The 56,449-nt window shown below is 73.5% G+C and carries 51 protein-coding genes (1 of these 51 running past the window's edge); 19 read left to right on the plus strand and 32 right to left on the minus strand.

Annotation, left to right across the window (positions count from 1 at the left end):
• Positions 1–144 precede the first annotated feature (144 nt).
• Genes FHS13_RS08360 through FHS13_RS08370 form a run of 3 tightly spaced genes read left to right on the plus strand, consistent with a single transcriptional unit; the run spans position 145 to position 2,758 of the window.
• A complete protein-coding gene (locus tag FHS13_RS08360) occupies positions 145–1,089 on the plus strand; it encodes an ABC transporter ATP-binding protein (RefSeq protein WP_184290089.1) in 945 nt (314 codons plus the stop codon).
• Positions 1,086–1,916 (plus strand): ABC transporter permease, encoded by an 831-nt coding sequence (locus FHS13_RS08365; protein ID WP_184290091.1) that lies wholly within the window; start codon positions 1,086–1,088, stop codon positions 1,914–1,916. The genes FHS13_RS08360 and FHS13_RS08365 overlap by 4 nt, the downstream gene beginning before the upstream one ends.
• 44 nt (positions 1,917–1,960) lie before the next feature.
• Positions 1,961–2,758 carry an inositol monophosphatase family protein gene (locus FHS13_RS08370; protein WP_184290093.1) on the plus strand — a complete coding sequence of 266 codons (798 nt, stop codon included), beginning with the start codon at positions 1,961–1,963 and terminating at the stop codon, positions 2,756–2,758.
• A 1-nt stretch (position 2,759) separates the two neighbouring features.
• Here the strand turns inward: FHS13_RS08370 and FHS13_RS08375 are convergent, their stop codons facing one another.
• The gene (locus FHS13_RS08375) at positions 2,760–3,455 is read right to left on the minus strand and encodes an RICIN domain-containing protein (RefSeq protein ID WP_184290095.1); all 696 of its coding nucleotides are present in this window, start codon (positions 3,453–3,455) and stop codon (positions 2,760–2,762) included.
• A 123-nt stretch (positions 3,456–3,578) separates the two neighbouring features.
• On the opposite strand from FHS13_RS08375, the gene FHS13_RS08380 reads away from it, so the two are divergent.
• From FHS13_RS08380 to FHS13_RS08390, 3 genes are all read left to right on the plus strand, one after another.
• Positions 3,579–3,917: a hypothetical protein gene (locus FHS13_RS08380; protein ID WP_184290097.1), complete on the plus strand. Its 339-nt coding sequence runs from the start codon at positions 3,579–3,581 to the stop codon at positions 3,915–3,917.
• Positions 3,918–3,928: 11 nt separating this feature from the next.
• Positions 3,929–4,816: an EamA family transporter gene (locus FHS13_RS08385; protein ID WP_184290099.1), complete on the plus strand. Its 888-nt coding sequence runs from the start codon at positions 3,929–3,931 to the stop codon at positions 4,814–4,816.
• A gap of 198 nt (positions 4,817–5,014) precedes the next feature.
• On the plus strand, positions 5,015–6,127 hold the full coding sequence (locus FHS13_RS08390; protein ID WP_184290101.1) for a COX15/CtaA family protein: 1,113 nt from the start codon (positions 5,015–5,017) through the stop codon (positions 6,125–6,127).
• Here FHS13_RS08390 and FHS13_RS08395 read toward each other — a convergent pair.
• On the minus strand, positions 6,063–7,349 hold the full coding sequence (locus FHS13_RS08395) for a PrsW family intramembrane metalloprotease (protein ID WP_184290103.1): 1,287 nt from the start codon (positions 7,347–7,349) through the stop codon (positions 6,063–6,065). The two genes, FHS13_RS08390 and FHS13_RS08395, sit on opposite strands and share 65 nt — an antisense overlap.
• A 188-nt stretch (positions 7,350–7,537) precedes the next feature.
• On the opposite strand from FHS13_RS08395, the gene FHS13_RS08400 reads away from it, so the two are divergent.
• The gene (locus tag FHS13_RS08400; protein ID WP_221442524.1) at positions 7,538–7,972 is read left to right on the plus strand and encodes a hypothetical protein; all 435 of its coding nucleotides are present in this window, start codon (positions 7,538–7,540) and stop codon (positions 7,970–7,972) included.
• Between the two features lie 160 nt (positions 7,973–8,132).
• Complete coding sequence (locus FHS13_RS08405) at positions 8,133–8,681, plus strand: GNAT family N-acetyltransferase (RefSeq protein WP_184290107.1); 549 nt, start codon at positions 8,133–8,135, stop codon at positions 8,679–8,681.
• Positions 8,682–8,763: 82 nt separating this feature from the next.
• Here the strand turns inward: FHS13_RS08405 and FHS13_RS08410 are convergent, their stop codons facing one another.
• Complete coding sequence (locus FHS13_RS08410; protein ID WP_184290110.1) at positions 8,764–9,729, minus strand: heme o synthase; 966 nt, start codon at positions 9,727–9,729, stop codon at positions 8,764–8,766.
• A 655-nt stretch (positions 9,730–10,384) separates the two neighbouring features.
• On the opposite strand from FHS13_RS08410, the gene tkt reads away from it, so the two are divergent.
• From tkt to pgl, 5 genes are all read left to right on the plus strand, one after another.
• Entirely contained in the window at positions 10,385–12,478 is a 2,094-nt protein-coding gene (gene tkt / locus FHS13_RS08415; protein WP_184290112.1) for a transketolase, read from the plus strand.
• An 84-nt stretch (positions 12,479–12,562) separates the two neighbouring features.
• Positions 12,563–13,672, plus strand: coding sequence for a transaldolase (gene tal, locus FHS13_RS08420; protein ID WP_184290114.1), 1,110 nt, complete (start codon positions 12,563–12,565; stop codon positions 13,670–13,672).
• 70 nt (positions 13,673–13,742) lie between these two features.
• Positions 13,743–15,293 (plus strand): glucose-6-phosphate dehydrogenase, encoded by a 1,551-nt coding sequence (zwf, locus tag FHS13_RS08425; RefSeq protein ID WP_184290273.1) that lies wholly within the window; start codon positions 13,743–13,745, stop codon positions 15,291–15,293.
• Between the two features lie 28 nt (positions 15,294–15,321).
• Entirely contained in the window at positions 15,322–16,248 is a 927-nt protein-coding gene (locus FHS13_RS08430; RefSeq protein ID WP_184290116.1) for a glucose-6-phosphate dehydrogenase assembly protein OpcA, read from the plus strand.
• The gene (gene pgl, locus FHS13_RS08435) at positions 16,245–16,991 is read left to right on the plus strand and encodes a 6-phosphogluconolactonase (protein WP_184290118.1); all 747 of its coding nucleotides are present in this window, start codon (positions 16,245–16,247) and stop codon (positions 16,989–16,991) included. Before FHS13_RS08430 ends, pgl begins: the two co-directional genes overlap by 4 nt.
• Positions 16,992–17,043: 52 nt before the next feature.
• Here the strand turns inward: pgl and FHS13_RS08440 are convergent, their stop codons facing one another.
• From FHS13_RS08440 to FHS13_RS08450, 3 genes are all read right to left on the minus strand, one after another.
• Positions 17,044–18,615 (minus strand): alpha/beta fold hydrolase, encoded by a 1,572-nt coding sequence (locus FHS13_RS08440; protein WP_184290120.1) that lies wholly within the window; start codon positions 18,613–18,615, stop codon positions 17,044–17,046.
• A 141-nt stretch (positions 18,616–18,756) separates the two neighbouring features.
• A complete protein-coding gene (locus FHS13_RS08445) occupies positions 18,757–20,883 on the minus strand; it encodes a CRISPR-associated protein (protein WP_184290122.1) in 2,127 nt (708 codons plus the stop codon).
• Between the two features lie 8 nt (positions 20,884–20,891).
• Positions 20,892–21,323: a hypothetical protein gene (locus FHS13_RS08450; RefSeq protein WP_246404832.1), complete on the minus strand. Its 432-nt coding sequence runs from the start codon at positions 21,321–21,323 to the stop codon at positions 20,892–20,894.
• Between the two features lie 354 nt (positions 21,324–21,677).
• Here FHS13_RS08450 and FHS13_RS08455 point away from each other — a divergent pair, with 354 nt between their 5' ends.
• Positions 21,678–22,823, plus strand: coding sequence for a hypothetical protein (locus FHS13_RS08455; RefSeq protein ID WP_184290124.1), 1,146 nt, complete (start codon positions 21,678–21,680; stop codon positions 22,821–22,823).
• Positions 22,824–23,307: 484 nt separating this feature from the next.
• Here the strand turns inward: FHS13_RS08455 and FHS13_RS08460 are convergent, their stop codons facing one another.
• From FHS13_RS08460 to FHS13_RS08485, 6 genes are all read right to left on the minus strand, one after another.
• Positions 23,308–25,398: a TIGR03986 family type III CRISPR-associated RAMP protein gene (locus FHS13_RS08460; RefSeq protein ID WP_246404970.1), complete on the minus strand. Its 2,091-nt coding sequence runs from the start codon at positions 25,396–25,398 to the stop codon at positions 23,308–23,310.
• Between the two features lie 89 nt (positions 25,399–25,487).
• Complete coding sequence (locus FHS13_RS08465; RefSeq protein ID WP_184290128.1) at positions 25,488–26,228, minus strand: hypothetical protein; 741 nt, start codon at positions 26,226–26,228, stop codon at positions 25,488–25,490.
• Positions 26,225–27,736: an RAMP superfamily CRISPR-associated protein gene (locus FHS13_RS08470; protein WP_343064950.1), complete on the minus strand. Its 1,512-nt coding sequence runs from the start codon at positions 27,734–27,736 to the stop codon at positions 26,225–26,227. Before FHS13_RS08470 ends, FHS13_RS08465 begins: the two co-directional genes overlap by 4 nt.
• A 5-nt stretch (positions 27,737–27,741) precedes the next feature.
• The gene (locus FHS13_RS08475; RefSeq protein ID WP_184290130.1) at positions 27,742–29,487 is read right to left on the minus strand and encodes a hypothetical protein; all 1,746 of its coding nucleotides are present in this window, start codon (positions 29,485–29,487) and stop codon (positions 27,742–27,744) included.
• Positions 29,469–30,155 carry an RAMP superfamily CRISPR-associated protein gene (locus tag FHS13_RS08480; protein WP_184290132.1) on the minus strand — a complete coding sequence of 229 codons (687 nt, stop codon included), beginning with the start codon at positions 30,153–30,155 and terminating at the stop codon, positions 29,469–29,471. Before FHS13_RS08480 ends, FHS13_RS08475 begins: the two co-directional genes overlap by 19 nt.
• Positions 30,152–31,990, minus strand: a complete 1,839-nt coding sequence (locus tag FHS13_RS08485; protein ID WP_246404834.1) for a hypothetical protein — start codon at positions 31,988–31,990, stop codon at positions 30,152–30,154. Before FHS13_RS08485 ends, FHS13_RS08480 begins: the two co-directional genes overlap by 4 nt.
• A gap of 178 nt (positions 31,991–32,168) precedes the next feature.
• Between FHS13_RS08485 and FHS13_RS08490 the strand changes: the two genes are divergently transcribed.
• The gene (locus FHS13_RS08490) at positions 32,169–32,327 is read left to right on the plus strand and encodes a hypothetical protein (RefSeq protein ID WP_184290134.1); all 159 of its coding nucleotides are present in this window, start codon (positions 32,169–32,171) and stop codon (positions 32,325–32,327) included.
• Between the two features lie 72 nt (positions 32,328–32,399).
• Here FHS13_RS08490 and FHS13_RS08495 read toward each other — a convergent pair whose 3' ends face one another.
• Complete coding sequence (locus FHS13_RS08495; protein ID WP_184290136.1) at positions 32,400–33,305, minus strand: CRISPR system precrRNA processing endoribonuclease RAMP protein Cas6; 906 nt, start codon at positions 33,303–33,305, stop codon at positions 32,400–32,402.
• 173 nt (positions 33,306–33,478) lie between these two features.
• Between FHS13_RS08495 and FHS13_RS08500 the strand changes: the two genes are divergently transcribed.
• Positions 33,479–34,495 carry a hypothetical protein gene (locus tag FHS13_RS08500; protein WP_184290138.1) on the plus strand — a complete coding sequence of 339 codons (1,017 nt, stop codon included), beginning with the start codon at positions 33,479–33,481 and terminating at the stop codon, positions 34,493–34,495.
• Between the two features lie 35 nt (positions 34,496–34,530).
• Here the strand turns inward: FHS13_RS08500 and FHS13_RS08505 are convergent, their stop codons facing one another.
• Together FHS13_RS08505 and FHS13_RS08510 are read right to left on the minus strand one after the other, a co-directional pair.
• A complete protein-coding gene (locus FHS13_RS08505) occupies positions 34,531–36,240 on the minus strand; it encodes a solute symporter family protein (protein ID WP_425491165.1) in 1,710 nt (569 codons plus the stop codon).
• Positions 36,241–36,293: 53 nt separating this feature from the next.
• Complete coding sequence (locus FHS13_RS08510) at positions 36,294–36,773, minus strand: DUF485 domain-containing protein (protein WP_343064951.1); 480 nt, start codon at positions 36,771–36,773, stop codon at positions 36,294–36,296.
• A gap of 464 nt (positions 36,774–37,237) precedes the next feature.
• Between FHS13_RS08510 and FHS13_RS08515 the strand changes: the two genes are divergently transcribed.
• Positions 37,238–37,510, plus strand: coding sequence for a hypothetical protein (locus tag FHS13_RS08515; protein ID WP_184290140.1), 273 nt, complete (start codon positions 37,238–37,240; stop codon positions 37,508–37,510).
• A 76-nt stretch (positions 37,511–37,586) separates the two neighbouring features.
• Here the strand turns inward: FHS13_RS08515 and hutI are convergent, their stop codons facing one another.
• From hutI to hutH, 5 genes are read right to left on the minus strand one after another with little or no spacing between them, the layout of a single operon-like run.
• Positions 37,587–38,816 carry an imidazolonepropionase gene (hutI, locus tag FHS13_RS08520; protein ID WP_184290142.1) on the minus strand — a complete coding sequence of 410 codons (1,230 nt, stop codon included), beginning with the start codon at positions 38,814–38,816 and terminating at the stop codon, positions 37,587–37,589.
• A complete protein-coding gene (locus FHS13_RS08525; RefSeq protein ID WP_184290144.1) occupies positions 38,813–40,162 on the minus strand; it encodes a formimidoylglutamate deiminase in 1,350 nt (449 codons plus the stop codon). Before FHS13_RS08525 ends, hutI begins: the two co-directional genes overlap by 4 nt.
• On the minus strand, positions 40,159–41,379 hold the full coding sequence (locus FHS13_RS08530; protein WP_221442588.1) for an allantoate amidohydrolase: 1,221 nt from the start codon (positions 41,377–41,379) through the stop codon (positions 40,159–40,161). Before FHS13_RS08530 ends, FHS13_RS08525 begins: the two co-directional genes overlap by 4 nt.
• Before the next feature lie 52 nt (positions 41,380–41,431).
• The gene (gene hutU / locus FHS13_RS08535; protein WP_184290148.1) at positions 41,432–43,093 is read right to left on the minus strand and encodes a urocanate hydratase; all 1,662 of its coding nucleotides are present in this window, start codon (positions 43,091–43,093) and stop codon (positions 41,432–41,434) included.
• Positions 43,094–43,124: 31 nt separating this feature from the next.
• On the minus strand, positions 43,125–44,672 hold the full coding sequence (gene hutH, locus FHS13_RS08540; protein WP_184290150.1) for a histidine ammonia-lyase: 1,548 nt from the start codon (positions 44,670–44,672) through the stop codon (positions 43,125–43,127).
• Between the two features lie 223 nt (positions 44,673–44,895).
• On the opposite strand from hutH, the gene FHS13_RS08545 reads away from it, so the two are divergent.
• The gene (locus FHS13_RS08545; protein WP_184290152.1) at positions 44,896–45,711 is read left to right on the plus strand and encodes an IclR family transcriptional regulator; all 816 of its coding nucleotides are present in this window, start codon (positions 44,896–44,898) and stop codon (positions 45,709–45,711) included.
• On the opposite strand, the gene FHS13_RS08550 is transcribed toward FHS13_RS08545, so the two are convergent.
• Positions 45,635–46,327, minus strand: a complete 693-nt coding sequence (locus FHS13_RS08550; RefSeq protein ID WP_184290154.1) for a hypothetical protein — start codon at positions 46,325–46,327, stop codon at positions 45,635–45,637. The two genes, FHS13_RS08545 and FHS13_RS08550, sit on opposite strands and share 77 nt — an antisense overlap.
• Before the next feature lie 114 nt (positions 46,328–46,441).
• Here FHS13_RS08550 and FHS13_RS08555 point away from each other — a divergent pair, with 114 nt between their 5' ends.
• A complete protein-coding gene (locus FHS13_RS08555) occupies positions 46,442–46,714 on the plus strand; it encodes a hypothetical protein (protein ID WP_184290156.1) in 273 nt (90 codons plus the stop codon).
• Here the strand turns inward: FHS13_RS08555 and FHS13_RS08560 are convergent.
• The 11 genes from FHS13_RS08560 to uvrC all read right to left on the minus strand — a co-directional run.
• Complete coding sequence (locus tag FHS13_RS08560) at positions 46,693–46,839, minus strand: hypothetical protein (RefSeq protein ID WP_184290294.1); 147 nt, start codon at positions 46,837–46,839, stop codon at positions 46,693–46,695. The two genes, FHS13_RS08555 and FHS13_RS08560, sit on opposite strands and share 22 nt — an antisense overlap.
• A 149-nt stretch (positions 46,840–46,988) precedes the next feature.
• Complete coding sequence (locus tag FHS13_RS08565) at positions 46,989–47,357, minus strand: RNA polymerase-binding protein RbpA (protein WP_184290158.1); 369 nt, start codon at positions 47,355–47,357, stop codon at positions 46,989–46,991.
• Positions 47,358–47,434: 77 nt separating this feature from the next.
• Positions 47,435–47,671, minus strand: coding sequence for a preprotein translocase subunit SecG (gene secG / locus FHS13_RS08570; RefSeq protein WP_184290283.1), 237 nt, complete (start codon positions 47,669–47,671; stop codon positions 47,435–47,437).
• A 469-nt stretch (positions 47,672–48,140) separates the two neighbouring features.
• Positions 48,141–48,920: a triose-phosphate isomerase gene (gene tpiA / locus FHS13_RS08575; RefSeq protein WP_184290160.1), complete on the minus strand. Its 780-nt coding sequence runs from the start codon at positions 48,918–48,920 to the stop codon at positions 48,141–48,143.
• A 45-nt stretch (positions 48,921–48,965) separates the two neighbouring features.
• Complete coding sequence (locus FHS13_RS08580) at positions 48,966–50,150, minus strand: phosphoglycerate kinase (RefSeq protein WP_184290161.1); 1,185 nt, start codon at positions 50,148–50,150, stop codon at positions 48,966–48,968.
• A 125-nt stretch (positions 50,151–50,275) separates the two neighbouring features.
• Positions 50,276–51,280 carry a type I glyceraldehyde-3-phosphate dehydrogenase gene (gene gap, locus FHS13_RS08585; RefSeq protein ID WP_184290164.1) on the minus strand — a complete coding sequence of 335 codons (1,005 nt, stop codon included), beginning with the start codon at positions 51,278–51,280 and terminating at the stop codon, positions 50,276–50,278.
• A 355-nt stretch (positions 51,281–51,635) separates the two neighbouring features.
• Positions 51,636–52,616, minus strand: a complete 981-nt coding sequence (gene whiA, locus FHS13_RS08590; protein WP_184290166.1) for a DNA-binding protein WhiA — start codon at positions 52,614–52,616, stop codon at positions 51,636–51,638.
• 196 nt (positions 52,617–52,812) lie between these two features.
• Complete coding sequence (locus FHS13_RS08595) at positions 52,813–53,214, minus strand: DUF488 domain-containing protein (protein ID WP_184290168.1); 402 nt, start codon at positions 53,212–53,214, stop codon at positions 52,813–52,815.
• A 34-nt stretch (positions 53,215–53,248) separates the two neighbouring features.
• Complete coding sequence (locus FHS13_RS08600; RefSeq protein WP_184290170.1) at positions 53,249–54,226, minus strand: gluconeogenesis factor YvcK family protein; 978 nt, start codon at positions 54,224–54,226, stop codon at positions 53,249–53,251.
• Between the two features lie 194 nt (positions 54,227–54,420).
• Positions 54,421–55,305 carry an RNase adapter RapZ gene (gene rapZ, locus FHS13_RS08605; RefSeq protein ID WP_184290172.1) on the minus strand — a complete coding sequence of 295 codons (885 nt, stop codon included), beginning with the start codon at positions 55,303–55,305 and terminating at the stop codon, positions 54,421–54,423.
• A protein-coding gene (gene uvrC, locus FHS13_RS08610; protein ID WP_184290174.1) for an excinuclease ABC subunit UvrC crosses the window boundary here: on the minus strand, positions 55,302–56,449 show its 3' portion. The gene runs 871 nt beyond the window's last position; 1,148 of the gene's 2,019 nt are visible here — the last part of the coding sequence; its start codon lies beyond the right edge, outside the window — the gene reads right to left on this strand; the stop codon is at positions 55,302–55,304. The genes rapZ and uvrC overlap by 4 nt, the downstream gene beginning before the upstream one ends.

The raw sequence follows: 56,449 nt of genomic DNA on the forward strand, positions 1-56,449 counted from the left end.
GGGCTCCGACATTCCTTTTTCCCATGCACTGAGATGCGAATATCACCTCCCGGACATCGTGCCTCACCGGGCCGCTCCCGGAGAGGGGGCGCCACGCCCGGGGCGGTGGGAGGTCCGGGCCGGGCGCACGTAGACTCGGGGCCCATGGACACAGCCGCGGTCGAGGTCGTCGACCTGGTCAAGCGCTACGGCACCACCACAGCGGTCTCGGGACTCACCTTCAGCGCCCGCCGGGGCGCGGTGACGGCCCTGCTCGGACCCAACGGGGCCGGCAAGACGAGCACCATCGAGATCTGCGAGGGGTTCCGCCGTGCCGACGGCGGCCGGGTCAGGGTACTGGGCCTCGACCCCGTGGCCGACGCCGGCGCCCTCAAGCCGCGGGTCGGGGTGATGCCCCAGTCCGGCGGCGTGCCCACCGGCGCCCGTGCGGGCGAGTGGCTGCGCCTGATGGCCTCCTTCCACGCGCGGCCGGTCGACCCCGGCCTCCTCCTGGAGCGGCTCGGCCTGACCTCGGCGGCCCGCACCCCGTTCCGGCGCCTGTCGGGAGGTCAGCAGCAGAGGCTGTCCCTGGCCTGCGCCGTGGTCGGCCGCCCCGAGCTGGTCTTCCTGGACGAGCCGACCGCGGGCCTGGACCCGCAGGCGCGCATGGCCACGTGGGACCTGGTGTCGGCGCTGCGCGCGGCCGGGGTCGCCGTGATTCTGACCACCCACCACATGGAGGAGGCCGAGCGCCTGTCCGACCACGTGGTCATCATCGACCGCGGTGCGGTCGTGGCCGAGGGCACACCGGCCGAGCTGACGGGGAGCCGCCGCGAGGTGTGCTTCTCCACCGCCGCGCCCGTCGACGCCGACGCGCTGCTGTCCACCCTGCCCCCCGGCTCCCGCGTCGGCTCCGCCCGGGCCGCCGGCGACCGCCACGAGTACGTGATCGGGACGGAGGACCCCGAGCAGCTGGGTCCGGAGTTCCTCGCCACGGTGACCGCCTGGTGCGCCTCCACCGGAGTGCTCGCCGAGGACCTGCGCGTGCGGCGGCGTACCCTCGAAGACGTCTTCCTCGAACTCACCGGCCGGGAACTTCGCGAATCATGACCGAGCACACCTCCAGCACCACCGCCGCGGCCGTCCGCCCCGAGCCCGGCGACGCCGCCCTCTTCACGCCCGCGCCCGGGGCCGCGCCGATGTGGCGGATGGTCGCCGCGCAGGCCGGGATGGAACTGCGGGTGATGCTGCGCAACGGCGAGCAGTTCCTGCTGACCATGGTCATCCCCGTCCTCCTGCTGGTGGGCTTCAGCCTCACCTCGGTGCTGGACGTGGGCACCGAGGGCGCGCGGGTGGACGCCCTCACCCCGGGCGTGCTGGCGCTGGCGATCATGTCGACCTCCTTCACCGGGCTGGCGATCGGGACCGGGTTCGAGCGGCGCTACGGGGTGCTCAAGCGGCTCGGGGCCACGCCCCTGTCGCGGTTCGGCCTCCTGGCCGCCAAGACCCTGGCGGTGCTGTGCGTGCAGGCCGTCCAGCTGGTCCTGCTGTGTGCGGTGGCCCTGGCCCTGGGTTGGTCCCCCCAGGCCACCCCGGCGGGCGTGCTCGCGGCGGTGGCGCTCGTGCTGCTGGCGACCGCCGCGTTCAGTTCGCTGGGCCTGCTGATGGCGGGCACTCTGCGGGCGGAGGCCACCCTGGCCGGGGCCAACCTGGTCTACGTGCTGATGCTGGGGCTGGGAGGGGTGCTCTTCCCCGTCAGTGCCTTCCCCGGCCCGATGGAGCAGGCCGTGTCGGTACTGCCCGTCACCGCGCTCGGTTCGGGCCTGCGGTCGGTCCTGGCCGAGGGATCGCTGCCGGGTCTGGGCGCCTTCGCCGTCCTGGCCGCCTGGACCCTGGTCTGCGGGCTGCTGGCCGCCCGCCTGTTCCGCTGGGAGTGACGACCGGCATCGGGGAGGGGCCCGCCCCGCCGTAGCATGACCACATGGTCGACATGGACGCGGTAACCGAGATTCTTCGCGATGCGGCACGGGAGGCCATCCTCCCCCGCGCACGCGCCCTGGCCGACGGGGATGTCGTCGAGAAGTCCCCGGGCGATCTGGTCACCGTGGCCGACCGCGAGGCCGAGGAGCTGATCAGCGCCCGCCTGCGCGTGCTGCTCGACGTCCCCGTGGTGGGCGAAGAGGCCGTCCACGCCGACCCCGGCCTGCTGCGGGCCCTGTCCACCGAACCGACGGTGTGGGTGGTCGACCCGGTGGACGGAACGCGCAACTTCGTGCACGGCTCCGACCAGTACGCGGTGATGGTGGCCCTGGTGCACGGCGGCCGGGCCGTCGCCGCCTGGATCCTGCACCCGCCCACCGACCGCGTCTACACGGCCGAGCTCGGGTCCGGCACCTGGCGCGACGGAGAGCGGATCCACCGCGAACCCGCGGGCGCCGACCCCGCGCGGCTGCGCGGATCGGTACGCCTCCACGCCATGGAGCCTCCGGAGCGGCAGGCCATCGCCGAGTCCTCCCCCCTGTTCGCCTCCGTGTGGCCGGGGACGCGCTGCGCCGGGATGGACTACGCGCTCCTGCTGGAGGGCGAGGAGGACTTCGCGCTCTTCCAGCACACCCTGCCCTGGGACCACGCCCCGGGGGCCCTGCTGCTGGCCGAGGCCGGCGGCGTGTCCCTGCGGCTGGACGGCAGCCCCTACCGGCCCGGCGACGACACCGTCGGCCTGCTCAACTCCGCCGGCGAGGCCTGCTGGAAGACCGTCCGCTCCCTCCTTCTCGACTGACTCAGCCCAAGGGAAGGAGGCGCCACTGCTGGTGCGGATGCCCCTCGTCCTTGGTGTGGACGATGAGGGCACCGCCGTCGGGCGAGCCGTCCTGGGGGGTCAGGGCCTGGCCGGTGGCGCGGTTGACGAGGCGGACCACACCCTCGCCCGCCTCCACCACGGTCCAGTGCTGGTTGCTGGCCCCGGCACGGGGAATCAGCGTGGCCACGGGGTCGGCGGAGGCATCGGTGGAGACCTGCAGGATCTTGCCGCTGGCCACGCCCTCGATCTCATAGAAACCGCCCTCGACCGGGACGAACCGCCACTGCTGGTTCTCCCCGTCGTGGCGGTCCCACAGGTGGACGTGGGCGCCGTCGTCGGTCGAGGCGCCGGCGACGTCCATGGTGCGTCCGCCGTGCACGTTCTGCAGCACGTAGGCGGTCCCCGGCACGATCCCGGCCGGGTGAGCGGGCTCGGAGGGCTCCTCGGACGGCTCCTCCACCGCCTCCTCCGTCGGAGGAGGCGGAACGAGGGTGTCGGAGACCACCTCCATCTCCGCGGACCCGCTCCCGGCGGTCTCGGCGAAGATCAGTCCGCCGGTGTAGCCGCCGATGACGGCGATCAGGAGGAGTGCCAGGGCCCCGGCCGCGAGGGGCCAGTGGGGCACATACCCCTCTGCCGAGGGGCGGGGGGCGGGGGCACGGCGTCGGGAGGACATGGCAGAAAGCTCCAGCGGGGTACGGTTCGGGTGCCTCGTCCGAAGCATTCCACACCATTTCTCCGGTTCCTTGCACGTTCTGCTGTCCGTCAGCGCATCGGCGGCATCGGTAGAGTCCCGCCCATGGAAGCCATCGGAGTGCCCTGGTTCGTCGCCGTGCGCCAGTTGGGGCCGCCCCTGTTCCTCCTGGCCGCGGGCGGGCTCCTTCTCTGGCTGCGGCCTCCGGCCAGGCCCGGACCGGTAGTGGCGGCCCTGGCCACCAACCTGGTGGCGGCGGCTCTGCCCTTCCTGTGGATCGGTCTGCAGACCCTCACGGACCAGGCGGAGAAGACCGTGTACGGACTGGTCATGACACTGCTGCAACCCTCCGTGGCGACAGCCGCCTGGCTCCTGCTCCTGTGGGCGGCGACCGGCCCGGCCCGCAGGCGGGAGGAGGAGCCCGACACGGTCTCCGAAACATAGGATGAACGATCATGGGCACCCCGACCGCTCCTCAGGCGCCGTTCTCCCTGCGATCCGCGGCGGAGGCGGTCCCTCCGGTCTGGCTGGTGCTGGCCGGTATCGTCTCGGTGCAGACCGGTGCCGGGGTCGCCAAGAGCCTGTTCGAGGCGCTGCCGCCGGCCGCGGTGGTGTGGCTGCGCCTCCTCGCCTCGGCCGTGCTGCTGGCCGTACTGGCGCGCCCGGCCCTGCGGGGTCGCAGCCGCGGCGACTGGGCGGTCGTGCTCGGCTACGGCGCCGCGCTGGCGATGATGAACTTCTTCATCTACCAGGCGTTCGCGCGCATCCCGCTGGGCATCGCCGTGACCATCGAGTACCTGGGGCCCCTGGCCATCGCGATCCTGGGCTCGCGCCGCAGGGTCGACCTCCTGTGGGCGCTCCTGGCCGGTGCCGGGGTGGCCGCGCTGAGCCTGGAGTCGGGGGCCCTGGACCCCCTGGGCGTGCTGTTCGCCGTCCTGGCCGCCGTGTCCTGGGCGGGCTACATCCTGATGAGCGCGGCCACGGGCCGGCGCTTCAGCGGCACGTCGGGGCTGGCGATCGCCAGTGTGGCCGGCGCTCTGCTCGTCGCCCCCGCGGGCATCGCCGAGGGCGGGGCCGCCCTGCTGGACTGGCGCCTGCTGCTGCTCGGCCTGGCGATCGGTGTGCTGTCCTCCGTGATCCCCTACACACTGGAGCTGACGGCCCTGCGCCGGATGCCGCCCCGGGTGTTCGGCGTCCTGATGAGTCTGCAGCCCGCCGCGGCCGCCCTGATCGGCCTGGTCCTGCTGGGTGAGCTGCTGACCGTGTGGCAGTGGCTGGCGGTGGCGTGCGTCATCGCGGCCAGCGCGGGCTCCACCCGCACCTCCGCCGCGGAGAAGGGGTGAGCCTCCCCAGAAGGGCGCGTCGCCGCAGGTCGGAATCGTCACCGCGGCCGACGCCCGCCCCCGCCCTTGCGCCGCGCACCAGCGCACCACTGGTTGCACGACGGCCGGACGAGCCCGTGCCATGGGCCCTGTCACCTCGCGTTTTGCAGGCGGGGGGTCGGTCGCACGATGGTCGGAGAACGTACTACGCTCTGTCGTATGTCTGATTCCCCGGTGTCCCCGGCAACAGCCATGACCGATCTCCCCCCGCTCGCGGCGGAGGACATCGTCCTGCTCGGAGCCCCCCTGTGGGTCTGGCAGGTCGTTGCCGCGGTGGCCGGGGTCCTGGCACTCGTGCTGCTCGCACGCAGCATCTGGAACCCCACCCCCGGATCGCTGCGCGCCTGGGCCGCGGCCAACATCGCGGTCAACGCCGGCATCGCCGTCACCGGCGCCGTCGTACGCGTGACCTCCTCCGGCCTGGGCTGCTCCGAGTGGCCGAGGTGCACGCCCGAGAGCTTCGTGCCGATCGACACCGGGCACAGCGCGTTCAACGCCGCCATCGAGTTCGGCAACCGGACGCTGACCTTCATCGTGCTGGCCGTGGCCGTCATCGTGGTCGTCGCCGTCCTGCGCAGCCGCCCGCGCCGCCGCGACCTGCTCCGGATGGCCCTGATCGTGCCGATCGGCGTCGTGGGCCAGGCGGTCGTGGGCGGTATCACCGTCTGGAGCGGCCTGCACCCCGCCTCCGTCGCCGCCCACTTCCTGCTGTCCATGGTGATGACGTTCGTCACCGTGGCGCTGTACGTGCGCTGCCAGGAGCCGGAGGGCAAGCCGCGGGTCACGGTCGCCCCCATGCTGCACACCGTCGCCGTCGGCCTCGTCGTGGTGGGCTTCCTCCTGCTGGTGGCGGGCACCGTGGTGACCGGCACCGGGCCGCACGGCGGCGACGCGGCGGCCCCGCGCTGGGACTTCGCGATGGTGACCGTCACGCGCCTGCACTCGGCCCTGGCCTGGCTCACCCTGGCGGGATCGATCGGCGCCCTGGTCCTGGCCCTGCGCACCGGCGCCGGCCGCGCCACCCGGCTCAGCAGCGTGCTGCTGGTCGCCGCCGTGGCCCTGCAGGGGCTCCTGGGCTACGTGCAGTACGCGCTCGCCCTGCCCGAGGCCCTGGCGGTGCTGCACGTGCTCGGTTCGGCGCTCGTCTGGATCGCGATCTCACGCCTGTACTTCTCCACCACCAGCCTGGTGCCTGCGGGTGAGGAGATCAGCGGGGATCCGGTCGGCCGTGCCGCGGAACGTAGTCCTGCTGAGCCCTCGCCTGGGCGATGACATGGGCGAAGTCGGCGCGGCGCAGGAACCCTGAGTCGGTCGGCTTCTCCGCCCAGCCGGGGACCACCGGTCCGGGCAGGCGCCCCAGGAAGGTGTCCCGGGCCACGTGCATGAGCGCGAGGAAGGCGTCGCGGCGCACCTTCCAGTCGTCCTGGTGGAACCCGGCGTCGCGTCTCTCGTGCAGCAGTGCCAGCTCGGTGGCGGCCAGCTGGTACTCCCGCATCGCCTCGCGGCCCTTCGGCCCGGCCTTGCGCGCCGCCCACTCGCGCGCCTTGCGCCGCCCGCCCAGGCTGCTGAGCATGGTGATGTCCTCGGGCGTGACCAGTCCCGTGGAGACGTAGGCCGGCAGGTGGAGGCCGATCGCGGCGACCTGTCCGCGCCGGTCGTGCGCGGCCAGCGCGAGGATGCCCACCAGCACCGCGAACAGCACCAGGTAGGCCAGGCCCAGACCGGACCAGCCGAAGTGGGCCGAGCCGTTCCACATGCCGTGGAGCACGACCGCCAGCACCCATCCCGCCACGGGCGCGAACATGCGCGCCGTGCCCCGGTGCATGGCCGCGTAGGCGACGCCGATGCCGATCATCGCCGTGTAGACCGGGTGTCCCAGGGGCGCGACCAGGCCGCGGATGGCGAAGGTGGCCATGAGGGTGCCGTCGAAGAAGGCGCTGAGGAAGTACAGGATGTTCTCGGTGAAGGCGAAGCCGGTGGCCACCATCCCCGCGTAGACCACGCCGTCGGTGAAGGTGTCGATCTCGTGCCTGCGCCTCCAGAGCAGGATGAGCAGCACCAGGCCCTTGGCGCTCTCCTCCACCAGGGGCACGACCACCGCGGTTCCCACCAGGCTGCCCGTGTCCGGTCCGAACAGCGGGACGGTGATGTTGGCCAGGCCCCAGGTGTTGAGCAGCAGGGACGCCACGACCGCCACGCCCGCGCCCCAGGCGAAGGCGAAGAACAGGACCCAGCCCGGTTCGGGCTCGATGCGGTCGAGCATGAGGATGAGCGGGACCAGGATGCCCGCCGGGACGACGGCGGCGACCACGGCGACGGCGAACCCGGTGGCGCCGTCGATGCCCGCCGCGGCCCCGCCCGCCATGGCGAGCAGCCACAGGTAGCCGAGCATCCCGCACATGCACACCAGGCTGACGGTGATCCCCAGGAGGAGGGTCATCGAATGGCGGGAGCGGCGGCCCTGGAGGATGGCCTTGCTGTCGAGACGGGGCATGGGCACCGATCGTAGCGGGAGTGGCGCCCGGGGCCGCCCTGACCTCCCCTTCCGGGGCCGGGACCGGCATGCTCCGGCCCAGGTCGCCGGCCGGGGCCGGCGGCTCCGGGCAGAAGGGGCGGCGGAGGGCCGGCGTCCGGCCCTGGCGGCGGGAGCGCGCTACCGGGTACGGTCGTCGGGTGATGTCCATGACACGGTACGAATGTCCGCTGCACGGGGCGGGAGTGGACCCCGCGCGTCTGATCGGGCGCCGCGTGAGGCAGGTCGTGGCCGCATGGTACAGATACGACGGCCAGTACACGGCCGAACCGATCGATCTCTGGCTCATCGACGACCTCGACGAGGTCTTCCACCTGACGACCGGCTCCGACTGGTGTCTGATGGTGGACGACCATGCCCCCCACTCGGGTTACGACATGGACGTGTACGGCATCGTGGAGGTCGCACCGTGGACGCGCGGGTCGCCGTTCGTCCCTCATGCGGGAGAGCCTGTCACCGCGGTACACGAGAGGTTCGATGCCGACACCGGCCGCATCGGCCTGGAGATCGTCTTCCCGACGGGCAGTGTCACGTACGGGGGTTGGCGCGGAGACCTGCATCTGGTGGACCGGTCGCCGAAATGACCCCGGCCGTGACCGGTCCCGTCACCACCGCACAGGCCCTCCCCGAGGTCCGAGGACGCCGGAACCGCCGGCCTCGTCGGCCGGGTATCCGCCGGCGGATGTGCGGGGCCGACGCGATATCGCGTGGCCGGGGAGGGCCGGGCCGCCTGTCGTGACCGCCATGGCCCACCTCTCCCTCGACGCCCTGCCTCCGACGCTGCCCACCCGGATTCCCGGCGTGTCCCTGCGCGTGCTCACCTCCGCCGACTCTGCCGAATACAGGGCCCTCCTGCGGGCCAACCGCGCCCATCTGACCCGCCACGGCGACTTCACCGACCAGGTCGGGGCGTCCGCGGAGGAGATCGAGGAGGAACTGGCCCACCCCGGCGAGAAGGAGCGCGCCTACGGCATACGGTTGCACGGCACCCTGGTGGGCCGGGTCGGCATCATCGCCGTCGCTCCGCCCCACTACGGCCTGGGATACTGGCTCGCTCAGAACGCCACCGGGCACGGCAGGGCGAGCGCGGCCTGCGCCGCGCTCGTCGAGAGTGCCTCCGCCGTCCTGGGCGCCACGGACATGTTCGCCGGTGTCACCCACGGCAACGACTCCAGCGCCGCCTTGCTGCGCAGACTCGGGTTCACCCCGGTCGCGGAGTTCCCCACCTACACCCGGTTCCGTCTGGCGCTGACACCCCCGGGTCGGCAGGGGCCCCGAGCCCTCCGGCCCTGACAGCGGGTGCCGCGCTGCGGCAGAAGCGGAGCGGCGGCCCCTCCCCTCGGGAAGGACCGCCGCGAAGCGTGCTCGGGCCCGGTCAGGCCAGGATGTTCGCGATGAGCGGGTCGATGGTGACCGCCGTGAACAGCAGCGCCAGGTAGGCGTTGGAGAGGTGGAAGAAGCCCATGGTCTTGAGCTTGGCCCCGCTCACCCCCGCGCGGGAGCGGCTGAGCAGGCGGTGCGCCTGGACCACCAGCAGGGCCCCGAGCACAATGGCGGCCGCCCCGTAGAACCACGTGGTGCCCGCCACCGGCCAGAACAGGACCGAGACGGCCACGGTGGCCCAGCTGTAGAGGACGCACTCCAGCAGGACGCGGCGGTCGCCGGCGACGACGGGGAGCATGGGCACCTTGGCCTGCGCGTAGTCCTCCCGGTAGCGCATGGCCAGGGTCCAGGTGTGGGGCGGCGTCCAGAAGAACACGACCAGGAAGAGGACGAACGGCGCCCAGTCCAGGCTGTTGGTGACGGCCGCCCAGCCGATCAGGACCGGCATGCACCCGGCGATGCCGCCCCACACCACGTTCTGCGCGGTGCGGCGCTTGAGCAGCAGGGTGTAGACGAAGATGTAGAACAGGATCGCGAAGACCGACAGCGCGGCCGACAGCACGTTCACCAGCAGGGCGAAGCCCACCGTGGACCCGACGGCGAGTACCAGCCCGTAGACGAGGGCCCCTCGCGGCGTCACCAGGTCCATCGCCCCCGGGCGCTGGCGGGTGCGGCGCATCTCGCGGTCGATGTCGCGGTCGATGTAGCAGTTCATCGCGTTCGCACTGGCCGCCGACATGGTGCCGAACAGCAGGGTGTACACGGCGGTCCACAGCGGGGGGGCTCCCCCGGCGGCGACGAACATCACCGGAATGGTGGTGATGAGCAGCAGCTCGATGACGCGGGGCTTGGAGAGGGCGACGTAGGCGCGGACGTAGTCACCCGGCGAGGCCTTGCGGGAGGGCTCGGGAGCGGGGACGTCGTGCGCCGTGCGAACGGTGCGGTTGGTGAGGGCCATCGGTTATCGCGTCCCCATGGCCGGGGAGTTCGTTCTCGTCCCCTCGGGGGGCACCGGCTCGGTTTCAGACACGCGGATACCTCGACAACTCTTGGGATGACTGCTCGCCACGCGGGGCCGGAGGACCTGACACAGCGTCAGGATCAGCGGAAACCCCGTCAACGACATACTGTAGTACTTCCTCTCCGGGGTCGGAGACCACCCCCCTCGGTACGAAAGGCCCCGACCCTCGGGCCCTTCGCCGGTTCCCCGCGGCGCGAGTGACAGCAAGGGTCGCACACGCCCCGTCCCCCTCCAACCTGCCACGCACCGGCCGCGCCGAGCCCGCGTTCCGGGTCGGCAGGCATGCTCCGCCCCTTCCTGGGTAGCCGCCGGTCGAGGGGAGGTGTCGGGCAACGACATCCGGCGGACCGGACGATAGGCTCGCACACGGCTGAATCCGTCGCTGCCATCCAGGCGCGACAACCGCTGTCCGGGCGGCCTCAGGCAGCGTGCCGCACCCTGACAACCGCATCTGCCCCCGCGCTCCCCCGGTCCCGCCCGTGGGCGGAGCAGCCTCAGGAGTGCCCGGCAGCGGTCCGACCGACGCAAGACCGAGACCACACACCCCGCCCGGTTCCCGGGCAGGGGTGCCTGAGAAGGAGAACGAGAGTCCGTGAACACCCACGCCCCGCAAACCCTGGAGTGGTCGGACCTCGACCGCAGAGCTGTCGACACGGTCCGCGTGCTGGCGATGGACGCGGTGGAGAAGGCGGGCAGCGGACATCCCGGCACCGCGATGAGCCTGGCCCCTGCCGCCTACCTTCTGTTCCACAAGGTGATGCGGCACGACCCGTCCACTCCTGACTGGATCGGCAGGGACCGCTTCGTCCTGTCCGTCGGCCACTCGAGCATGACCCTGTACAGCCAGCTCTACCTGGCCGGGTACGGGCTGGAGCTGGAGGACCTCAAGTCGCTGCGCCAGTGGGGCAGCAAGACCCCCGGCCACCCCGAGGTGCACTTCACCACCGGCGTGGAGACCACCACCGGCCCGCTGGGCCAGGGTGTGGGCAACGCGGTCGGCATGGCGATGGCCGCCCGGCGCGAGCGCGGCCTGTTCCACCCCGACGCCGGCCCGGGCACCAGCCCCTTCGACCACCGCATCTACGCCTTCTGCTCCGACGGCGACGTCCAGGAGGGTGTCAGCCACGAGGCCAGTGCCCTGGCGGCCACCCAGAACCTGGGCAACCTCATCATGATCTGGGACGACAACCGGATCTCCATCGAGGACGACACCCGTATCGCGCACAGCGAGGACGTCGCGGCGCGCTACCGCGCCTACGGCTGGCACGTGGAGGAGGTCGACTGGACCGCCACCGGCACGTACGTCGAGGATGTCGAGGCCCTCTACCAGGCCGTTCTGCGCGGCCAGGCCGAGACCGAGCGGCCCACCTTCATCCGCCTGCGCACCATCATCGGCTGGCCCGCACCCAACAAGCAGAACACCGGGGCGATCCACGGTGCGGCCATGGGCGCCGACGAGATCTCCGCGACCAAGAAGATCCTGGGCGTGCCCGACGAGCCCTTCGCCGTCGAGGACGAGGTGATCGAGTACACCCGCAAGGCCGTCGAGCGCGGCCGCCGGGCCCGCGAGGAGTGGCAGGTCGGGTTCGACGCCTGGCGCCAGAGCGCCGGGGACAGGGGCGAGCTGTTCGACCGGCTCCAGGCCGGCAAGCTGCCCGAGGGCTGGGAGAAGTCCCTCCCGGTCTTCGAGCCGAGCGAGAAGGGCATCGCCACCCGCGCCGCCAGCGGCGCGGTGCTCAGCGCCATCGCGCCGGTCCTGCCCGAGCTGTGGGGCGGCTCCGCCGACCTGGCCGGCTCCAACAACACCACCCCCAAGGGCGAGCCGTCCTTCCTGCCCCACGAGCGCGCCAGCAAGATGTTCCCGGGCGACCCCTACGGGCGCGTCCTGCACTTCGGCGTCCGCGAGCACGGCATGGGTTCGATCCTCAACGGCATCGCCCTGCACGGCCCGACCCGGCCCTACGGGGGCACGTTCCTGGTCTTCAGCGACTACATGCGCCCGGCGGTCCGCCTGGCCGCGCTGATGGAGATCCCGGTCACCTACGTGTGGACGCACGATTCCATCGGCCTGGGCGAGGACGGCCCCACGCACCAGCCGGTCGAGCACCTGTGGGCACTGCGCGCCATCCCGGGCCTGGACGTGATCCGCCCCGCCGACGCCAACGAGACCGCCGTGGTCTGGCGCAGGATCCTGGAGACGGTCGACCACCCGGCCGCGCTGGCGCTGACCCGCCAGAACGTCCCGACCCTGGACCGGACCGAGTACGCGCCGGCCGAGGGCGCGCTCAAGGGCGGCTACGTGCTGGCCGAGGCGAGCGGGGGCACCCCCGAGGCGATCGTCATCGCGACCGGCAGCGAGGTGCAGATCGCCCTGGCGGCCCGTACCGAGCTGGAGAAGGCCGGCACCCCGACGCGCGTCGTGTCCATGCCGTGCGTGGAGTGGTTCGACATCCAGAGCGAGGAGTACCGCGAGCAGGTGCTGCCCTCGTCGGTGCGCGCCCGCGTCTCCGTCGAGGCCGGCATCGCCATGGGTTGGCGCTCCTACGTCGGCGACGCCGGCGTCTCGGTCAGCCTGGAGCACTTCGGTGCCTCCGCCTCCTACCAGAGGCTCTACGAGGAGTTCGGCTTCACCGCCGAGGCCGTGGTCGAGGCCGTCCGTTCGAGCATCGCCAAGGCCGGAAACTGACGTCGCGGGGCCCGTCGGCCTCGGCCGGCGGGCCCCGCTTCCCACCGAGAGGGCGGCGACGCCCGTGAGGAAGGCGTGGAACACATGAGCAACGCACCGCTGCAGGCCCTGTCCGATGCCGGGGTGTCGGTCTGGCTGGACGACATCAGCCGCGACCGCCTGCGCACCGGCAACCTGGAATCCCTGATGTCCACCCACCGCGTGGTCGGTGTGACGTCCAACCCCACCATCTTCGACAAGGCGCTCTCCGAGAGCGACGCCTACGACGAGCAGGTGCGCGAGCTGGCCCTGCGCGAGGTCTCCGTCGACGAGGCCGTGCGCATGCTCACCGCCTACGACATCCGCTGGGCGGCCGACACCCTGCGCCCGGTCTACGACGCCACCGACCGCGTCGACGGCCGGGTCTCCCTGGAGGTCGACCCGCGCCTGGCGCTGAACACCGAGCGCACCGTGGCCGAGGCCAAGGCGCTGTGGTGGCTGGTGGACCGGCCCAACCTGATGATCAAGATCCCGGCGACCGCCGAGGGCATTCCCGCGATCACCCGGACGCTGGCCGAGGGGATCAGCGTCAACGTCACCCTCATCTTCTCCCTGGACCGCTACCGCCAGGTGATGGACGCGTTCCTGAAGGGCATGGAGCTGGCCCGGCAGAACGGCCACGACCTGTCCCGCATCCAGTCGGTGGCCTCCTTCTTCGTCAGCCGCGTGGACACCGAGGTGGACAAGCGCCTCAAGGCCATCGGCACCCCGGAGGCCGAGGCCCTGCTGGGCCGGGCCGCCCTGGCCAACGCCCGCCTGGCCTACGAGGCCTACGAGGAGGTGTTCTCCGGTGCCGAGTGGAAGGCGCTGGAGAAGGCCGGTGCCAAGCCCCAGCGTCCGCTGTGGGCCTCCACCGGCGTGAAGGACCCTGCCTACGAGGACACCCTCTACGTCACCGGGCTGGTGGCGCAGAACACCGTCAACACGATGCCGCAGGCCACCCTGGACGCCACCGCCGACCACGCGGAGGTCACCGGCAACACGGTACTGGGCACCTACGAGCAGGCGCGGGCCGACTTCGCGGCCCTGGAGGACGCCGGCGTGAACCTCCCCGACGTGTTCGGAACCCTGGAGCAGGAGGGCGTGAAGAAGTTCATCGACTCCTGGGACGGCCTGCTCGAGGACCTGGCGGCCAAGCTCGGGAAGTCCGCCTGACCACGCGCGGTACCCCACCGTCCACCAGCCACTCCCGACGAGGAAGACGGAATCCTTGAAAGAACCGGTGATGCCGGGAGCGGTGCCCAACCCGCTCCGGAGCTCGCTCGACCGAAGACTGCCGCGTATCGCCGGGCCATGCGTCCTGGTGCTGTTCGGCGTCACGGGCGACCTGGCCCGCAAGAAGCTCCTGCCCGCGATCTACGACCTGGCCAACCGGGGACTGCTGCCGCCGGGCTTCGGCCTGGTGGGCTTCGCCCGCCGGGAGTGGGAGGACCAGGACTTCGCCGAGCTGGCCCACGAGGCGGTGCGCGAGCACGCCCGCACCCCGTTCCGCGAGGACGTGTGGCGCCAGCTCAGCGAGGGCGTGCGCTTCGTCCAGGGCGAGCTGGACGACGACGAGGCGTTCGACCGGCTCACCAGGACCGTGCACGAGCTGGACGCCGAGCGCGGCACCGGCGGCAACTACGCGTTCTACCTGTCGCTGCCGCCCAAGCTGTTCCCGACCGTGGTCGAGCAGCTGCGGCGCTCGGGGCTGGCCGACCCGGGCGAGGGCTCCGGCCCGGGCGGGACCACTCCCTGGCGCCGCGTGGTGATCGAGAAGCCGTTCGGCCACGACCTGCGCAGCGCGCAGGAGCTCAACGCGGTGGTGGACGAGGTCTTCCCGCCCTCGTCGGTGTTCCGCATCGACCACTACCTGGGCAAGGAGACCGTCCAGAACATCCTGGCGGTGCGCTTCGCCAACACGCTCTTCGAGCCCCTGTGGAACCGCAGCTACGTGGACCACGTGCAGATCACCATGGCCGAGGACATCGGTGTGGGCGGACGCGCGGGCTACTACGACGGCATCGGCGCGGCCCGCGACGTCATCCAGAACCACCTGCTCCAGCTCCTGGCGCTGGTGGCCATGGAGGAACCCACCTCCTACAGCGCGGACGCCCTCCGCACCGAGAAGGAGAAGGTCCTGTCGTCGGTGGCGCTGCCCGAGGACCTGGCGACCGGCACGGCACGCGGCCAGTACGCCTCCGGCTGGCAGGGCGGCGCGAAGGTGTGCGGCTACCTGGAGGAGGAGGGCATCCCCTCCGACTCCACGACCGAGACCTACGCGGCGCTCAAGCTGGCGGTCGAGACCCGGCGGTGGTCGGGCGTGCCCTTCTACCTGCGCACCGGAAAGCGGTTGGGGCGCAGGGTGACGGAGGTGGCACTGGTCTTCCAGGCGACGCCCCAGCACCTGTTCCCGCGCAGTGATGTCAGCGAACTGGGGCAGAACGCCCTGGTGCTGCGCATCCAGCCCGACGAGGGGGTGACGCTGCGCTTCGGCTCCAAGGTGCCGGGGCCCAGCATGGAGGTCCGCGACGTCAGCATGGACTTCACGTACGGCCAGTCCTTCACCGAGGCCAGCCCCGAGGCCTACGAGCGGCTCATCCTGGACGTGCTCATCGGCGACCCCCCGCTGTTCCCGCGCCAGGAGGAGGTGGAGCTGTCCTGGCGGATCCTCGACCCGATCGAGGAGTTCTGGGCCGAGCAGGGGCAGCCGGAGCAGTACGGCTCGGGCACCTGGGGCCCGGAGTCGGGGGCCCAGCTGCTCGCCCGCGACGGCCGCCAGTGGCGGCGCCCGTGACCAGTCACGCCCACGCCGGGAGGAACGGATGACCCTCTACCTGCCGCGCACCACCACCGCGCAGATCACCGAGGCGCTCATGGCCGAGCGCCACAGCGTCGGCGGCGGCGCCATGAGCATGGTGCTCACCCTGGTCATCGTCACCGACGAGGCCGACCACTACGACGCCGTGCGGGCCGCCACCGAGGCCGGTCGCGAGCACCCCTCGCGGGTCATCGCCCTGATCCGGCGCGAGCCCGAGGCGGAACCCGCCATCGACGCCGAGATCCGCCGCCCGGGCACCTCCGGGCCGGGGGAGGCCGTGCTCCTGCGGCTGTACGGTCCGCTGGGGGAGCACGTCACCTCGGTGGTCACCCCGCTGCTGGTCCCGGACGCACCCGTGGTGGCGTGGTGGCCGGGCGCCGGACCCACCGATCCGGCCTCCGACCCGGTGGGCCGGCTCGCCCAGCGGCGCATCACCGACGCCCTGCGCGCCGCCGACCCGCTGAACGACCTGGTGGAACGGGTCGCCCACTACACGCCGGGCGACACCGACCTGACCTGGACCCGGCTGACACCGTGGCGCTCGCTGCTGGCCAGCGCCATGGACCAGCCGTCCGGATGGGTGACCTCGGCCCGGGTGACGGCCGAGCCGCACTACCCGAGCGCGGAGCTGCTGGCGGCGTGGCTGTCCGACCGGCTGGAGGTGCCGGTGGAGCGCGACACCTCGCACGGCCCCGGCCTGACCGAGGCGCGGCTGGTCACCACCGAGGGGGAGATCGCGATCTCCCGGGCCGACGGCCGCACGGCCACGCTGTCGCGGTTCGGACAGCCCGACCAGACGGTGGCGCTGGCGCGGCGCACCGCGTCCCAGGCCCTGGCCGAGGAACTGCGCCGACTGGACCCCGACGAGACCTACGAGAGCGCGGCCCGCCTGCTGGGGCCGCTGTCTGCCGGAAGCGGAGCACAGGGATGAGTGAGCCCCAGGTCGTCCGACACGCGGACGCCGAGGAACTGGCCGGGAGCGTGGCTCTGCGGCTGGTGAACATGATCGTCCAGGCCGAGGCCGAGAAGCGGCCCTTCCACCTGGTACTCACCGGAGGCGGGATCGGCATCGCGACACTGGCCGCGCTGCGCGACCGCGCCGCCGAGTCGAACGTGAACTGGTCGCACGTGCACCTGTGGTGGGGCGACGAGCGGTTCCTGCCCGACAAGGACCCCGAGCGCAACGAGACGCAGGCGTGCGAGGCGCTGATCGACGCGATCGACGTGCCCCCGCACCAGGTGCACCCGATGCCGGCCTCCGACGGGATGGACGGCGACCAGGTCGAGCACGCGGCCACGAGGTACGCGCGGGAGCTGACCACGGCGGCGCGCGGGCAGGGCCCGGTTCCGCAGTTCGACGTCTGCCTGCTGGGGGTGGGGCCGGACGCGCACGTGGCGTCGCTGTTCCCGGGCCTGTCCCACGTACGGGAGGACGGGGCCTCGGTCACGGCGGTGCACGACTCGCCCAAGCCGCCGCCGCAGCGGGTCACGCTGACCTTCCCGTCGATCCGCTCGGCGCGCGAGGTGTGGCTGCTGGCCTCGGGTGAGAGCAAGGCCGAGGCCGTCCGCCTGGGCCTCGCCGGCACGGACGTGGACCGGGCCCCGGTGTCCGGCGCACGCGGTGCGGAGAAGACGGTGTTCTGGGTGGACGAGGCGGCGGCGTCCCTGATCTGACGCCGGTGCCGGGAGCCCCGGTCCCCTCGGCGGGGGCCGGGGCTCCGCCGTGTCAGGACAGGGTCGACGGGCAGGTGGTCCCCGGTTCGGGGGGCTCGCCGGTGAGCAGGTAGTCGTCGACGGGTTCGTCCACGCACACGGAGCGGCCGTAGCCGTAGACGGTGTGCCCGCCGCCCTCGTAGGTGACCAGGACCGAGGTCGTCAGCCGCCGGTGCATCCGTTCGGCCCAGATGTAGGGGGTGGCGGGGTCCTGCCGGGCCCCGATGAGCACGATCGGCGGGGCCGCGGCGGCGCTGTAGCCCTGCGGCGCCGTCTCGGTCCGCGGCCAGGAGACGCAGGCGGCTCCGCTCCACACCCGGGCGGTGCCGAAGAGCGGTGCGTCCCGCGCCGCGTCGGCGGCGGCGCGCCGCAGGTCCTCCATCCGGAGCGGCCCGGGCTCGTCGGCGCAGGTGACCGCGTGGAAGGCGGCGCCGTGACCGGGGGTGTCGAGGGGTTCGGGATCGGCGGCGAGGTACTCCAGGTAGGTGCGGAAGACCTCGTCGGTGCCGCCCTGGGCGATCCCGGTGAAGAAGGCCGCCAGCTGGGGCCAGGACTGCTCCAGGGCCAGATGCGCCGCGACGAGCTCCATCAGCCTGTCGCCGGTGATCTCCCGGCCGTCGACCGTGTGCCCCTGCTCCTCGAAGAGGTCCAGGAGTTCGCGTGTCTCCTCCTCGGCGGCGCCGGTGGAGGTGAAGGGGCAGTCGGGGAGGGTGTCGACGCAGTGGCCGACCACTCCCCGCCACGCGCGCGCGACCCCCTCCACCTGCTGTTCGGCCAGGCTCCGGCCGAGGCCCGGGCCGGGGTCCACCACCCCGTCCAGGACCACGGCGCGGGTGTTCTCGGGGTACATGGAGGCGTACAGGGAGCCGATGTGGGTGCCGTAGGAGTAGCCGAGGTAGGTGAGGCGGGGATCGCCCAGGGCGTCGCGGACGATGTCGAGGTCGCGCACGGTGTTGACGGTGCCCACAGCGGTGAGCCGGTCCCTGCCGGTCCTGCTCAGGCAGCCGGCGAGGTGGTCCCGGGAGGCGTCGCCGAGGGCCCGCAGGACCCCGGCGGGGACCTGCTCCGGGTCGTGACGCGCCGCGTCGGCCACCGCCTCCCGGAGGGCCTCCTCCCCCGTGCACGCGACGGCCCCGCTGCGGCCGACGCCGCGCGGGTCGACGAGGACGAGGTCGAAGGCCTCGCGGACCTGCCTGCTCAGGAAGGGGTGCGCGGCGGCGTCGATCGCGGAGAGGCCCGGGCCGCCGAAGTTGACCACCAGGGAGCCCTGGGCGTCACCGTCCTCCGCGGGGCGGCGCGCCACGGCGAGGGTGAACGTGTCACCGCCGGGGTCGGCGTAGTCGAGGGGGACGGTGACCTCGCCGCACTCGAACGGCGCCAGCCACAGGGGGTTGCCCCCTCCCGCGTCGGGGTCGAGGGCGTCGAGCTCCTGCTGCGTGCGGCAGGGCTCCCAGGCGATGCTCTGGCCGTAGAACGGGGCGGTTCCGCCGTGGTCGGCGGGCAGGGGCGCGGCCCCTGTCGGCCCTGTGGCCAGCACCGCCGCCAGTGCCCCGGTTCCCAGGGCACGCACACCCGTGTACCGCACGTCGGGGCTCCGTTCCTGTCGGCCCCGGACCGGGGCTCCGTACACCTCGTTCCCCATACCAGCGGAGCGCCGGTCAACGGCGGAGAGGGACACCTCTACCAGGGGGTAAACAGTCCGTCTTGTCCGCGCCGCGGACCGGGCTCAGAGCTCGCCGACGTCGGTGTCCAGCGCCCCGGCCACGTCCCGGGGCTCGGCGACCACCACGAGGGGGCGCAGCGGTTCGCCGAACTCCAGGCGGGGCGCCTGCCGTTCCTCCGGCTCGGAGTGGGTGATCCAGTCGACCAGCTCGACGGCTCGGCTGACGTCCCCTCCCGGCCGGGAGAGGGCCACCACCTTGCCCGCGACGTCGCAGCGGAGGCTGAGGTGCGTCGTGGCGGCGTGGACGCTCTGGGCCCACGTACCGCGCCGCACCTGCCGTACCCGGTCGCCGCGGACGCGGCGGTGCCAGGCCGGGGCGGACAGACCGACCGCCCGGTCACCGAAGGTGAGCACCAGGCTGGGCCGCTCCTGCGCGGTCAGGCAGGCCTCCGGATCGGACAGGGTCTCGTCGGCCCACACCTGTACCGGGCCGCGGGCCGCGCGGATCAGAGCCCGGGCCGCGGCGGCCAGGAGCTCGGTGTCGACGGCGGCGTGCGGGTGCACCGCCTCCTCGGGCGGCGCCTCCAGGGGCGTGTATCCCGGCAGGGCCAGCTGCCAGTCCACGGAGGCGCGTCCACGCAGGGGGATCCTGCCGTGGGGCAGGCAGACCACGGAGCGCTCGTGGATCAGTTGGTAGGCGATGCAGGCGCCCGAACGGCGGGCGGCCATGGCCAGGCCCAGGCTCATCGCCTTGGTGCCGGTGGTGATGTCGGCGACCACCGGCGGCGGGTTCCCGGCCGAGCATTCCTCCTCGATCCAGGCCTGCGCGGCGGCGGCAACGCCCTCGGCGTCGAATCCGTCCACGGGGTCGGCGGTGAAGCGGACCCGGTCGCGATACCCCGCCTCCCTCAGGAGGGCGGCGTCGGCAGGCGGGGATCCGGGGTTCTCCGCCGCGTGGAGGGTGCGCGCGGCCGCGTCGCGCACACCCGAGCGCAGTCCCTGGCGCGAGGAGAGCACCAGGGTCCGCGCGGGCCTGTGCGCGTGGACGGCGGTGAGGGTGCCCAGCCTGCTGCTTCCCAGCGAGGTGACCAGCACGGGGCCGTCCCCGGGGCCGGGGTGGTGGCGCGGAGGAGCCGCGGGGCCGGGGGCGGGGGGAACACCGCCGGAGCGGGGGCCCGAGGGGAGTCTCCCCGTGCCGGGGAAGAAGGCCTCGCGGAACCTGTCGATGTCGCCGAGACGTTCGCGCAGGTCGGACATGTTCCAGACCTGTACGTTCGGTGAGCTCAGGGCGGGGGTGTAGGCGCCGATCCGGCGGCGCAGGTCGGAAACGGCCGGGCCGGCGTGGACGAACAGGACCTTGGCGACGTTGCCGAACACCCGTCTGGCCTTGGCCACCGTCCACCCGGCGCGGGCGACCACCTCCTCGGGGCTGCTCTTGACCTCCACGCACAGGACGCGGTGCCCGATCCGCACGAGGGCGTCGAAGTCGGCGGTGGAGGAGTCGGGTCGGCGCGGATCGGCGACCCGGCGCGGGCCGAGCACCTCGACCCCGGGCCGTCCGCGGGCGATCCGCCGCAGGTGGCGCAGCAGCTCGGCCTCGTTGAGCACGCCGCGCACCTCCGGGGGCGGCAGGTCGGGAAAGGCGGCGCGCAGGGCGCGCACACCGCCGCCGACAGCGATGCGGACGGTCCGGGGATCGCGGTCGGAGAGCCACCGGGCGCCGTGGATGCCGGCGAGGATCCCGAGGTCGACACCGTCGCTGTCCACCGGCAGGCCGGAACCGTCGGGGGCCCGCAGGAGGTCGGCGACGGGGTCGAGGTAGTAGCGGTGGCGGGCGGGATCGCCCGTCCCGGTCAGAGCCTGCTCGTGGTGGAGGGCGGCGGCCACGCTCATCACCTTCGTGCCGCCGGTGTAGTCCAGGGACCAGGGCCGCCCGCCGCGGTCGCGATGGAGGGCGTCGAGCGTACGGGCCGTTGCCCCGAAGTCGTGCGGGTCGGGACCGACGCTCTCCACCGAGACCCGGGCCCGGGGCCGCAGGCGCGCCAGTGCGTCGGCGACCCGGGCGGCGTGGACCCGGGTTCCGTCGCTGCCGACCAGTGCGAGGTCGTCGGCGGGAAGGGTGAGGGAGGACAGCAGCGCGGGTGTGGGGTTCTGCCCGACGAGCACGACTGCGGTTCGGGGGTCGGCCACGGCGTCCTTCAGGCTGGGGTTCTGTCGGCGACGGCAACGCTACCGGCCGCATCCTCCTCCCGGGCACTCCCCTGGTGGGGCAGGCCTCCCCGCGGCGGGGCTCCGCTGACGGCGAACGAACGACAGCCGGTGACCACGCCCCGGCAGTCCCGGACGAGGTCGGTGGGGACGAGCAGGTCGCTGCGCTCGGGGTGCGCCGACCCCACCACGGAGGAGACGATGAGCCACACCCCCTCCTGGGGTTCGGGCAGGTTGGCCCTGGTGCGCCGCTCCGCCACCAGGGGGACCCGCCCCGCACACGTGGCGTCGTCCAGATGTCCCACGGGTATCCTCACGGCCTCGACCCTGGCGGGTTCCGCCGCGCTCGGCCAGCTGCGGATGACCCTCGCGTCCTCGTCCACGACTGTCACCACATGCGGCGTCAGGTTGCGCACCGGCATCCGGCGACCTCCGTTCCTCTCACTCCGCGGCGACCGGCCCGCGAACCGGCCGGAAGACCCCGTCGGGGGTGCTCACCGCCGTCTCTCGGACACAGGAGCGGACAGGTTTTCGGAGCTGTTTCGGCAGGAAAATTTTGATGCTGCTGTTATTGGTGACCGATATAAGGCCTCTCTGATACTTTCCACGCTTTCAGGACTGAAGACGGTAATTGACACTTCCCCGGCAAGGCGCCTATTTTGTTGGTCGGTCTCCCGTTGGCGCGGGAGTGCCACAGAGGGACTCACGACTCGCGAAAACGCTTCTCCGGAGGGCTGGGGAAGCGTCCCGGCCCCGGACTCCGGGGAGAAGAGTTCGTGAGCACGCACCACTGCTCCGCCTGGGAGCTTTTCGGATCCGCAGCCTTTCTGCGTGTCTTCACACGCGTCCTGGGATGCGGCCCCTGCTCCGCGGACGGAACGGCGCAGGGTTGTTCGGGGCACTCCGAACAGTTCTGCGACTACGTCGACCTGTGCGCCGAGCACTGCCCGTGCCCGGTCCACGGCGGTGACGCCGACAGCGTCGTCGCCGTACGGATGAGACGCGCCGAACCCGGCGAGAAGGGAGTGGACCGCACCGCCGCGCACCGGCTGCGCGACGCCCTGGACGACGTGCGCCGGGACCGCTCGTACAAGAACCTGCGCCACGTGTACCCGCTTCCCGTCGGCGGCGGGCGGGTCCGCTGTGCCTTCTCCGAGCGGCCGCGGCGCTGGGTCCAGCGCCGCGACGTGGCCCGCGTGGCCACCGACGTCGTCGAGCAGGAGGCGCTGGCCATGCTCGTGCTCACGGCCGGCTGGGGCAACCCTGCCGCGGACCTTCCCGAGGACGTCCACCCGGGTGAGAGCGTGTCCTTCACCGAGGACGGCAGCGCCGTACCTGTCGCCGACCTGCACGGACGCTCCCTCACCGCTGCCAAGGAACCGCCGATGGTCTCCACCGCCACCGGCGACTACCTGCTGCGCAAGCTTGCCGAGCTCGCCTCCGGTCGCGACGCCGACGCCGGCCGCACCCCCGACCAGCAGCGCCGGCTGCTGCTGCGCCGCCTCCTGCCGACGTTGAGCGGTGAGGACGTCGCCCGGCGCCTCACCGGCGTCCTGGGCAGGATGGCGGTGGACATGCCCGTCCACTTCGGCCTGGTGCAGCAGGCCCGCGGCCGGGCCCGCAGCGCGCCCTACGCACCCGTGGCTCCCCCCGCCCCGGGCCCCGACGCGGCGGGGTGCCGCGAGGTGATCGGCGAGGAGGACCGGATGTGGCTGGAGCGGATCGCCCTGGAGCTGTCCGCCCGCGCCCAGGAGGAGCGCGACGCCTTCGAGGCCGATCCCCAGGGCGCGCTGGACACGCTGCTGTGCTCGATCCTGGAACAGGGACGCGGCATCCCCGTGCTGTGGGCCGGCGCCCAGGACGACCCCGACACGCGCGCCGACCTGCTCGACGCCCTCGCCGACGTCATCACCGACTCGTGAGGGCGCCGGCGGGGTTCTGCAGGAGCGGAGCGAACACCCGAGGCACGAGGATGTGAGCGCAGCGACGAAGAACCGCACCTTGAGGGGCGTCCGAATCGGGGGGCTGCGGCCGAAGGCCGTCCGTTGAGGGTGGTGGCGGGCGACGGGTGGACCGAAGCGCCGGTCACCTGCAAGCCCACCCGCGCCCCAGGGGGTGTGCCGTGAGGGCGCCGGCGGGGTTCTGCAGGAGTGGAGCGAACATCCGAGGAACGAGGATGTGAGCGCAGCGACGAAGAACCGCGCCCGAAAGGCGCCCGAGCAGGGGCCAAAGCGAAGCGGAGGCCCCAAAGCAAACACAGTGAGGGCGCCGGCGGGGTTCTGCAGGAGCGGAGCGAACGCCCGAGGAACGAGGGCGTGAGCGAGCGACGAAGAACCGCGCCCGAAAGGCGCCCGAGCAGGGGCCAAAGCGAAGCGGAGGCCCCGAAGGGGCAGGGGAGGACACCGCTCAGAGAAGGCCCGCCTCCCGGTAGCGTTCGGTCAGCGGGAGCAGGACGGGATACTCGGCGAACTCGCGCAGCGACATCACAGCCGTCGCCCGCCAGGGCAGCCGGCGGCGCCAGCGGGTGGCCAGGCACACGTCGACGGCCTGGTCCACCTCCCTCCAGTGCTCCGGCCCGGCCCGCAGGCGGCGGGCCGCGAGGGCGGCGTCGAAGGCCTCCAGGAGGGCGGCGATCCGCTCCCTTCCGGCGCGGACCACCCCGGCGCCGGGGTCCAGGGACAGGGTCCGGGCCCGGCGGTCCACCAGGTGGAGTTCGGGGCGCAGGTGGACACTGCCCATCCCCAGGGCCTTGCCCATGCCGATCTTGTGGGCGTGCTCGGGGTTGCGGGGGTCTCCGCCGTCGGGCGGGTTGTCCAGGAGCAGGGCCCGCAGCAGCGCGCCGAGCTCTCCGTCGGTGAGGTTGGTGAAGGTGATCCGCGAGCGGAAGGTGAGGCCGTCGCGCAGGGGGACGATGTCGCGCTGGGTGCCCCTGGGCGGGGCCACCGAGCGGCCGGGGGCCAGCACGCTCAGCCCCAGGTCCTTCTGGGCGCGGGCGTCGTAGCGGACGGGGCTGCCCAGGTCGTCCCGGTGCCGGTGCAGGTAGGCCTTGTACCCGCCGAGCCGTACCTGTCCCTCGTGCGACCAGGTGATGACGTCCGGCCGGTCCCCCGAGGCTGCGTCCGGCCCTTGGACGAGGTAGTTGGCGAAGCAGCCGCGCTGGGGCGACAGCAGTCGGACGCGCAGGGCGGCACCGTCGGGGTAGTCGGGGTCGGGGTCGGTGCACAGCGCACCGCCGAAGGACACCCGTCCCTTGGAGGCCCTCGGCTCGTCGGCGAAGGTGTCGGTGTCCCCGAACAGCGCCCGGCACACGTCCACCGTGCGGCCCGCCCGGCCGCCCCGGTCCGCGTCCCCCGGCTGGGGTCCGAGGACCGCCGGGGGAACCGCCCGGCGGACGGGGTTGTCGTCGCTGACGGCGATCCGGTAACCGCCGGAGCGGCCGAAGGAGACCACCTCCCCGAAGGGGTCGACGTCGAACCACACCGGTTCCAACCCCCGGCGCGGCAGGCCGCCGCCTCCCGTCCCCGCGACGGGCTCGCGCCCGGGTGCGCGGCCGCCCGGGCCGAGGCCGTCGGGGAAGGCGGCACGCTGGTACCCGGTGACCTGGTCGGCGGACTCGAACAGCTCCACCAGGGCGTCGGGAACACTCCTCCGCCCGTTCCTGAGGTCGCGCGGCCGCGGGAAGAGGTAGGCGTTGCGGCGCTCGCCCGCGGCGACCCCGGTCAGGACGAGCAGCGCCTCCGCCGAAGCTCCGCGGGCCCCGCCGGGTGCCGTACGGGCGCGCAGGTACTCGGCGGCCGACTCCGCGGTAGGGGCCACGGCCGCGATCCGCCGCTCCCCCGGCAGTTGGACGGCGTGCACCCAGCGGTACTGGAGCCGTCCGTGCTGCTCGTGGGTGGTGGGAACGTAGGCGCTTCCCTGGGGCGGGTCGGGAAAGCCTTCGACGCCGAGGTCCCAGGTCTCCAGGCTCTCGCGCAGGACGGCGAACGACACCTTGAGCGCCTGGCCGGCCGCGCTCCCCAGGGAGGTGGCGGGAACGTCCACGATGTACCAGCCCTCCTCGGACCGGTAGAGGAATCCCTGCCGCGTACGCAGGCCCCTGCGCCTCCTGCGGTAGTGCTCGTGCTGGCGGGCCATGACCCGGCGCGCCCGGGCGGACGGTCCGCCGTCCGCGCCTGCGGGATCGACGCGCACGGGGGCCCGGAAGAACAGCATGGGGGTGTTGACCTCCCCGGTCTCACCGCTGGTGAGCATGCGCACGGTGTTGCGCACCAGGCCCCGCAGGGTCGTCCCGGGGACGGCGGGCAGGAGGTGCCCGCCGTGCGGAAGGCGCAGGGAGCGGGCCACCCCCTCCCCATCCCCGGCCTGTCCGACGAAGAGGGGGGTAAGCGTCGTCAGGGTCAGGTCGATCCAGCCCGAGTGCGTGCCCGGCACGGTGCGGTCGTGGCTGCGCAGCAGCTCCGCGGTGCCGTGGCCGGTGTGCAGGTCGGCCGCGGGCATCGGCGTCTCGGCGATCCGGACCAGGCCGTAGGGCGCGGTCGCGTGGAAACGCGGTGCCGATCCGGCTCTGGCGGCGACGTCCCGTGGGTTCACCGCGGCCCTCTCCCGTGAGGAAGCTCGTCGCCGGTGGCGGGGTCCAGGAGCGGTCCGGTGGGTTTGGGTCCGGTGCGCACACCGGTGAGCCGGTGGAAGGCAACGCCCACAGCACCGGTCGCGGGATCCTCGGCCCAGTACTCGCGGACCGTCAGCCAAGTTCCCTCGGAGGTCGCCCGGCGGCGGGAGCGCACGGTGAAGTCGGCCCAGGCGGCGGGGAGCACGGCCGTGTTCCCGGAGGGCTCGCCGGTGACGGCCAGCGGCACCTCCCCCTCCAGGGTGCGGCTGTGGTCGGGGCCGTTCCATCCCTGCAGGAGGAAGGAGCGGTCGCGCGGCCGCAGCCACGGAGGCACCTCGACGGGGGCGTCGGCGCTGATCCACCCCGACCTGGCCCCCTCTCCCAACCGGATCTGGGTGTGCGGTCCGAACACGAGGACCTCCAGGATCCGCCAGCGGTCGGTGCCGGGGTCCAGGGACGGCGCCGACAGGTCGGCGGTGGGCGGTGTGTCGGAGCGCCGCCACGTGCCACCGGGGCAGGAACCGGTGATGCGGCCGTCACCGAGTTCGGCGAGCAGCCACTGGGGGTGGCCCGGGAAAGCGGGGACCCCGCCGGTGCCGGTGTCGAGCAGGCCGCAGCGGACACCGCGGACGAAGACCTCGGCCAGGACGGCGTCGATCTGGTCGCCGCCGAGTTCGGCCCAGGCCAGTCCGGCCGGGACAGGTGGCTGTGGAATCACCCGTGCTCCTCCCCTTCCGCCCCGCCGGGGGCGAGGCGGGCGTGCAGGCACGCCAGCCAGCCGTGTGCGGCGGCCGCCTCCGGCCCGTGCGGATCGAACAGTGCCGCGAGCAGGTCCACGGTGCGCGGCGGCCCGTCGGCCCCGGAATACACGGCCAGCACCGCCCGGACGGCCGTGAGGCGGCCGTTGCCGCTGCCCGTCGCGGCGCCCAGGGCGTCGAGGGGCACCGTGGCCAGTTCCCGCACCAGCAGCGCGAGCAGGCCGTACACCGCTTCCTCCGGCCCGTCGACGTCGAGGACGGCCTCGGCGCCGCCTCCGCAGAGCAGGTCACCGGTGAACACCCGGCCCTCCACGGCGTCGCCGAACAGCGGGTCCACGGTCAGCCGGGTGGCGGTCAGGCGTGTGCCGCCGGTGAGAACGGGGGCTGCCCTGAGCCGGATCCTCGAAGGCCGCGGCCGAGCGGTGCGGGGGTCGGTGTCGGCACCCCACCAGCGGTCGTGCCAGTCCCGCCACGAAGCGGGTTCCCCGCCCTCGGCGAGCTGCTCGGCGGTGTCGCGGGCCAGACGGGCGCCGATGCGTTTGAACAGGGAGAACAGCGCGGTGCCGCCGAGCCGTTCCCCCGAGAGGGCTCCACCGGCCAGAAGCCCGGGCCGGGTACCGCCCGGAGGCGGGGACAGGGGGTCGGTGCGCTCGGCCGCCTCGAGGGTCAGGTGCAGCTCGGCGCGGTGGCGGCGGTCGGGCTGCCGGGAGCGGGCCAGGACATGGGCGGCAATGGCGGTGCGGCCGTGCCCGCGCAACTGCCGGACCAGTGCGTCGGCCAGGTCCGCGGGCGCGTCGGCGAGTTCCTCGCTGCCCTCCCGCCAGCGCTCCTCCCAGGTGCGCGCGTGGTAGGCGAACCAGTCGTGCTCGTCGGCGAGGTCGTGGCGGCGCACCCGCCACCGGGTGGCGCGCACCGTGCCGTGGCCGCGCCCGGTGCGGGCGCCGACGCGGATGCCGGGTCCCGCCCCGGTGAGGCCGCCGGCGGCCAGCAGCAGGAGGGTGAGCAGGCGGGCCTCGTCCGCGGGGGCAGGCACGTGCAGGCGCAGGTGGACGTCGAACTCGGTGCCCGCGGGCAGGATCTCCTCCCGCCACGTACGGCCGGGGCGGACGGTGGCGGAAGCGGGATCGACGCGGGTGGCGGTGCGGACCTCCGCGGGGGCCTCACCCGGGATCCGGGCCAGGGCGTCGTCGAGGTGCAGGGCGCTGGCGGGACGTGCGCCGGTGTCGGACGCGGCCGCGCCGAAGAGCTCGCGGGCGCGGTCGGGGTCGGCGGTGCGGGCGGCCAGTTCGTGGCGCAGCAGACCGGCGAGGGTGCCGGCCCTCAGCCGCGGCAGCCCGCTGCCGGGGTCGCGGTCCAGCTGCAGGTCGGCGTCGCCGCCGGCGGTGTGGCGGGGGGCGGACCGGGCGGCACCGACGTGGGCGTCGGAGAGCAGGAGCAGCCGTCCGGTGATCTCCCAGAGCAGTCGCACGGTGTTCAGCGCCGTCCCCTTTCGCCCCCGGCGCGGTCGCGCAGCGCCTCGGCGGCCTCCGCCAGCCAGGAGGAGACCAGGAGCAGGCACAGGCGCGGAGCGGTACGCCGCTCCCAGTCGCGGGCCGGGTCCGAGAGCCCGCCGGGCAGAGCGCGCGGCGCCCGGCCGTCGGGCAGGGACAGGTCGACGGCGGCAACGGCGTCGCGGTAGTCGGGGCTGCGGACGGGGTCGGGGCGGTTGGCCTCCCACCAGGCCGCGGCGCCCTCCTCGGAGAGCCCCTCCAGCCACGTGCGCACGGACACGGGCGCCCGGCCGGGACGGACCAGGCGGGCCCGGGCGAGGGCGCGCACCGTGCGGGTTTCCGGGCCGCTCCGGTCTTCGGCCCCCTGATCGGAGCACAACAGCCCTGCCAGGGCGTCCAGGGCCTCGCCCGGGGTGTGGCGGGGGTCGGAGACGGCCTCGCGGAGGCGGCCCAGGAGGCCGGGGCCGAGCGGTGCGAGGCGGCGGGCCGAGCTCCGGGCCAGGGTCCGGGCGTGGTCGCGCACGGGTGGCGCGGCGGCGTTCCACAGCAGGGTGTCCCGGAGGTCGGCGAGCTGGGGGTCGGTGCCGGGGTCCGCGGGCGCCCCGGCGGCAGGGGTGCGCACTGCCAGGGGGGCTGCCAGAGGCGGCAGGGGGGCCGGTCCGGGCGGGGGCGGGTCCAGGAGGGTGAACTGGCCGTACCCGTCGACGGCCCGTTCCCCGAGAGGGTGGGCCTCCAGGTCGCGTACCTGTTCGGTGGTCAGCTCGCGGTCCAGGCGCAGGCGTACGACGGCGCCCGGCAGCGCGGTCCAGCGCTGGGCCATGGGCCCCCGGTAACCGCGGTGGTAGGCGCCCACCAGACCGGCCTCGACATGGGCGGCCCCCACCTCGGCGCGGACGCCGGGCAGGCGGCGGGACAGCAGGTCCAGGACCGCGGGGACGAGGTCTCCCGGGGCGGCCTGCCCGGCCCGGCCCACCAGCAGGGCCGGGGAGAGCAGGAGGAGGTCCACGGGCTCTCCCGCCCGCCAGCGGCGGCGGCCCGCGGGGGCGGCGCGGTCGGGTGAGAGCAGGGCCCCGGGGTCGGCGGGTCCGACGCGCACACCTCCGTGGGCGCGTGTGCCGCCCGAGCCCAGGGTGAGGGTGCCGTCGGCGTCGGCGAGCACCCCGGTGACCCGTTCCGCGAGGCGGTGCAGGGAGTCGGGGGCGGGGGCGCGCAGCTGCCAGCGCGCCTCGAAGACCTGTCCGGGGTCGAGGGTGGTGGTGAGGAACGGCAGCCCTCGGGGGTCCTCCTCCGAGCGGGAGCGGCCGAGGTACTGCTCAGCGGTGGTGCGCACGTCGGCACGCAGGGAGCGGTCCAGGGTGACCGGCTCGCGGACCGCACGGTAGGGCGCGGCGGGGTCGGCGGGGCCGAACACGTCGACGGCCTCGTCGGCATCCTTGCCCGGCGTGTACAGGTAGGCGGGCGGGGGATAGGCGGTCAGCGGGCGCGGGCCGTGCTCCAGGCGCGGGTAGGCGGGTGCGAAGCGGATCCGCTCGCCGCGCGCCACCCACTCCTGGAGCTCGTGCAGCAGTCCGGCGCGCCGGAGCGCGGCGGCGAGCATCCCGCGCTGGGCGCGACCGCTGATGCTGTGCTCGGTCTCGGTCCGCAGCGGGTCGAAGGAGGTGCGCACGGCCAGCGTGTCGGTGAGGACGTAGCGCAGCGGCAGATAGCCGCTCACCTGTGCGGTGGCCACGGGTGCACCCCCCTCCGGCAGCGGGGCGGGGCGGCCAGGCGCAGCGTGGTGGCGTGCGGGTCGTCGCCGGGGACGGCGAGGCGGACGTCGACGCGGCCGCGGCCCCGGCTCGCCCTGAGGCCGATCTGGGTGGTGGCCAGACAGGCACGGGCCAGGATCCTCCAGTGCTCCCCGCCCGGCGGAACGGCCCATGTGAGCAGGGAGGTGAGGGTCAGGCCCGGCAGCAGGACACGGTTGGTGCGCAGTCGCCCCGGTTCGGGGGCGCCGCTCCGGCCCACCTCGGTTCCCGACTCCAGAGAGGTGTAGGCGTCGGTGACCGCGCGGCGCAGGATGATGCGCAGCGGCTCGGGCCTCCCCTCCAGAGCGCGGGCGACCGCCGTGCGCACGGGGTCGCCCAGAACGGCGTGGCCCAGGCGCAGCATCCGGTCGCGTCCGTGCGACCGCCTGCGTCCGAACACCTCGTCGGCCGCCGCCGTGAGGTCCGGGGCGACGGCCGCCGAGCGGCGGGCGCCCGCCCGCAGGCGGGCCGCGATGCGGTGGCGGGGCAGATAGGGGAGGCCGTACTCGTCGGTGGCCACGTCCGTGTCGGCTCCCGTGCCGTCGGCACTGGCCCCGACGAACAGCGCGGGCGAGGCCAGCCGAACGACGATGCGGTCGGGGGCACTCACACGCGCGCACCCCCTGCCGGAGGGGCGCCGGCCCGGGTGTCCCCCTGCGGTTGGGGCAGGCGCGGGTCGAGCGCCGACGCCAGCCCGGGATCCAGGTACAGGTCCATCACCCCGACGGCGTCGAGCAGGCCGCCGGGGGTCCAGCCGCGCGGCAGGTCGACGGGGGCACCGGTCACCCGGGCGCGGCGGGCCAGCTCGGGCTCGGGGTCCGCCCCCGCCTCCAGGAGGGGGGCCAGGGTGGAGACCAACCAGGCGCGGTTGCGGGTCGCGCCGCCCGCGAGGAGGCTGCCCGGGGCGGTCGCCGACAGGTAGCGGCCGAGGAAGTCGGTGAGGCCGGCACCGGTCAGCGGCAGGCAGGTCCGGGGCGGGTCCCCGCCGCGGGCCGCCTCCAGGCGCCGCCGCACCCGTTCCACACCGTCGAAGCGGGTCGTCCAGGCCACGACGTGGTCGTCCGCCGCACCGGCCTCGAGAAGGCCGGTGCGGTGCTGCTTGGCGATCCGGCACATCGCCTCGCACAGGTCGTGGCCCAGGGACAGCGGGGAGCCCACCGGCTGGACGGCGACGCCCACCCCGACCGTGGGCACGGATGTGGTGCGGCCGACCGCGCTCCGCCCGCCGCCGTGGACGGCGGCCAGGGCCCTGTGCAGGGCGACACGGGGGTCGCGGGGGTCACCGATGTCCTCGGGGTCGGCGTCCAGCCAGTCGAGGGCGTGGCGGACCAGGCTGAGGGCCAGGCGGGCGTCGCACAGGACGGTGAGGTCGTCCCCGGCCACGACGACGGGCCGCAGGGGCAGCTGCACCGGCCCGGGGGGATCGTGGTACAGGCTGACCGGGGCGGCCGCCCCCGTGCCCGGGATGACGGGCCGCCCCTCGGGCCCGACGTGCACCGCGGCGGCCACCGCGCGTACCAGCACGCGGGCCAGCCCTTCGGTGAGTCCTGCGATGCGGGTGGAGAGCCGGCGCTGGGCGAGAGCCCCCGAACCCGGGACCGCGGGGTCGCCCGCTCGTTCCCGGTAGTCGCCCAGGATCGCGCCCAGGCCGTTGACGTCCATGTGCACGACGGCGATACGGCTGAGGTCCCCGTGGTCGCGGCCGAGCCGGTCCAGTTCCATCGGCAGTTCCAGCGGGAGCGGGCCTGAGGCGGTGGCGGCCCCGGCCAGCCAGGTGGCGCTGTGGGCCCGGTGCCAGCGGCGCCCGATCCCGCGCGCCCTGGCCACGTCGGCGGACACGCGCTCGTGCACCCCTGCCCGGCCGTCCTGGACGCGGCTGGGGTCGACCACCTCGGCGGGGCCGCCGCCGACCGAGCACACGGCGGTGATCCCGTACCCGTGCGCCGGCGTGTGGAGCACCGACATTCCCCTGCGTGCCTCGCGCAGGCGCGCGGGCAGCTCCGCGAGCGCCTCGTCCACCCCGGCGGGCCCGTCGCCGCCGGGACCGTAGGGGACGTGGGCCACGACGGGGGTGAGGTCGCCCGCGCGCTCGCGCAGGCGGCGGGTGCAGCGGGCGGTGAACTCCACGGCCGCGTCGCGGTCGGGCAGGACCGCCGTGAGTGCCCCGCCCGCGTCGCGCAGCACGACGCAGCCGGTCGGCACCAGGTCGGCGATGCCGTGCTCGGTGTCGGAGGTGTCGGTCAGCTCGGCCACCAGGGCGGCCCTGCCGACCGCGTCCAGGATGCGGCGGCCGCTGAAGACATAGGCCTGGATCCCACGGAGGTCGACACCGACCACCACACCGCCGGACGGGAGTCCTCCGGCGGCGGCGCCTCCGGAGGACCGTTGCTGCTCGGGGACAGAAGTCACCGTGTCGAGCTCCTCGTCGCGGGTCTGCGGGGTCATGGCATGTGCCCGTGCGGGCCTCCGGTGGTCTCTCTCGGACGGGCACCGGCCCCAGAACACCCTTACCAGTCGGACGCCCGCGGGTCACGCCCGCCCGGCCTCGGACGGGTGCTCCGGGAGGGCGCGGGGCTGTCCGAGAGAGCACAGTGCACGGACCGCCCAAGGTACGGAGGTTCCCATGGTGTCCCCGCTCACGGAAGACAAGACCGGGCCCGGCGAGGCGGACCGCTCCGGCGCGACCGCGCCGGAGCTGCCGCAGCCGACCGCCCAGGATCTCGTCCCGCACCTGCGCGGCCTGGCCCGTTCCCTGCGCGAACGGGGCGGCCGCCGCACCTGAGTCCCGTCCCGCGGCCCCGCGTCGGCCGGCTCCCGCCCCGTGGACGGGGGCGGGAGCCGGCCGACGCGGTCCTCAGTCGAAGAGCAGCCCGCCGCATTCCTCCTCGGTCACGGTGTGGGGCCGCGGCCGGACGGGGCGCGCCCGGTGCGCGGCTTTCCGGCGGCCGGGCTCTTCCGGGGTGACCGTGTCCACCCGCACCGCCCCGAAACCCTGCGCGGTGTACCTGCCGATCCCGGTCAGCTCCACCAGTTCCAGCAGCGCGGCGAAGGCCGCGGCGTGGCGGCCGTCCCCGGTTGCCAGTTCCAGCCGGAAGGCGCCCTGCCAGCCCGGCACGGTCAGGCTGCCCGCCCTGCGGTACTCGGCGGTGCGCGGCTCCTCCCCCGCCAGCGGCGAGCGGCGCACCCGCTCCAGCGCGTCGGCGGCCAGGTCGAGCCAGGGCTCCGCCAGGCGCGGCGGGGCGAAGCGCGCCACCGCCCCCACCGCGCCGCTGCCGCCGACGACCGTCCCGCCCGAGCGGTGCACGGAACCGAAGAGGCGGCGCGGTCCTGGCAGCACGTGGGGAATGTGCTCCCCCGCGGCACCGCGCGCGGTGGTGACCACCGGTGTGCGGGTGTGCAGGCGCGCCGAGCGGGCGGGGCGGCGCCGGCCCGCGGTGCCGAGGAGATCGGCGTAGCCGCGGTCGAAGGTGCGTGTCACCGACAGCGGTTCCAGCAGGTGGTCGCCGATGCGCTGCACGCGGCCGACCGCTTCCTCGGGGTCCAGCGGCGGCGCGTCCCCTCCCAGCCAGGACAGGGTCCAGTGGTGGATCCGGTCGCCCAGCGGCTCGGGCCACCCGTTCATCGCCCAGGGCTTGGCCAGGGCGTGCTCCCCGGCCGGCTGGGGCCACCACCGGTTGAGCAGCCCGTGGCAGTCCTGCGGGCGGATCGGCCGGGCCGCGTCCGCCAGGTCGCGCAGGATCACGGTCCAGCGTCCGGGCACGGCCGACTCCCCTTCCACACGGCGGCGCCGGCCGCACCGGGGTGCGCCGGCAGGCTTCTCGCGGACAGCCACGGGAGCATACCCGGACGCGGTGCGCCGCGTCCGGACGGAGCTCCGGCCGGGGCAGCCCGTACGCTGGTCCTCACGTCCCGAAACCCGACCCCGGAGACACCGTGCCCCGTCTGAGCCACACCTTCGACCTCACCCCCGTGGACCGGGAGGTGGTCGACCGGACCGTCGCCGCCCTGCACGAGGTCGCCCGCAACTGCCGGTTCGACGGCCGCGGCTGGCTGCTCACCCCCGACGAGGAGTCGGTGGAGCGCCTGCTCCGGCGCGCCGACGAGCTGGGTCTGGTCGACGGGGAGGAGGCCGAGCAGCTGCGTCAGGACCGGAAGCGGGCCGCGGAGCGGCTGCGGGAGGGGGACGTGGCCCCCGGGCAGGAGGACGAGCTGGCGGTGCAGGCGGCCAAGATTTCCCTCCAGCTCCAGCGAGGGCGCCACCTGGAGCCGCGGAGCCGCTACCTGGTGGCCGAGCTCTCCCCCGAGGGGGTTCCGGTGGACCCCGCCGACGACGCGGACAAGGGCTGGAGCGGGACGGGGGTGACGGTCACCGCCTGGGACGAGCGGGGCGTGTCGTCGGTCGACTACGTCATGCCCGACACCGCGGGGTCGGCCGAGCCTCCGGTGACGTGGGGCGCGGTGGTCCACAACGGCGCCGAGGGGACGCTCACGTGGACCGTGAGGGTGCGCCTGCCCGGCCGCGGTGCCTGGCTGCGCTCGGCCTCGGCCGAGGCGCACGCCGACCTGGACACCTGGTACGCCGCCCTGTCGGGGGGCGGGGGCGCCGACCGCCCGGTACGGCTGAGCGCCGACCACGCCCTGGCCCGCGTCGAGGGGTGGCTGGTCCCGGTGCGCACAGCCGAGGGCCGCTGGTCGGTGGAGGCGGTGCTGGACGTGCGCGGCCGCGGTGTGTTCCGTCCGTTCGTCGCCGCCGCGATGTGGGCGGTCAGGTCCTCCTTCCGCCGGGAGGAGGCACGCAACGCGCGGCTGGGCACCGGCGAGCCGACGGTCCGGGAACAGCTTGACCGGGCGGCGGGGGCGTGGGAGCGGATCGCCCGCAGCGCGCCGCAGGTTCCCGAGCTGCTGCACGAGCTGGCCGCCGCCATGGCCGGGGCCGCGCCCGGTGTCTGAGGCCGTCGGGCGTGCCGGCATCCTCCTCCCCGGTGTCAGTCCCGCTCCGCCCCCAGCCCGGTGAGGGAGCGCACCCGCAACTCCGTGAAGAGCGCGTTGTCGCGTTCGGAGGAGAGCAGGCTGCCGACCACCGCGCACAGGAAACCGATCGGCACGGCCACGAGTGCCGGGTTCTCCATGGGGAAGAGCTGGATGTCGATCCATGCGGGCAGCAGCGACAGGTTCTCCCCGGTCACCGGGTCGGTCTTGCCCGACACCACCGGCGACAGCAGCATGAGGAGGAGGGTCGCCGACAGCCCGCCGTAGACGCCCCACTCCACGCCCCGGGTGTTGAACCGTCGCCAGAACATGGTGAGCACGATGACGGGGAGGTTCGCGGCGGCCGCGATGGCGAAGGCCAGCCCCACGAGGAAAGCCACGTTCATCTCCTGGGCCCCGACCGCCAGGACGACGGCGGCCCCGCCCACGAGGCAGGCCGACAGGCGCGCCGCCCCCATCTCCTGCGACTCGCGCGGCCTGCCCCACATCAGCACGTGCCCGAACAGGTCGTGGGCGATGGAGGACGAGGACGCCAGGGTGAGACTGGCGATCACGGCGAGGATGGTCGCCAGCGCGACCGCGGAGATGAGCGCGAGCAGGACCGCGGCTCCCGCCGGTCCGGCGGCGAGCCGCCCCAGTTCCTCGGCCAGCAGCGGTACGGCGCTGTTCCCGGAGGGGTCCAGGTCGGTGATCCGCTCCGGTCCCACGAGCGCGGCCGCGCCGAAGCCCAGTGCGAGCGTCATGAGGTAGAAGGCGCCGACCATGAGGATGGTCCGGTTGACGGAGGAGCGCGCCGCACGTCCGTCGGGCACCGTGTAGAAGCGGATGAGGATGTGCGGCAGGGCTGTCGTGCCCAGCACCAGGGCCAGGCCCAGGCTGACGAGGTCGAGCTTGTTGTACAGGGTCCGCACCGCGTCCCCCGGTACCTCCGTGCCGAAGCGCAGCCCCGGTTCGAGAAAGGCCTGGCCGTGCCCGCCCGCGTCGGCCGCCGCGTCCAGGAGGGCGAGCGGATCGAAGGAGAAGGCGGCCAGCACCAGGAGGGTGAGCAGCCCCGTCGCGCCCAGCAGCACGACGGCCTTGATGATCTGCAGCCAGGTGGCGGCCTTCATGCCGCCGTACATGACGTAGACGATCATGAGCACGCCGACGAGCACGATGGCCGCGGTGCGGGCCTGTCCGGCGTCCATGCCCAGGAAGGTGCCGCCGTCGTGCAGCCCCAGCAGAACCGCGACCAGCGCCCCCGCGCCGACCATCTGCGCGACGAGGTAGAACACGCACACCGTGACGGTGGAGACGGTGCAGGCCAGGCGCACGCGCATGCGCCTCATGCGGAACGCGGGCAGGTCGGCCATGGTGAAGCGGCCGGTGTTGCGCGTCAGCTGGGCCATGGGCAGCACCAGCAGCCAGGCCACCAGGAAGCCGACGGAGTACAGGAAGCCGTCGTAGCCCTGGAGGGAGATCATGCCGGCGATGCCCAGGAACGAGGCCGCGGACAGGTAGTCGCCGGTGAGCGCGAGGCCGTTCTGGGTGCTGGAGAACCCGCGTCCGCCCGCGTAGTAGTCGACCGCGCCGCGGGTGGTGCGCCGGGCCCGGACCGTGACGGCGAGGGTGACCAGGACGAACAGGGCGCACAGGGCGAAGGTCCAGGCGTTGGCGGCGCCGGGGCCGCCCACCAGGCTCGCGGCCTGGGCGGGGTCGGGGGACACGGCGCCGCCTCCCGTGGCGGCGCCGCCCCCCACCGCCGGGGCGAGAGCGGAGGTCACAGCTCCTCCGCCGTCACGTCCCGGCCACCGCGGCGGTGGGCGTGCGGCGCGCCCGCACACCCGACGCCGCGGGCCTGGTCGCGGACCTGCTCGGCGAGGAGGTCGGTGGAGCGTGCGGAGAAACGCTCGAACCCCCAGGCGAGCAGGAAGACGACCAGGAACTGGCCCATTCCCGCCAGGAGCGCGACATTGACAGGTCCGACGACCCGGATCGCCAGGAAATCGCGCCCGTAGGCGGAGAACAGGAGATAGGACATGTAACTGAGCATGAATGCCAGGACGAGAAGACCGGCGTGGACGGCGAATAGCCTTCGCAATCGGACAAAGCGCGGATCGACCGACAGCCGCTCGTAGGCGTCGGCCCTGCTTTCCCGCGCGCGCCTGCGGGCCGCGGCCGCATGCGGTCCGTGCGGGTCCGGCGCCGCGTCGCGCTCCCCCGCGCTTTCTCTGTGGGCGCCCTCCATGTACTCGACCACGGCACTCCCCGTTCCTCTCCGCGGACACGCCTCCCCGGGCGTCCGTCATTTCCCCGGCCCCGCCTTCCGCACGCGGGCGCGGTCACGGCCTCGCACACCGGGACGGGCAACACCCTAGCCACGCGGAGACACCTGTGTTCATCAAATGCACAAATCATCTGCTGTTTCGCGTACACCCACACGCCCAAAACCGGCAAAATGGATATCGGGGAATTACGCACCCTCTTTCCCGCGCGCTTTCAGGCACACGGGGACACACGGCCCGACGCCTTCGGAAGCCCCTGGTCACCGGGGCGGACGCGGACGAGCGCGGGCGCATCCGCTCCGCGTCTTCGCTAGGCTTCGGGGCGACCCCGGACCCCGTACGCGGAACTCTCCGTGTATGCCGGTTTTCCATGTTCGTACATGTGTATGATTGATGGGGTCCTGCACTGTTCACGCAATACCGAAGGGAACTCCCCGCCGTGGTCACCGAGGTCTTCACGCTCAAGTACTGCGATCCCCACGCCGTCCGTGAGGAGAAGGTCGAGGCGACTGAGGTCATCCAGTTCGCCTGGGAGGGTGCCGTCCGCGAGGTCGACGCCTGCACCGACTGCTTCAAGGAGCACGAGAGCCGCTTCGAGCCGCTCGTCGACTACTCGCGTCCGGTGAAGAAGCGCCGTGCCGCCAAGAAGGCCGACGCGCCCGCCGGAAAGGCCGACGCGCCCGCCGGGCAGGGCGCCGGGAGCGGCGAGTAGCCCTCCGTCCCGGAACGGGGCCCGCGACCACACGGTGGTCGCGGGCCCCGCGCTCTTGTGTGCACGCCGGGCACCCTCACCCCCTGTGTCCGGGATCCCCCGCGACGAGCTGCCCGTCCTTCCACACCGCCGCCACCTGGGGCACCCCCGGCCGGTACGCGAGGTAGACGTGGTGGGGCGCCTCCAGGAGCACCAGATCGGCACGTGCTCCCGGGGCGAGGTGGCCCACGTCGGTACGGCGCAGCGCCCGGGCACCGCCCGCCGTGGCCGACCACACCGCCTCGTCAGGGGTCATCCCCATGTCCCGCACCGCGACGGCGATGCAGAAGGCCAGGCTCGACGTGAAGCAGGAACCGGGGTTGCAGTCGCTCGCCAGGGCCACGACCGCACCCGCGTCGAGAAGCGCCCGGGCGTCGGGATAGGGCCGGCGCGTGGAGAAGTCGACGCCGGGCAGCAGGGTGGCCACGGTCGGCCGGGGCCTCCGGGCCGCCTGGGCCAAGGCGTCGACGTCCTCCGCCGACAGGCAGGTGCAGTGGTCGACCGAGGCCGCGCCCAGCTCCACCGCCAGGCGCACCCCGGGCCCCGGGCCGAGCTGGTTGCCGTGCACGCGCGGCAGCAGGCCGCGCGCCGTTCCTGCGGTGAGGACCCGCCGCGCGGCGTCCTCGTCGAAGGCCCCGCGCTCGCAGAAGACGTCGATCCACCGCGCCCGGGGCGCGCAGGCCTCCAGCATGGGACCGGTGACCAGGTCGACGTAGCCGGCCGGATCGTCGGCGTACTCGGGGGGAACCACGTGCGCACCCAGGAAGGTCGTCTCCTCGGTGACCCGGGCCGCCACGGAGAGGCTGCGCGCCTCGTCGTCGACGGTGAGGCCGTAGCCGGACTTGACCTCCAGCGTGGTGGTGCCCTGGGCGCGGGCCTCGCGGACCAGGCGGCGGGCCCCTTCGAGCAGTTCGGCGTCGGTGGCCGCGCGGGTGGCGGCCACCGTGGTCCGGATGCCTCCCGCCGTGTACGGGCGCCCGCTCATCCGGGCGGCGAACTCGCGGCTGCGGTCACCCGCGAAAACGATGTGGGAGTGGCTGTCGACGAATCCGGGGACGACGCAGCGCCCCTCGGCGTCCACGCGCACGTCGGCGGCGGGCGCCCGGCCCCGGGGGCCGCACCAGGCCACCCGGCCGTCCTCGACGACCAGGGCGGCGTCGGACATCTCCCCGACGGCCCCCTGCCCGAGCGAGGGGTCGTTGGTCACCAGCGTCCCGATCGCGTCGACGAGGAGGCTGGAGGGCACGGCGGAGCTGTCGGTGCTCAACTGAGGATCTCCTTGATCACGGTGTCGAGGTCCCGGGCGGCGTCGGGCAGGAGCATGTGGACGCCGTCCCGGACGATCCAGCGCCCGTCGGCCATGACATGGCGCACGTCGGCGGAAGTGGCCGCGAAGACCACGGCGTCGGTGGCCCGGGCCGGATCGGCCCCGGCCAGCCGGAGGCTGTCGAGGGAGATGTTGACCAGGTCGGCGCGGGCCCCGGCCGCCAGGACCCCGGCCTCGCCCGGCTCCCAGCCCAGGGAGGTGTGGGCGGTGGCGGCGCGGAGCAGGTCCCCGGTGCCCAGGGTCCCGCGCCGCAGGGTGCGCAGCCGCTCGTGGAGCTCGACCGCTCGGGCCTCCTCGAACATGTCGGTCATCGCGTGCTGGTCGGTGCCCAGGCTCAGCGGGGCGGGCCGCAGGTCGCCGGTGCGCGGCAGCCCGTCGGCCAGGTCCCGCTCGGTCGTGGGACACAGGCACACGCCGGCACCGCCGGCACGGACGTCGGCGACGTCGGCGTCGGTCAGATGGGTGGCGTGCACGAGGCTGCTGCGGGGGGTGAGCGCCCCCGCGTCGGCCAGCAGTGCCACGGGGGTGCGGCCGTAGGCGGCCAGGCAGGCGGCGTTCTCGGCGGGCTGCTCGGAGACGTGGACGTGCAGCGGAGCCCCCCTCCCTGCGGCGAACGAGGCGACCTCGTGCAGCTGCCGGGAGGGGACGGCCCGTACCGAATGGGCCGCGGCACCCACCCGCACGTGCTCTCCGACCGCGCCGAGCGCGGCGACCCGCTCGGCCCATTCCGCGGCGTCGCCGTCGCCGAACCGCAGCTGCGGCCCGGCCAGGGGGAGGTGCTCCCCGCCCTCCAGGCCGCCGGACAGGTAGCAGGTGTCCAGCAGGGTGAGGCGGATCCCGGCGTCGGCGGCGGCCCGGGCCAGGGCACGGCCCATGGTGTTGGGGTCGTCGTAGCGGGTTCCGCCGGGGGCGTGGTGCAGGTAGTGGAACTCGCCCACGCATGTCACCCCGGCCAGGGCCATCTCGGCGTAGACGGCGCGTGCCAACCGCAGACAGGAGTCGGGGGTGAGGCGCTCGGCGACCCGGTACATCGCCTCGCGCCAGGTCCAGAACGATCCCCTGCCTGCGTGGGTGCGCCCGCGCAGGGCCCGGTGGAAGGCATGCGAGTGGGCGTTGGCCAGCCCCGGCAGGGTGAGGCCGGGGAGCACCTCGGCACCGGCGGGCGCCGGCACGGACGAGGTGACCGAGGAGATCCGCCCGCCCCGCGTCTCCAGGAGCACCCCCGGCTCGGGGGAGCCGTCGCCGCTGCCCGTCCACGCCCACGCGCACCAGTAGGAGCGGGTCACCGGGCCTCCTCCCCCACCGGCCGGGCCAGCAGGTCCTGCAGGACGTCGGCCAGGGCCGCGACACCGGCGTGGCAGTCCTCGGGCCGGGCCCACTCGCGGGGCGAGTGGGAGACACCGGTGGGGTTGCGCACGTACAGCATCGCGCTGGGCACGTGCGCGGCCAGGACACCCGCGTCGTGCCCCGCCCCCGTGGGCAGCACCGGAACACGGGGTGTCGGCGCGGCCGCGGCGACCACGGCGGCCAGGCGGTCGCGCAGACCCTCGGGGAACTCCACCAGCGGGGTGAGGGACTCACCGGTCACGGCGGAGGCGACGCCGTGCTCCCGGGCGGCGGCCTCCGCAGCCTCGCCCACCCCCGCCACGACCTTCTCCAACACGTCACCGTCCGCGGCGCGGGCGTCCAGCCAGGCGGTGACGCGCGCGGGAACGGCGTTGGTGCCGTTGGGGTCCACCTCCACCCGCGCGACGGTGGCGCGGGCGCCGTGGCGCCCGGCCAGTTCCCGTGCGGCCAGGACGGTGCGGGCGAAGGGCAGCATCGGGTCGCGGCGGCCGCCCAGGAGGGCGGTCCCCGCATGGTCGGCGCGACCGGTGAAGTCCAGCCGCCACCGCCCGTGCGGCCAGATGGTGCCGGCCACTCCCACCGGGTGGGGGGTGTCCTCCAGGGCCCGCCCCTGTTCCACGTGCAGTTCGACGAACACGTCGAGCCGGGCCAGCGCCTCGGGGTCCGGGCCGATGCCCTCCGGGTCCAGTCCGGCCCGCTCCATCGCCTGTGCCCACGTGGTGCCGGAGGCGTCGGTGAGACCGCGCACCCGCTCGGGGGAGACCTCTCCGGCGGTCAGGCGGCTGCCCAGGCAGGGCAGACCGAAGCGGCCGCCCTCCTCCTCGGCGAACACCACGACGGCCAGCGGCCGTGACCGGGCTGCGCCGCGCCGGCGCAGTTCGTCCACGGCGGCCAGGGCGCCGACCACCCCGAGGGGACCGTCGAAGGCCCCTCCGGAGGGAACGGAGTCCAGGTGCGACCCGGTGGCGACGGCGCCGGGCCCGGGCCCTCCCCACCACGCCCACAGGTTTCCGTTGCGGTCGGTGCGCACGTCCAGGCCGCGCGCGCAGGCCTCCTGGACGAACCAGGCGCGGGCCTCGGTGTCGGCACCGTTCCAGGCGTGGCGGTGGTAACCGCCCTCGGCGCCGCGGCCGACGGCGGCCAGTTCGGCCCACATGCGGTCGAAGTCACCGGGGGCGGGGACGGGGTGCTCCTTCACGGCTTCCTCCTCAGGGCTCGCGCATGGGAACACGGAGGCCGTGCTCGTCGGCGACGCGGGCGGCCTCCTCGTAACCGGCGTCCACATGGCGCAGGACGCCCGTGGCGGGGTCGTTGGTGAGCACCCGCTCCAGCTTGGCCGCGGCGAGCTCGGTGCCGTCGGCGACGCTGACCTGTCCCGCGTGCAGGGAACGGCCCATGCCGACACCGCCACCGTGGTGGACCGACACCCAGGAGGCACCCGAGGCGGTGGTGACCAGGGCATTGAGCAGCGGCCAGTCGGCGATGGCGTCGGAGCCGTCCCGCATGCCCTCGGTCTCCCGGTAGGGGGACGCCACCGAACCGGTGTCCAGGTGGTCGCGGCCGATGGCCAGGGGCGCCGACACCTCGCCCGAGGCGACCAGTTCGTTGAACCGCTGCCCGGCGGCGGCGCGCTTCCCCTGCCCCAGCCAGCAGATCCGGGCGGGCAGGCCCTGGAAGGCGACCTTCTCCCCCGCCAGGCGGATCCACCGGGCGAGGTGGTCGTCGTCGGGGAACAGGTCCAGCACCGCCTTGTCGGTGCGGGCGATGTCGGCGGGGTCTCCCGACAGGGCCGCCCAGCGGAACGGCCCCTTCCCCTGGCAGAACAGGGGGCGGATGTAGGCGGGCACGAAACCGGGGAAGTCGAAGGCGCGGCCGAACCCTCCCTTGCGTGCCTCGTCGCGGATGGAGTTGCCGTAGTCGAAGACCTCGGCCCCCGCGTCCTGGAAACCGACCATCGCCTCCACCTGCGCGGCCATCGACTCCCGCGCCCGTTCCGTGAACGCCTCGGGATCGGCCGCGGCCAGTTCCCGCCAGTCCTCGGGAGCCACCCCGGCGGGCAGGTAGGACAGCGGGTCGTGGGCGGAGGTCTGGTCGGTGACCACGTCGACCGGGGCACCCCGGGAGAGCACTTCGGGAAAGACCTCGGCGGCGTTGCCCAGGACCCCGACCGACAGCGGGCGGCGTTCGGCGCGCGCCTTCTCCGCCAGTGCGAGGGCGTGGTCGAGGCTGTCTGCGCGCACGTCCAGGTAGCCGTGCGCGATGCGGCGGCGGATACGGCTGTCGTCGCACTCCACCACGATCGCCGCGCCGCCGTTCATGGTGACGGCGAGCGGCTGGGCGCCGCCCATGCCGCCGAGCCCGGCGGTGAGGGTGAGTGTTCCGGCCAGGGTCGCTCCGCTCCCGTTCGCACCGCTCAGTCGGGCGGCCACCGCGGCGAAGGTCTCGTAGGTGCCCTGGAGGATGCCCTGCGTACCGATGTAGATCCACGAGCCGGCGGTCATCTGCCCGTACATGGTCAGGCCCAGCGCCTCCAGGCGCCGGAACTCGGGCCAGGTGGCCCAGTCCCCCACGAGGTTGCCGTTGGCGATGAGCACCCGCGGCGCCCACTCGTGGGTGCGCATGATGCCGACGGGCCGCCCGGACTGCACGAGGAGGGTCTCGTCGCCCTCCAGGTCGCGCAGCGAGGCGGTGATGCGGTCGAAGCTGGGCCAGTCGCGGGCCGCCTTGCCGGTGCCTCCGTAGACGACCAGCCGCTCGGGGTGCTCGGCCACCTCGGGGTCGAGGTTGTTGTGGAACATGCGCAGGGCGGCCTCCTGCGGCCAGCCCTTCGCGGACAGGACGGTGCCGCGTGCGGCACGGACGGTACGCATGACCCTCCTCGGGTTCGGGAGAAGACGCGGTTCAGAGGAGCGGAACGACGGACTCGGCGGCGGCCAGGACGGTGCCGTCGGCGACGAGGGCCGCGGCGGCGGCGATCTCGGGGGCCAGGTGGCGGTCGGGACCCGGTCCCGGAACGTGCTCGCGCAGCGCGCGCACGACCGCGCCGGTGGCGGGTCCGGGCTCCAGCGGGGCCCGCAGGTCCAGGGCCCGGGCGGCGGTGAGCAGCTCGACGGCGAGGACACTGGTGAGGCCGTCGACGGCGCGGCGCAGCTTGCGCCCGGCCGCCCACCCCATGGAGACGTGGTCCTCCTGCATGGCCGAGCTCGGGATGGAGTCGACGGCGGCGGGCACGGCCAGGCGTTTGAGCTCGGAGACGATCGCGGCCTGGGTGTACTGGGCGATCATGTGCCCCGAGTCCACCCCGGGGTCGTCGGCCAGGAAGGCCGGCAGGCCGTGGGAGCGGGCCACGTCGAGCATGCGGTCGGTGCGGCGCTCGGCGATGGAGGCGACGTCGGCGGCCGCGATGGCCAGGAAGTCGAGCACATAGGCCACCGGGGCACCGTGGAAGTTGCCGTTGGACTCCACCCTGCCGTCGTCGAGCACGACGGGGTTGTCGATGACGCTGTCGAGCTCGCGCCCGGCGACGGTCAGCGCATGGGCGAGGGTGTCGCGGGCGGCACCGGCGACCTGGGGCGCGCAGCGCAGCGAGTAGGCGTCCTGGACCCGGTTGCAGTCGGGGCCGCGGTGGGAGGCCACGATCGGCGAGTCGGCCAGGAGGGCACGCAGATTGGCGGCGGAGGCGGCCTGGCCGGGGTGGGGGCGCAGCCGCTGCAGCTCCTCGGCGAACACGCGGTCGGTGCCCAGCAGCGCCTCGACGCTCATGGCGGCGGTGACGTCGGCGGTCCTGAGCAGCCGCTCCAGGTCCTGACAGGCCAGGACGAGCATGCCGAGCATGCCGTCGGTGCCGTTGATCAGCGCCAGGCCCTCCTTGGCGCCCAGCTCGACGGGCGCGATCCCGGCCGCGCGCATGGCCTCCGCCGCGGGCACGCACCCGCCGGAGGCGTCGCGCACCCGGCCCTCCCCCATGAGGGCGAGCGCCACGTGGGACAGGGGCGCCAGATCCCCGGAGCAGCCCAGGCTCCCGTACTCGTGCACGACCGGGGTGATCCGCGCGTTGAGCAGAGCGGCGAGCGTCTCCGCCGTGGCGGGCCGCACGCCGGTGCTCCCCGTGGCCAGGGTGCGCAGGCGCAGCAGCATGAGGGCGCGCACGACCTCGCGCTCCACCTCGGGGCCGGACCCGGCGGCGTGGGAGCGGACCAGCGAGCGCTGGAGGGAGGCTCTCGAACCGGGGGCGATGTGGCGGGTGGCCAAGGCCCCGAACCCGGTGCTGACGCCGTAGGCGGGGTCCGGTGCGGCCGCGAGCGCCTCGACCCGCTCGCGGCCGCACCGGAGGGCCTTGAGGGAGTCCTCCGAGAGGGTGACGGACGCCCCGGAGCGGGCGACGGCGAGGACCTGGGCGGGGGTGAGAGGGGCACCACCCACGACGACGGGCGAAACTGCTGTGGACATGCCCCCATTGGATCCCGCACGCCACCTCCGCGAAAGCGCTGACACGGGAGTTCTGTCCGACATCCCGGACACCGCCTCAGGGGCCCGGCTCGGCGGACCGCCCGCATCTCGCGCCCCGGCGCCGGTGCGGCTCCGGTCCAGCTGGATCCGGTTTCGCTTCGGCGCCGTGTCGGCGCTCCTTCGCCGAAGGGGATCCGAACGGGCACCGTGGAAGAATGAGGACATGAGCCTCGTCCCCGCCGCGACGCGCGCACTGCGGCTGCTGCGCCTCCTGGCGACCCGGCCGGGTCCGGTGTCGGCCTCGGCGGCCGCCGCCGAGCTGGGCATCCCACGGTCGAGCGTCTACCAGCTGCTGGAGGCGATGGCCGAGGAGGGTTTCGTGACCCACCTGCCCGAGGAGCGGCGGTGGGGGCTGGGCGTGGCGGCCTTCGAGATCGGGTCGGCCTACCTCCGCCACGACGGCATGGAGCGGCTGGCGCGCCCGCTGCTGAGCCGGCTCACCGAGTCCACCGGCGCCACGGCGCATCTGGGCGTGCTGCACGGCGCGGACACCCTCTACCTGCTCAAGGAGCAGCCGCCGCACGTGCCGCCGCTGGTCACCGCCGTGGGTGTGCGGCTGCCCGCGCACCTGACCGCCTCGGGCCGGGCGATGCTGGCGCTGCTGCCGAGGGCACAGGTGCGCGCCCTGTACCCGGACGCGGCGGCGTTCACCACCCGCACCGGGCGCGGGCCCGCCACACCGGCGGAACTGCGCCGGGTGCTGGCCGAGGAGGGGCGGCAGGGGTGGTCGATCGAGGACGGCCAGGTCACCGAGGGCTTCGTCTCCGTGGCGGCGGCCGCCCTGGACCACAACGGCCGCCCGGCGGCCTCGATCGGCCTCACCGTGCCCGCTGCCCGCCCGGTCACGCCCCGGGCGCTGGCGGCCCGCGTGCGCGACGCGGCCGCCGACCTCACCCGCAGGCTCAGCGGCCGGACTCCTCCGGCCGGGGAAGGCGCTCCACGATCCCCGGCAGAGGCGCCGTACGCTCCACCATCTTGAGGATCTTCTCCTTGAGGTCCTTGGGTACCTGGACGTAGAACTGCGTGGCCGCGTCGGGATCGGCCTCCAGGCCGAGACTCTCGGCACTCTCGGCCCAGGAGGGCAGTTCCGCCCGGACGCGGTGGGTGTCCAGCGCGAACTCGATGAAGTGGTTCGTGCGGTGGGCCACGACGGTCGCCTCGCGGATGCGGCGGATCTCGGGCCAGGCGATGAAGGTGCCCTCACCGGGGAACCACCACTTGCGCTCCTGGAGCACCGTGATGCCGTCGCTGTCGGCGCTGATGCCCTGCCGGGTGATGCGCTGGGGCAGTCCCCGCATCACGTACACGTTGCTCATGGGACCGACGAACATCATCACCAGGGATGCCGCCACCCACAGGGTCACCGAGCCGGGCGTGCTCTCCTGGTACAGCACGTGCCGGAAGGTGGACCAGAGAACGGCCAGGAAGCCCAGGGTGAGGACGGCCGAGAAGTAGGCCGCCGCCATCCACATCCTCGTGCTGGGGCCGCGCAGGCTGACGTACCTGCGCAGGTAGGAGACGCTGCCGGGCCGCTGGGAGAGGTCGGAGGGGGCGCCCCGCACCACGGGGACGTCCGAGGGATCGGGGGAGGACATGGCCCCATTGTCCCCCAATCGGAGCCGCTCCGCGCGCCCGTCGGCGGGCCCGCTCCCCCGCCGGCTGCCGCCGAACTCCGGACATCCCGACCGGGGAGCGCTAGAGTCCGGTCCATGGGACCGACGACGAGACCGGGCACCGACGAGTACGACACCGAGCTGCGCGCCGGCGGCGAGGTCGTGGTCATCGGCGGCATGCTCTACCGGGGGCGGACCGTCCTGGTGGAGGGGCCGGGGATGTTCGAGCCGCTGGAGCGCTGGGCCAAGGGAGTGGCCGAGGCGCTGGGCGAGCCGGTGACCTGGCGGGCCACGGACTGGAAGGGAGAGCTCGCCGGACGCGGGACCGTGCAGCCCGGACCCGGTGCTCAGAGTCGGCGCGCGCTCTGAGCTCCGCACTTGGCGCACTCGAACTTGCGGTCGTCACCGAGGATCCAGTCGTGGTCACCGCCGTTGGGGCACGTGGACATCGACACCATCTCCTTGAGGGGATGTTGGGGGTCTGTGCCGAACACTGTATTTCTCACCCGCCACACCAGTCCCGCGAATGAGAAAGTTTTTCACTTAACTCATGTATGGGATCGCTCCCAAGCCCGCCGTCCGAGACCGGGCACACGCGGGGCCCGTCACGGCGACGGGCCCCGCGGAGAAGACCTGGGAGGGGTCAGTTGGCGGCCCTCATGTGCGCCTCGACGGCGGCGCGGTCGGCACGCAGCTTGGCGAGGGCCTCGTCCAGGATGAGCTTGCCCTCCTCCTCGCTGCGGCGCTCCTTCACGTACGCCAGGTGGGTCTTGTACGGCTCGGTACGCGGAGGCGACGGGGGGTTCGCCTTGTCCTTGCCCGCGGGGAACCCGCAGCGCGGGCAGTCCCACTCGTCGGGGACGAGGGCCTCGCTCGCGAAGCTGGGCACGACCTCGTGCAGGTTCGCGCAGTAGAACGGAACCCGGACGCGGGGGGCGGCCTCGCCCCGCTCCGCCTCGCCCATAGGGCCGGCTCCGACACGGCTGCCACGGATGGCACTGCCACTACCCACGAAAAACTCCTTCGGCGAACACGCTCACCGGCACTCTGGCGAGCTTGACTGTGAACGGGGCACCCCGCGACCGCGGTCTACATCCCCCGGTTGATCAACAGGCCGAGGACGACGACGGCCAGGATCCACATGACGCCGAGCACGACGGTCATGCGGTCGAGGTTGCGCTCGACGACCGACGATCCGCCGAGCGAGGACGTGACCCCGCCGCCGAACATGTCGGAGAGGCCGCCGCCCTTGCCCTTGTGCATGAGCACCAGGAGGATCAGCAGCACGCTGAGGAGCATCACGAAGATGGACAGACCGAGGATCACACGCACACCCGTAAGCTCGTCCCCGCATTCGGGGGGATGGACACCTCGGCCCCACCAGCCCTGACGCACCGGCTGCCAGGGGCCGATCCGGTGGCGGGGAGGAGGAGACCGGGGACATTTTCGGATTTTACCGTGTCCCTAGGCGACACGGGCGGGGAAACCGCGAGACACGGTACCCCATGGTGCAGTTTAGCCCGAGCAGGGGACCTGTCGGGCGCCCTGCCCGTCACCGTTGGGCAACGGAGTGCGACGGGAGGGGTCCGCGGGAGCCCGTCCAGCGGCTGCCCGCCGGGGGCTCCCGGTTCTCCGGTCGTCACACGGCCGGCGGACGCCCCCTGCCGCACCGGAGGAGCTTGCGCGGCCGGTCATCGGGCCGGACCGCGCTCCCCGCCGTGCGAGGGGACACCTGGCCGGCCGTTCGCCGGGGCATCGGCCCGCCGCTGCGGCGAGGGCGTCCAAAAAGCAGGGCCTAGCCGTTCTCGCTGTAGCGGATGACCTTGACGAACTCGTCGGCCTTCAGGCAGGCACCGCCGACAAGGGCGCCGTCGACGTCCTTCTCCGCCATGATGCCCGGGGCGTTGTCGCCCTTGACCGAGCCGCCGTAGAGCACGCGGACCTTGTCGGCCACCTCGGACGAGTACAGCTCGGCCAGGCGCGCGCGGACGGCCGAGCACACCTCCTGGGCATCGGCCGGGGTGGCGACCTCGCCGGTGCCGATGGCCCACACGGGCTCGTAGGCGACGACGATGCGCTCGGCCTGCTCGGCGGGGATCTCCTTGAGCGCGCCGTCGAGCTGGGCGAGCACGTGTTCGACCTGCCGCCCGGCCTTGCGTACCTCCAGCCCCTCGCCCACGCACAGGATCGGCACGATGCCGTTCTTGAAGGCGGCCTTGACCTTGGCGTTGACCAGGGCGTCGTCCTCGGCGTGGTACTCGCGCCGCTCGGAGTGGCCCACCAGGACGTACTCGCAGTCGAGCTTGGCCAGCATCGCGCCGGAGATCTCGCCGGTGTAGGCACCCTTGTCGTGCGCCGAGATGTCCTGGGCGCCGTACTTGATCTTGAGCTTGTCCCCGTCGACCAGCGTCTGCACGCTGCGGATGTCGGTGAAGGGGGGCAGGACCACGACCTCGGTCCTGTCGTGGTCCTTGGCGTCGAGCGCGAACGCGAGTTTCTGGACGAGCGCGATCGCCTCGAGGTGGTTGTTGTTCATCTTCCAGTTGCCCGCGATCAGCGGCAGGCGCTGGGCCATGTCGTCACTTCCCTGTGCGTGGTCGGAGCGGAGGTCGAGGAGTCTTCAGTCCAGCGCGGCGATACCCGGGAGGGTCTTGCCCTCCAGGTACTCCAGGCTGGCGCCGCCGCCGGTGGAGATGTGGCCGAAGGCGTTCTCGTCGAAGCCGAGAGCGCGCACCGCGGCCGCGGAGTCACCGCCCCCGACGACGGTGAAGGCGCCCGAGTCGATGAGGGCCTGGGCCAGGGCGCGGGTGCCGCCGGCATAGGGCTCCATCTCGAACACGCCCATGGGGCCGTTCCAGAACACCGTCCGGGCGTCGGCCAGCTTCTGGGCGAAGAGCTCCTGGCTGCGGGGGCCGATGTCCAGGCCCATGCGGTCGGCCGGGATCTCCGCCACGTCCACCGGGGCGTGCGCGGCGTCGGCGGCGAACTTCTCGGCGGCCACGACGTCGACGGGCAGGACGATCTCCACGCCCTCGCGCTCGGCGCGCTCCAGGTAGCCCCTGACCGTGTCGAGCTGGTCGGCCTCCAGCAGGCTGGTGCCGACCTCGTGGCCCTTGGCCTTGAGGAAGGTGAACACCATGCCGCCGCCGATGAGCAGACGGTCCGCGGTACCCAGGAGGTTGTCGATGACGCCGAGCTTGTCGGAGACCTTGGATCCGCCGAGCACCACGGCGTAGGGCCGCCGGGGCTCGGAGGTGAGCTTCCTGAGGACGTCGACCTCGGTCAGCACCAGGCCGCCGACGGCGTGCGGGAGCTTGCCGGGCAGGTCGTAGACGCTCGCGTGCCTGCGGTGCACCGCGCCGAAGGCGTCACCGACGTAGAGGTCGGCCAGAGCCGCGAAGCGGTCGGCGAGCTCGCCGCGCTCGGCGTCGTCCTTGCTGGTCTCGCCGGGCTCGAAGCGCACGTTCTCCAGCAGCGCGACCTCTCCGTCGGCCAGGGCGGAGGTGACGGCGCGCGCGGACTCGCCGGCGGTGTCGGCGGCGAAGGCGACCTCGGTGCCGAGCAGCTCGCCGAGGCGCGCGGCGACGGGGCGCAGGGAGTAGCGGGGGTCCGGGGCGCCCTTGGGGCGGCCCAGGTGGGCGGCGACGATGACGCGGGCGCCGCGTTCGCGAAGTCTGCCGATCGTCGGCAGGGCGGCGCGGATGCGCCCGTCGTCGGTGATCCGCTCCCCGTCCAGGGGGACGTTCAGGTCGGCCCGGACGAACACGCGCTTGCCGGAGACGTCGAGGTCGTCGATCGTCCGCATGCTGGTCTCCTCGTTCGTAAGTGGGTCTGTCTGCCCCGGCCGCGCCGGGGGTGTGCGCTCACGAGGGCACCCCCTCGCGCGCACTGCGGGCGAAGGGGTGCCGTGTCACGCGGGGCGGCCGAGGCCTACAGGCCGGTGCCGACCAGCTTGGCCAGGTCGACCAGGCGGTTGGAGTAGCCCCACTCGTTGTCGTACCAGCCGACGATCTTGACCTGCTTGCCGAAGGACATGGTCAGGCTGGAGTCGAAGGTGCAGGAGGGCGAGGTGCCGACGATGTCGGAGGAGACGATCGGGTCCTCCGTGTAGACCAGCACGTTCTTGAGCGGGCCCTCGGCAGCGGCCTTGAACGCGGCGTTGACCTCGTCCTTGGTGACCTCGCGCTCCAGGGTGACGACCAGGTCGGTCACCGAGCCGTCCGGGACGGGGACGCGCATGGCCATGCCGTCGAGCTTGCCCTGCAGCTCGGGGATGACCAGGGCGGTGGCCTTGGCGGCACCGGTGGTGGTCGGGATGATGTTCTGCGCGGCGGCGCGGGCGCGGCGCAGGTCCGAGTGCGGGAAGTCCAGGATGACCTGGTCGTTGGTGTAGGCGTGGACCGTGGTCATCAGACCGCGCTCGATGCCGAAGTTGTCGAGGAGCACCTTCGCCATGGGCGCCACGCAGTTGGTGGTGCAGGAGGCGTTGGAGATGACGTGGTGCTCGGCCGCGTCGTACTTGTCGTCGTTGACGCCCATGACGACGGTCAGGTCCTCGCCCTTGGCGGGAGCGGAGATGATGACCTTCTTGGCGCCGGCGGAGATGTGCTTCTTGGCGTCCTCGGCCTTGGTGAAGCGGCCGGTCGACTCGATGACGACGTCGACGTTCAGGTCCGACCAGGGGAGCTGGGCCGGGTCGCGCTCGGCGAGGACCTTGATCTCCTGGCTGCCGACGCGGATGTAGCCCTCGCCGACCTCGACATCGCCCTCGAGGGTCCCCAGCACGGTGTCGTACTTGAGCAGGTGCGCGAGCGTCTTGGTGTCGGTGAGGTCGTTGACCGCGACGATTTCGATGTCGCTGCCGCCAGCGGCGACCGCACGCCAGAAATTGCGGCCGATCCGACCGAAGCCGTTGACGCCTACACGGATGGTCACGGAACCAATCCCCTCATATATCGCACTCATTTTCACCTGCGCATTCCGCCCGGTTCGCGCCGGCGTTCCCCGACATGCACCGGGTGGACCTCTGTGAGCAGGCTCGACGCACAACAGGTGTTTGCGCAAGAGCCTAGCGGAGCACCGGGGAGAGGCCGTTGCCACCCCACGGATCAGAGTGTCTCCGCGCTCTTGCGGATTCGCGACCATCCTGGCACCACCGGCCGAAGAGGTCTATACCATTTTCCGAAGTTATCCAGGAGTTTGCGCTGTTAACAAAGCCGAACACCCGCGCCGCGGCTCCGCCGAACGCCTTCACACGCCTTCCGTCCGCCCCGTTTCCGGAAAGGGACGGTCACGGGACCAGCATGTCCGGCGTGAGGTTGGCCTCGGTCCCCTCGATGCCCAGGTCGGCCGCGCGCTTGTCCGCCATGGCCAGCAGCCTGCGGATGCGTCCCGCGATGGCGTCCTTGGTCAGCGGGGGCACCGACAGCTGGCCCAGCTCCTCCAGGGACGCCTGCTTGTGCGCCAGGCGCAGCTTGCCCGCCGCCACCAGGTGCTCGGGCGCGTCCTCTCCCAGGATCTCCAGGGCCCGCTCCACCCGGGCGCCCGCGGCAACGGCGGCACGGGCGCTGCGGCGCAGGTTGGCGTCGTCGAAATTGGCCAGGCGGTTGGCGGTGGCACGCACCTCGCGGCGCATCCGGCGCTCCTCCCAGGCCAGAACGCTCTGGTGGGCGCCCAGCAGCGTCAGCAGGGCGCCGATGGAGTCGCCGTCGCGCACGACCACCCGGTCGACGCCGCGCACCTCGCGGGCCTTGGCGTGCACCTTGAGCCTGCGGGCCGCGCCCACCAGGGCCAGCGCCGCCTCCGGGCCCGGGCAGGTGACCTCCAGCGACATCGACCGGCCCGGCTCGGTGAGCGAACCGTGCGCGATGAAGGCACCGCGCCAGGCCGACTCGGAGTCGCAGGCCCCACCCGCCACCACGTGGCGGGGCAGGCCGCGTACGGGACGGCCGTTGTTGTCCACCAGGCCCGTCTGCCGGGCCAGGGACTCGCCGTCCTTGATCACCCGCACCACGTACCGGTTGCCCTTGCGCAATCCGCTCGGGGAGAGCACGACCACCTCGGACTCGTGGCCGAACACCTCCGAGATGTCCTTGCGCAGACGGCGCGCCGCCGCCCCGGTGTCGAGCTCGGCCTCGATCACGATCCGGCCGCCCACCAGGTGGAGGCCGCCGGTGAACCGCAGGATGGTGGACACCTCCGCCTTGCGGCAGCATGGCTTGAGAATCGCCAGACGGCTCAACTCGTCCTTCACCACGCTGGTCATCGCCATCGCTGCGCTCCCCCCTCGTCAACCCGGACCGGCGCCGCGCGCCCGGCCGCGGCGTTCGTCCCGCGGCTCCGCCACGAGCGGCTTCCTTCGTGGCAGACTACGTCACGGGACGCTCTGTGCCGACCCATCGACGGCGTGTTGCGTGTTCCCCGTCCGGCTTCCTCCAAACCACGGAGTACTTCGTGCCGGTGCATGGTCAATTGCCCCCGTTCCCGCCGGCCAGTGCCTCCTCCAGGTAGGCGCACAGGACGACCGCATGGTTGTGCTCGGTGTCCTTCGCCGCGTAGAGCAGGGTGAACGGGCCCTCGCGACCCGCCGCCAACAGGGGTTCGAGGCCCTCGGGACGCGCGTCGAGTTCGGCCCGATAGCGTTCGGCGAACTCCTCGAAGCGCCGGGGATCGTGGCCGAACCACGCGCGCAGTTCACTGCTGGGCGCGGCCTCCCTGACCCATTCCACGCCCTCCAGGGTGTCCTTTCGCACACCGCGCGGCCAGACGCGGTCGACCAGGAAACGGGGCCCCGGCGGACCGCTCCCCCGGGAACCCTCCCGCCTGCGCACCTCGTCGTAGACGCGTTCCACATGCACCGTGTGACTCATGGGACGGATGTTCCCGAGAAGAGGCGGTCGAACCTCAGCCCTCCGCCAGGATCCTCTCGAAGGCCGCCGCGAGCCGGTCGTGGTCGTGGCGCGGGGTCCCGTCGCCCCGGGCCAGGTCGTCCAGCACCAGGGAGCCGCCCAGCTCCTTGGCCGCGTCCCGCAGCGGTTCGGGATCCTCCACCGTGCTCCGGTCGGCCAGCACGACGTCCACACCCAGTTCGGGCGCGTGCTCGCGCAGGACCTCCAGGTAGGTCTCGGGGCGGAAGCCGTCGGTCTCCCCCCGCTGGGGGGAGAGGTTGAGCGTCACCATGCGCCGGGCCCGGGTGGTGACCAGGGCGTGGGCGAGATCGGGCACGAGCAGGTGCGGCAGCACACTGGTGAACCAGGAGCCGGGCCCGAACACGACCCAGTCGGCCTCGCGTACCGCCTTGACCGCCTGGGGGCTGGCGGGCGGTTCCTCGGGGACGAGCGAGACGGAGCGCACCCGGCCCCGGGTGGCGGCGCAGGCGACCTGGCCGCGGATGGTCGTCACGTCATCGGGCCTTTCCGGATCGACCCCGGCGACCTCGGCCGAGATGTCCAGCGGCACCGACGACATCGGCAGCACCCTGCCGTGCGCGCCGAGCAGTTGGCCGACCCAGTCCAGCCCGGCCACGGAGTCCCCCAGCAGCTCCCACAGGGCCACGATGAGCAGGTTGCCGACGGCATGGCCGTGCAGCTCCCCCTCCGACCGGAAGCGATGCTGCAGGACCTGGGTCCAGGTGTGCCCCCACTCGTCGTCGCCGCACAGAGCGGCCAGGGCCATCCGCAGATCACCGGGCGGCAGCACCCCGAGTTCCCGGCGGAGCCGGCCGCTGGATCCGCCGTCGTCGGCGACCGTGACGACCGCCGTCACGTCGGTGGTCACCCTGCGCAGGGCGGACAGCGAGGCGTACAGGCCGTGCCCGCCGCCCAGCGCGACCACCCGTGGCGGGCGCTGTCCCTCCCCGTCCGCTGCGGTGCTCTTCGCCATGGCTGTGGACTGTCCCCTCGTCCTGTGTGCGGCAGGCGTGCCGGGCCGTACCGCCGGGGGCGGGGGGACACCGGTCCCCTCCGCCCCCGAACTGCCGGAAAGCCTCGCCCCCGAGGGGCCGGCATCGGCGCTGACCGAGTCAATGTAAGGGATGACGCCCCGCTTGGCGATTCGGTTCGCCCGGTACGTCCCGTCTACTCGCGTCCCACGTCCCGGTGCACGACGTGGACCTCCACACCCTGGCCCCGCAGCCGCTCGGCGAACTGCTCGGCCATGGCGACGCTGCGGTGCTTGCCGCCGGTGCAGCCCACCGCCAGCGTCATGTAGTGCTTGCCCTCGCGCTGGTAGCCCTCGATGGTGAGCTTGAGGACCTCGTTGTAGGCCTCCAGCATCTCCTTGGCCCCGTCCTGGGACAGCACGTAGTCGCTCACCGGCTGGTCCCGGCCGTTCAGCGGCCGCAGCTCGGGGATCCAGTGGGGGTTGGGGAGGAAGCGGCAGTCGAGCACCAGGTCGGCGTCGACCGGCAGGCCGTGCTTGAAGCCGAACGAGACGACGTTGGCGCGGGGGCGCGCCTCGTCGCTCTCGCCGAAGAAGCCGATCACCCGGGCCTTGAGCTGGTGGACGTTGAGCTGGGAGGTGTCGATCACCAGGTCGGCCTCGCCGCGGATGGCCCGCAGGGTCTCGCGCTCGCGGGAGATGCCGTCGGTCAGGCGGCCGTCGCCTTGGAGGGGATGGGGTCTGCGCACTCCCTCGAAGCGGCGGACGAGGGCCTCGTCGCCCGCCTCCAGGAAGAGGACGCGCGCCTTGATGTCTCGCTTGCGCAGCTCCTTCACGGTGGACAGCAGGTCCTGGGTGAAGGCCAGCGATCGCACGTCCACGACCACCGCCACCCTCGGCACGGCACCGTGGGTGCGCCCCGCCAGCTCGATCATGGTCGGCAGCAGTCCGGGCGGCAGGTTGTCCACCACGAACCAGTCCAGGTCCTCCAGGGCCCTGGCCGCCGTGCTCCGCCCCGCACCGGACATCCCGGTGACGAGAACCACCTCGGGCGGCAGCTCCCCGCCCAGTTCGATCGTCATGTGTCTCCTCCCCCGTCGTTGGTGTGCTGTGCCGATCCGCCGGCCTCGCTGCCCCCTCCGGCGGGCCCGGCGCTCAGGTGCGCGTGCACGGCCTCGGCCAGCTTGGGGCCGATTCCGGGCACCGCCGCGATCTCCTCGGCCGTGGCGGCGGCGAGCCTGCGGACCGAGCCGAACTCCTTGATCAGTGCCGCCCTGCGCCTCGGCCCCAGCCCGGGCAGCTCGTCCAGACTGCTGCCGGTGAGCGCCTTGGCGCGCTTCTGGCGGTGGTAGGCGATGGCGAAGTTGTGCGCCTCGTCCCGGATCCGCTGCAGCAGGTACAGGCCCTCCCCGGTGCGGGGCAGGATGACCGGGTCCTCGTCGTCGGGCAACCACACCTCCTCCAGGCGCTTGGCCAGGCCGCACACGGCGACGTCCTCGATGCCGAGCTCGTCGAGCGCGCGCCGGGCCGCCTGTGCCTGGGGGCGCGCCCCGTCCACCACCACAAGGTTAGGGGGATAGGAGAACTTCCCGGGTGGCGGCTCGTCGCCGCCCCGGGCCTGGCCGCTGCCGCCGCCCATGCGGGCGACCTCGCCCCGCTCCGCGGTCTCCTCCAGATAGCGGCGGAAGCGCCGCCCCACGACCTCGTACATGGCGGCGACGTCGTGCTGCTCGCGTCCGCCCTCCCCGCTGCCGCGCACGGAGAAGCGCCGGTACTCGGATTTGCGGGCCAGGCCGTCCTCGAAGACCACCATGGAGGCCACGACGTGCTCCCCCTGGAGGTTGGAGATGTCGAAGCACTCGATCCGCAGCGGCGCCTCGTCCAGGCCCAGGGCCTCCTGGATCTCGTTGAGGGCGCGGCTGCGGGTGCTCAGGTCCCCGGCCCTGTGGGTCTTGTGCCGGGACATCGCCTCGCGGGCGTTCTTCTCGACGGTCTCCATCAGGGAGCGCTTGTCACCGCGCCGGGGCACGCGCAGGTCGACCGCGGAGCCGCGGTGCTCCGAGAGCCACCGGGCGACGGCGTCGCGGTCGGAGGGCAGGTGGGAGACCAGGACCTCCCGGGGCACCGCCGTGCCGGTTCCGCCGGTCTCATCCTCCCCTTCGGCGCCGCCGTAGATCTGACTGAGGAAGGTCGCCATCAGCTCCTCGGGGCCGGCGTCGGTGACCT

The organism is Nocardiopsis algeriensis (assembly GCF_014203695.1).
GTDB lineage: Bacteria > Actinomycetota > Actinomycetes > Streptosporangiales > Streptosporangiaceae > Nocardiopsis > Nocardiopsis algeriensis.

What these genes read in the sequence shown, in the direction of transcription:
- FHS13_RS08410 (WP_184290110.1), bottom strand. Translation starts at nt 9,729, where the DNA reads ATGGCCCTCACCAACCGCACCGTTCGCACGGCGCACGACGTCCCCGCT.
- FHS13_RS08550 (WP_184290154.1), bottom strand. Translation starts at nt 46,327, where the DNA reads ATGTCCTCCCCCGATCCCTCGGACGTCCCCGTGGTGCGGGGCGCCCCC.
- FHS13_RS08395 (WP_184290103.1), bottom strand. Translation starts at nt 7,349, where the DNA reads ATGCCCCGTCTCGACAGCAAGGCCATCCTCCAGGGCCGCCGCTCCCGC.
- FHS13_RS08365 (WP_184290091.1), top strand. Translation starts at nt 1,086, where the DNA reads ATGACCGAGCACACCTCCAGCACCACCGCCGCGGCCGTCCGCCCCGAG.
- FHS13_RS08555 (WP_184290156.1), top strand. Translation starts at nt 46,442, where the DNA reads ATGGGACCGACGACGAGACCGGGCACCGACGAGTACGACACCGAGCTG.
- FHS13_RS08545 (WP_184290152.1), top strand. Translation starts at nt 44,896, where the DNA reads ATGAGCCTCGTCCCCGCCGCGACGCGCGCACTGCGGCTGCTGCGCCTC.
- FHS13_RS08375 (WP_184290095.1), bottom strand. Translation starts at nt 3,455, where the DNA reads ATGTCCTCCCGACGCCGTGCCCCCGCCCCCCGCCCCTCGGCAGAGGGG.
- FHS13_RS08405 (WP_184290107.1), top strand. Translation starts at nt 8,133, where the DNA reads ATGGCCCACCTCTCCCTCGACGCCCTGCCTCCGACGCTGCCCACCCGG.
- FHS13_RS08595 (WP_184290168.1), bottom strand. Translation starts at nt 53,214, where the DNA reads ATGAGTCACACGGTGCATGTGGAACGCGTCTACGACGAGGTGCGCAGG.
- FHS13_RS08450 (WP_246404832.1), bottom strand. Translation starts at nt 21,323, where the DNA reads ATGCCGGTGCGCAACCTGACGCCGCATGTGGTGACAGTCGTGGACGAG.
- FHS13_RS08385 (WP_184290099.1), top strand. Translation starts at nt 3,929, where the DNA reads ATGGGCACCCCGACCGCTCCTCAGGCGCCGTTCTCCCTGCGATCCGCG.
- FHS13_RS08530 (WP_221442588.1), bottom strand. Translation starts at nt 41,379, where the DNA reads ATGTGGGCCGAACTGGCCGCCGTCGGCCGCGGCGCCGAGGGCGGTTAC.
- FHS13_RS08460 (WP_246404970.1), bottom strand. Translation starts at nt 25,398, where the DNA reads ATGCCCGCGGCCGACCTGCACACCGGCCACGGCACCGCGGAGCTGCTG.
- FHS13_RS08370 (WP_184290093.1), top strand. Translation starts at nt 1,961, where the DNA reads ATGGTCGACATGGACGCGGTAACCGAGATTCTTCGCGATGCGGCACGG.
- tpiA (WP_184290160.1), bottom strand. Translation starts at nt 48,920, where the DNA reads ATGGCCCAGCGCCTGCCGCTGATCGCGGGCAACTGGAAGATGAACAAC.
- whiA (WP_184290166.1), bottom strand. Translation starts at nt 52,616, where the DNA reads ATGGCGATGACCAGCGTGGTGAAGGACGAGTTGAGCCGTCTGGCGATT.
- FHS13_RS08430 (WP_184290116.1), top strand. Translation starts at nt 15,322, where the DNA reads ATGACCCTCTACCTGCCGCGCACCACCACCGCGCAGATCACCGAGGCG.
- zwf (WP_184290273.1), top strand. Translation starts at nt 13,743, where the DNA reads ATGCCGGGAGCGGTGCCCAACCCGCTCCGGAGCTCGCTCGACCGAAGA.
- hutU (WP_184290148.1), bottom strand. Translation starts at nt 43,093, where the DNA reads ATGCGTACCGTCCGTGCCGCACGCGGCACCGTCCTGTCCGCGAAGGGC.
- FHS13_RS08490 (WP_184290134.1), top strand. Translation starts at nt 32,169, where the DNA reads ATGGTGTCCCCGCTCACGGAAGACAAGACCGGGCCCGGCGAGGCGGAC.
- FHS13_RS08390 (WP_184290101.1), top strand. Translation starts at nt 5,015, where the DNA reads ATGTCTGATTCCCCGGTGTCCCCGGCAACAGCCATGACCGATCTCCCC.
- FHS13_RS08580 (WP_184290161.1), bottom strand. Translation starts at nt 50,150, where the DNA reads ATGCGGACGATCGACGACCTCGACGTCTCCGGCAAGCGCGTGTTCGTC.
- FHS13_RS08360 (WP_184290089.1), top strand. Translation starts at nt 145, where the DNA reads ATGGACACAGCCGCGGTCGAGGTCGTCGACCTGGTCAAGCGCTACGGC.
- pgl (WP_184290118.1), top strand. Translation starts at nt 16,245, where the DNA reads ATGAGTGAGCCCCAGGTCGTCCGACACGCGGACGCCGAGGAACTGGCC.
- hutH (WP_184290150.1), bottom strand. Translation starts at nt 44,672, where the DNA reads ATGTCCACAGCAGTTTCGCCCGTCGTCGTGGGTGGTGCCCCTCTCACC.
- tal (WP_184290114.1), top strand. Translation starts at nt 12,563, where the DNA reads ATGAGCAACGCACCGCTGCAGGCCCTGTCCGATGCCGGGGTGTCGGTC.
- rapZ (WP_184290172.1), bottom strand. Translation starts at nt 55,305, where the DNA reads ATGACGATCGAACTGGGCGGGGAGCTGCCGCCCGAGGTGGTTCTCGTC.
- FHS13_RS08380 (WP_184290097.1), top strand. Translation starts at nt 3,579, where the DNA reads ATGGAAGCCATCGGAGTGCCCTGGTTCGTCGCCGTGCGCCAGTTGGGG.
- FHS13_RS08600 (WP_184290170.1), bottom strand. Translation starts at nt 54,226, where the DNA reads ATGGCGAAGAGCACCGCAGCGGACGGGGAGGGACAGCGCCCGCCACGG.
- FHS13_RS08485 (WP_246404834.1), bottom strand. Translation starts at nt 31,990, where the DNA reads ATGACCCCGCAGACCCGCGACGAGGAGCTCGACACGGTGACTTCTGTC.
- FHS13_RS08400 (WP_221442524.1), top strand. Translation starts at nt 7,538, where the DNA reads ATGACACGGTACGAATGTCCGCTGCACGGGGCGGGAGTGGACCCCGCG.